Annotated in this window: 37 protein-coding genes (2 of these 37 only partly in view); 29 read left to right on the plus strand and 8 right to left on the minus strand. The window is 42.0% G+C overall.

The window, feature by feature from the left end:
• Positions 1–505 carry the final stretch of an ATP-dependent nuclease gene (locus tag ACPPVU_RS12500; RefSeq protein ID WP_426672045.1) on the plus strand. The gene continues 1,298 nt to the left of window position 1, outside the view, so 505 of the gene's 1,803 nt are visible here — the last part of the coding sequence; its start codon lies beyond the left edge, outside the window; the stop codon is at positions 503–505.
• 779 nt (positions 506–1,284) lie between these two features.
• Positions 1,285–5,028: a hypothetical protein gene (locus ACPPVU_RS12505; RefSeq protein WP_426672046.1), complete on the plus strand. Its 3,744-nt coding sequence runs from the start codon at positions 1,285–1,287 to the stop codon at positions 5,026–5,028.
• 20 nt (positions 5,029–5,048) lie between these two features.
• Here the strand turns inward: ACPPVU_RS12505 and ACPPVU_RS12510 are convergent, their stop codons facing one another.
• Together ACPPVU_RS12510 and ACPPVU_RS12515 are read right to left on the minus strand one after the other, a co-directional pair.
• Positions 5,049–5,957 carry a DUF4435 domain-containing protein gene (locus ACPPVU_RS12510; protein ID WP_426672047.1) on the minus strand — a complete coding sequence of 303 codons (909 nt, stop codon included), beginning with the start codon at positions 5,955–5,957 and terminating at the stop codon, positions 5,049–5,051.
• Complete coding sequence (locus tag ACPPVU_RS12515; protein WP_426672048.1) at positions 5,954–7,360, minus strand: AAA family ATPase; 1,407 nt, start codon at positions 7,358–7,360, stop codon at positions 5,954–5,956. Before ACPPVU_RS12515 ends, ACPPVU_RS12510 begins: the two co-directional genes overlap by 4 nt.
• 775 nt (positions 7,361–8,135) lie before the next feature.
• Here ACPPVU_RS12515 and ACPPVU_RS12520 point away from each other — a divergent pair.
• Positions 8,136–9,323 carry a hypothetical protein gene (locus tag ACPPVU_RS12520; RefSeq protein WP_426672049.1) on the plus strand — a complete coding sequence of 396 codons (1,188 nt, stop codon included), beginning with the start codon at positions 8,136–8,138 and terminating at the stop codon, positions 9,321–9,323.
• Positions 9,324–9,494: 171 nt separating this feature from the next.
• Here the strand turns inward: ACPPVU_RS12520 and ACPPVU_RS12525 are convergent, their stop codons facing one another.
• From ACPPVU_RS12525 to ACPPVU_RS12535, 3 genes are all read right to left on the minus strand, one after another.
• The gene (locus ACPPVU_RS12525) at positions 9,495–9,680 is read right to left on the minus strand and encodes a helix-turn-helix domain-containing protein (RefSeq protein ID WP_426672050.1); all 186 of its coding nucleotides are present in this window, start codon (positions 9,678–9,680) and stop codon (positions 9,495–9,497) included.
• Between the two features lie 547 nt (positions 9,681–10,227).
• On the minus strand, positions 10,228–14,208 hold the full coding sequence (locus ACPPVU_RS12530) for a hypothetical protein (protein ID WP_426672051.1): 3,981 nt from the start codon (positions 14,206–14,208) through the stop codon (positions 10,228–10,230).
• A gap of 10 nt (positions 14,209–14,218) precedes the next feature.
• A complete protein-coding gene (locus ACPPVU_RS12535; RefSeq protein ID WP_426672052.1) occupies positions 14,219–19,600 on the minus strand; it encodes a hypothetical protein in 5,382 nt (1,793 codons plus the stop codon).
• A 1,345-nt stretch (positions 19,601–20,945) separates the two neighbouring features.
• Here ACPPVU_RS12535 and ltrA point away from each other — a divergent pair.
• Positions 20,946–22,286, plus strand: coding sequence for a group II intron reverse transcriptase/maturase (gene ltrA / locus ACPPVU_RS12540; protein ID WP_426671913.1), 1,341 nt, complete (start codon positions 20,946–20,948; stop codon positions 22,284–22,286).
• Positions 22,287–23,202: 916 nt separating this feature from the next.
• A complete protein-coding gene (locus ACPPVU_RS12545; RefSeq protein ID WP_426672199.1) occupies positions 23,203–24,015 on the plus strand; it encodes an acyltransferase family protein in 813 nt (270 codons plus the stop codon).
• Positions 24,016–24,102: 87 nt separating this feature from the next.
• Here ACPPVU_RS12545 and ACPPVU_RS12550 read toward each other — a convergent pair whose 3' ends face one another.
• Both ACPPVU_RS12550 and ACPPVU_RS12555 read right to left on the minus strand, forming a co-directional pair.
• Positions 24,103–24,351, minus strand: a complete 249-nt coding sequence (locus ACPPVU_RS12550; RefSeq protein ID WP_426672053.1) for a hypothetical protein — start codon at positions 24,349–24,351, stop codon at positions 24,103–24,105.
• Between the two features lie 2 nt (positions 24,352–24,353).
• Positions 24,354–25,448: a S1/P1 nuclease gene (locus ACPPVU_RS12555; RefSeq protein ID WP_426672054.1), complete on the minus strand. Its 1,095-nt coding sequence runs from the start codon at positions 25,446–25,448 to the stop codon at positions 24,354–24,356.
• 192 nt (positions 25,449–25,640) lie between these two features.
• On the opposite strand from ACPPVU_RS12555, the gene ACPPVU_RS12560 reads away from it, so the two are divergent.
• Positions 25,641–25,832 (plus strand): hypothetical protein, encoded by a 192-nt coding sequence (locus ACPPVU_RS12560; protein WP_426672055.1) that lies wholly within the window; start codon positions 25,641–25,643, stop codon positions 25,830–25,832.
• 309 nt (positions 25,833–26,141) lie between these two features.
• Here ACPPVU_RS12560 and ACPPVU_RS12565 read toward each other — a convergent pair whose 3' ends face one another.
• Positions 26,142–26,870: a peptidoglycan-binding domain-containing protein gene (locus ACPPVU_RS12565; RefSeq protein WP_426672200.1), complete on the minus strand. Its 729-nt coding sequence runs from the start codon at positions 26,868–26,870 to the stop codon at positions 26,142–26,144.
• Between ACPPVU_RS12565 and ACPPVU_RS12570 the strand changes: the two genes are divergently transcribed.
• The 23 genes from ACPPVU_RS12570 to ACPPVU_RS12680 all read left to right on the plus strand — a co-directional run.
• Positions 26,778–26,972 (plus strand): hypothetical protein, encoded by a 195-nt coding sequence (locus tag ACPPVU_RS12570; protein WP_426672245.1) that lies wholly within the window; start codon positions 26,778–26,780, stop codon positions 26,970–26,972. The genes ACPPVU_RS12565 and ACPPVU_RS12570 overlap by 93 nt on opposite strands.
• Before the next feature lie 642 nt (positions 26,973–27,614).
• Positions 27,615–29,534, plus strand: a complete 1,920-nt coding sequence (locus ACPPVU_RS12575; RefSeq protein WP_426672056.1) for a hypothetical protein — start codon at positions 27,615–27,617, stop codon at positions 29,532–29,534.
• Between the two features lie 366 nt (positions 29,535–29,900).
• Positions 29,901–31,436, plus strand: a complete 1,536-nt coding sequence (locus tag ACPPVU_RS12580; RefSeq protein ID WP_426672057.1) for a hypothetical protein — start codon at positions 29,901–29,903, stop codon at positions 31,434–31,436.
• 364 nt (positions 31,437–31,800) lie between these two features.
• Positions 31,801–32,808 carry a hypothetical protein gene (locus ACPPVU_RS12585; RefSeq protein ID WP_426672058.1) on the plus strand — a complete coding sequence of 336 codons (1,008 nt, stop codon included), beginning with the start codon at positions 31,801–31,803 and terminating at the stop codon, positions 32,806–32,808.
• Between the two features lie 2 nt (positions 32,809–32,810).
• Complete coding sequence (locus tag ACPPVU_RS12590) at positions 32,811–33,149, plus strand: hypothetical protein (RefSeq protein ID WP_426672059.1); 339 nt, start codon at positions 32,811–32,813, stop codon at positions 33,147–33,149.
• A gap of 261 nt (positions 33,150–33,410) precedes the next feature.
• A complete protein-coding gene (locus ACPPVU_RS12595) occupies positions 33,411–34,208 on the plus strand; it encodes a hypothetical protein (protein WP_426672060.1) in 798 nt (265 codons plus the stop codon).
• A 2-nt stretch (positions 34,209–34,210) separates the two neighbouring features.
• On the plus strand, positions 34,211–35,578 hold the full coding sequence (locus ACPPVU_RS12600; protein WP_426672061.1) for an alkaline phosphatase family protein: 1,368 nt from the start codon (positions 34,211–34,213) through the stop codon (positions 35,576–35,578).
• Positions 35,579–35,587: 9 nt separating this feature from the next.
• Positions 35,588–35,770 carry a hypothetical protein gene (locus ACPPVU_RS12605; protein ID WP_426672062.1) on the plus strand — a complete coding sequence of 61 codons (183 nt, stop codon included), beginning with the start codon at positions 35,588–35,590 and terminating at the stop codon, positions 35,768–35,770.
• A gap of 12 nt (positions 35,771–35,782) precedes the next feature.
• Positions 35,783–36,637, plus strand: a complete 855-nt coding sequence (locus ACPPVU_RS12610; RefSeq protein WP_426672063.1) for a hypothetical protein — start codon at positions 35,783–35,785, stop codon at positions 36,635–36,637.
• A gap of 191 nt (positions 36,638–36,828) precedes the next feature.
• Positions 36,829–36,969 carry a hypothetical protein gene (locus ACPPVU_RS12615; protein ID WP_426672064.1) on the plus strand — a complete coding sequence of 47 codons (141 nt, stop codon included), beginning with the start codon at positions 36,829–36,831 and terminating at the stop codon, positions 36,967–36,969.
• Positions 36,970–37,068: 99 nt separating this feature from the next.
• Complete coding sequence (locus tag ACPPVU_RS12620) at positions 37,069–37,488, plus strand: T9SS type A sorting domain-containing protein (protein WP_426672065.1); 420 nt, start codon at positions 37,069–37,071, stop codon at positions 37,486–37,488.
• A gap of 4 nt (positions 37,489–37,492) precedes the next feature.
• Positions 37,493–37,645 (plus strand): hypothetical protein, encoded by a 153-nt coding sequence (locus tag ACPPVU_RS12625; protein ID WP_426672066.1) that lies wholly within the window; start codon positions 37,493–37,495, stop codon positions 37,643–37,645.
• Positions 37,646–37,788: 143 nt separating this feature from the next.
• A complete protein-coding gene (locus ACPPVU_RS12630) occupies positions 37,789–38,214 on the plus strand; it encodes a type IV pilin protein (protein WP_426672067.1) in 426 nt (141 codons plus the stop codon).
• Positions 38,215–38,258: 44 nt separating this feature from the next.
• A complete protein-coding gene (locus ACPPVU_RS12635; protein ID WP_426672068.1) occupies positions 38,259–38,738 on the plus strand; it encodes a hypothetical protein in 480 nt (159 codons plus the stop codon).
• Positions 38,735–40,168 (plus strand): GspE/PulE family protein, encoded by a 1,434-nt coding sequence (locus ACPPVU_RS12640; protein ID WP_426672069.1) that lies wholly within the window; start codon positions 38,735–38,737, stop codon positions 40,166–40,168. Before ACPPVU_RS12635 ends, ACPPVU_RS12640 begins: the two co-directional genes overlap by 4 nt.
• A gap of 138 nt (positions 40,169–40,306) precedes the next feature.
• Positions 40,307–42,106: a type II secretion system protein GspD gene (locus ACPPVU_RS12645; protein WP_426672070.1), complete on the plus strand. Its 1,800-nt coding sequence runs from the start codon at positions 40,307–40,309 to the stop codon at positions 42,104–42,106.
• Positions 42,106–43,323 (plus strand): hypothetical protein, encoded by a 1,218-nt coding sequence (locus ACPPVU_RS12650; protein WP_426672071.1) that lies wholly within the window; start codon positions 42,106–42,108, stop codon positions 43,321–43,323. The genes ACPPVU_RS12645 and ACPPVU_RS12650 overlap by 1 nt, the downstream gene beginning before the upstream one ends.
• Position 43,324: 1 nt before the next feature.
• Complete coding sequence (locus ACPPVU_RS12655; RefSeq protein WP_426672072.1) at positions 43,325–43,852, plus strand: hypothetical protein; 528 nt, start codon at positions 43,325–43,327, stop codon at positions 43,850–43,852.
• Between the two features lie 367 nt (positions 43,853–44,219).
• Positions 44,220–44,564: a hypothetical protein gene (locus tag ACPPVU_RS12660; protein WP_426672073.1), complete on the plus strand. Its 345-nt coding sequence runs from the start codon at positions 44,220–44,222 to the stop codon at positions 44,562–44,564.
• A 329-nt stretch (positions 44,565–44,893) separates the two neighbouring features.
• Positions 44,894–45,475 (plus strand): OmpH family outer membrane protein, encoded by a 582-nt coding sequence (locus tag ACPPVU_RS12665; protein ID WP_426672074.1) that lies wholly within the window; start codon positions 44,894–44,896, stop codon positions 45,473–45,475.
• A gap of 2 nt (positions 45,476–45,477) precedes the next feature.
• Positions 45,478–46,062 carry a hypothetical protein gene (locus ACPPVU_RS12670; protein ID WP_426672075.1) on the plus strand — a complete coding sequence of 195 codons (585 nt, stop codon included), beginning with the start codon at positions 45,478–45,480 and terminating at the stop codon, positions 46,060–46,062.
• Between the two features lie 34 nt (positions 46,063–46,096).
• Positions 46,097–52,237 (plus strand): DUF5977 domain-containing protein, encoded by a 6,141-nt coding sequence (locus ACPPVU_RS12675; RefSeq protein ID WP_426672076.1) that lies wholly within the window; start codon positions 46,097–46,099, stop codon positions 52,235–52,237.
• A gap of 118 nt (positions 52,238–52,355) precedes the next feature.
• Positions 52,356–57,671, plus strand: partial view of a putative Ig domain-containing protein gene (locus tag ACPPVU_RS12680; RefSeq protein WP_426672077.1) — the 5' portion only. The gene runs 2,523 nt beyond the window's last position; 5,316 of the gene's 7,839 nt are visible here — the first part of the coding sequence; its start codon is at positions 52,356–52,358; its stop codon lies beyond the right edge, outside the window.

Here is a 57,671-nt window from a genome sequence, read left to right on the forward strand (position 1 = left end):
TTTATTTGACGGAGACCAGAAAATAATTGAAAACATTCCTGATTGGAAAAATCTTGCAACATCAGAATTAACGGTTGTTTTTTTACAACAGAAGGTAAAAGAAATCACAGGGGAAGACATAAAATTTTCAGTTGACGGCGGTGTTGATGGAGGGGATCAGGAACAAAAAATTACGTTATTTAAAAAATATCTGGACTTCTATAAATCCAATGTTTTTTATTTACCTGGACAAATTCCTGAAGATATAATATGGGACGATAGTAAAGCCAAACAATTGGTTTTTTTAACCAAAGGAAATGCAATCCAAACAGATAAGATTATGAGTAGTATTGAGAATTTAAAATCAACAAAGGAAAGGTTTGCAAGGCTATCTGAAGAAACAATAGGCAGCTCAACCAGTGAGAATATTATCGCTATTCAGAAAATATTCATACAAGCTTGGATGGAAAAAAGAAATAATGACTATGAATTTTTAGTTGATACCATACACAGCATTAAAAACTAGCCGTGATTTAAATTAAATTGTGCTTGGAAAGATTGCCAAATTACATTCAATTTGTAATTGAAGATTGAATGCTTAAATTTTGTTTTCGTGAGTCAATCGTGAGTTTTACCAAACTTAAGGGCAAAAAATCTCCTTTAAACTATCATAGACCGCATGAGTTCGATTCTCGTCGGAAATCAATTCAAATTGAAATTTCATACTGGGGTTTAAAATAATTTCTTTGCCTCCAAATGAAAAATAGATTAGTTATTTTAATATCATTGGGGAATGTCATGTAATATTGGCTCTACTGCCTCTAAAAACTCCAATAAGTGTTCTAAGAATTTCCCTTTTGGGCTACTAGATTACCAAAATTACCCTTGTAAGGTGAGGAACTTACAGGTTTTTTTGTTTTTACTGTCACAGTTACTGTCAATAAAAATAGCATAATTTTATTAAAATTAAAAAAAGGTATACTATTAAAAACCTGAATTAGCTAGTTAGATAGTTTAAATCTATGTGTATTTCAAAACATACTTAGCGATTTTTACTTATATTAGTACGAATAATTAATTGAACAGTGGATGAAATCCAGCTATTCATTACACGTTCAAGTACATAGCAAAGTTTCTAGAAGCGGATTTGAATTAACCCGAGGTATGATATACCGGATATTAAGCTTTAATTTAAAGACTTTATACATATTATCTCATGTTTGTCTTATCGTAAGTTTACTTTATAGCTGCGGTAGCCCTGACTCTCAAACCCCAATATCTTTAACACCCATAAAACCAATCTCATTGCTTCCAGAATGGAAAGATATCTCAAGATCATTTGATTTTCGTAGCATAAACTTAACCGATAATGGAAAAGATGGCTGGGCGGTTGGTCAGGGAACGATCTGGCATTACCGCCTGGGTGCTGATAACAAGGGTCATTGGCAGGACGAGACCCCCGCTGAAATTAAAACAGATCGAAGATATCCTTCTTCAGTAGCAGTGCAGCAGGATGGCAACGCCTGGGCGGTTGGTCCGGGAATGATCTGGCATTATAGCCCGGGTGCTGATAACAAGGGTCATTGGCAGGACGAGACCCCGCCCGAAATTAAAAAAACAAATCTTTCTTCAGTAGTGGTGCAGCACGATGGCAACGCCTGGGCGGTTGGTATTGGAACGATCTTGCATTACAGCTTGGGTGCTGATAACAAGGGTCATTGGCGGGACGAGACCCCGGCCGAAATTAAAAAAGCTCAAACAGTTCTTTATTCAATAGCGGTGCAGCAGGATGGCAACGCCTGGGCGGTTGGTGATGGAACGATCTGGCATTACAGGTTCGGTTCTGATAACAAGGGTCATTGGCAGGACGAGACCCCGGACACAATTAAAAGAGCTCGAACAAATCTTTTATCAGTAACCGCGCAGCAAAATGGTAACGCCTGGGCGGTTACTGACGGAGCGATCTGGCATTATACCCCGGGTGCTAATAACCATGGCCAATGGAAGGACGAAACCCCGGTTGAAATTAAAAACAGTTTAACGGTGCTTAATTCAGTAGCGGTGCAGCAGAATGGCAACGCCTGGGCGGTAGGTCGTGAAACGATCTGGCATTACAGTTTGGGTGCGGATAACAAGGGTCATTGGCAGGACGAGACCCCGACCGAAATTAAAACAGCTCAAATAGATCTTTCTTCAGTAGCCGTGCAGCAGGATGGCAACGCCTGGGCGGTCAGTTTTGGAAGGATCTGGCATTACAGCTTGGGTGCTGATAACAAGGGTCATTGGCAGGAAGAGACCCAGGGCGAAATTAAAATAGCTCAAGCAGTTCTTTCTTCAGTAGCCGTGCAGAGAGATGACAACGCCTGGGCAGTAGGTGGCGGAACGATCTTGCATTACAGCTTGGGTGCTGATAACAAGGGTCATTGGCAGGACGAGACCCCGGCCGAAATTAAAAAAGCTCAAATAGATCTTTCTTCAGTAGCCGTGCAGCAGGATGGCAACGCTTGGGCGGTTGGCCGGGGAACGATCTTACATTACGGCTTGGGTGCTGATAACAAGGGTCATTGGCAAGACGAGACGCCGGACACAATTAAAAGAGCTCGTACACAGCTTTTATCAGTAGCCGTGCAGCAGGATGGCAACGCTTGGGCGGTTGGCCGGGGAACGATCTTACATTACAGCTTGGGTGCTGATAACAAGGGTCATTGGCAAGACGAGACCCCGGACACAATTAAAAGAGCTCGTACACAGCTTTTATCAGTAGCCGTGCAGCAGGATGGCAACGCCTGGGCGGTTGGTTCGAATATGATCTGGCATTACACTCCAGAGGCTGATAACAAGGGTCATTGGCAAGACGAGACCCCGGACACAATTAAAAGAGTTCAAACGACTCTTTCTTCAGTAGCCGTGCAGCAGGATGGCAACGCCTGGGTGGTTGGTTCGCATATGATCTTGCATTACACCCCGGGTGCTGATAACAAGGGTCGTTGGCAGGACGAGACCCCGGCCGAAATTAACCGAACATTTCTTCAATCAGTAGCCGTGCAGCAGGATGGCAACGCCTGGGCGGTTGGTGACGGAACGGTCTGGTACTACAACCCTAATAACCTTGGTAAATGGTATCGTGATCTGGAGCTGTTGTCCTTTCCTTCTAGTTCAGTTGCTATTAAACCAAATGGTGGCGCCTGGGTTGTTGGCATAGGAATCGTTGAAGGAAGTTCTATCCCTATTACCCTGTTTTCATTAAAAACAGTCGACTATGATAATTTGAAAACGCTACAAGGTTCCATAAAACTCAAAACCAATGCACCCCTTTATGATGTCACTTTAGATCTTCATCCAGAAAAGGACACATTAGTTCATTTACTAAGTCAAAGGCGTTATACGAAGCATCGGAATGAAGATGGTAGCATAACAATTAAATTCCGTGATGATGCCAAAAATGTTTTGCAAGACTGGCAAGGCAAATACCTGAAAATAAAAGTAAGTGTTAAAATTCACCCTAGTCTATCGATATGGAATAATTATGAATCCAATAATTTTAGGTTAGATAAAGAAGAGATTTGGATCATTATTTTACGGAATAGTATTATTGTAGGCTTATCCATTTTCGTATTAAATTTTCTTCTTCTTCTTTTGGCTATACCTCTACCTTGGTTTAGGAAAAACATTTTTGGAGAAAATTTCGATCTACTCCTTAGCATTTTCAGCGTAAAGGGTATAATTACTAAGCCGCTATTAATTTGGATTCAGCCAATAAAACAAGCTATTTTAAAGAATTACAAAATGGAAATTTTAAAAAGACCTGATTTACTGCAATGGTCAATTGGACGCAAAAAATATAATCCACCACAGGTCGAAGAAGTGGATAGTGGCCATTTGATCGAAAACCTTTGGAACAAGATAAAGAGCAAAAAGAATAATAATTTATGGTTGATTGAAGGGCGATCAGGTTTAGGCAAAACGGCATTGTTAGAACAACTAACCATAGAAGCTTTAACGGTAAATAAAACACCGATTTTACTAAAACTTGGCCTATTTCAAAATGGGGGTATGTCCTTACAAAGTGAATTTCAACGGTATGGACAGCTCGAAGTAGATGAAAAAACAGCACTTAGCATAGTAAAAAATGGCAACTTTATTATTCTTTTGGATGGGTTAAACGAATGCAGAGATCAGGAAAACGTAAGATCGTTCGTAAAACTCGTTTTAAGAGAAAATATTGTAATTATTACTTCTCAGTTTACTCCTGACTGGCCGGAAATCCAAAAAGAAAAAATTGATTTAAGGCCATTTGGTAAACAACAACTTCAGTTTTTGCTAAAAAATGATGCTTGGGTTGACAGCATACAAAGAGCAGAATATTTGTTTGATTTTTATTCAAATGACCAGGTTCGAAACGATTTTAATTTTCTTCCTTTCACAACTACTCTAATTGCCGAATATATCGTCAACAATAACGGCAATTTACCAATTACCCGCTTAACCATTTATAAGGAGCTAATTGAAAAACTGAAGGATGAACTTCAATTTATAAATCTCAAAAAGAAGGCATGGTCAATGTTTTGTGAAAATAGCCAAAACCTCGAACCTGATAATTCTGTCGATAATATCGACAGCCAGTTTTTGGAAACAGCGAAAAACGAAAAGGTACTTACAGTATATATAGTACAAGGGAAAAAATACTACCGTTTTATTCACGAACGAATCTTTCGCTTTATAGTAACTTACCATCTATACGGCCAAAATAAATTTCCTGACATGGAAGAACTTCACAATAAACTTAACAACGGCCAGGACAAATTATATTGGGTGGACGTAATTGAGTTTTGGGGAGAGTTCTTGTCGGAAGATGCAAATACTCTCTCAGCAGGAACAAATAAATACAAAGATTTCTTGGTTGAAATCGGTAGCTTCGAACCATTGATATTAAAGAAGCGGCTTATTTATCAGTGGAAGAGGCTTAAAAGCAAACATCCTGAACTTATTGATAGGGAGTTTGAAGATAAATTGCTATTGATACTTGCTCAGGAAGGGGAAGAGATATGAAATCTCTTTTTTATCTAAAATTAAACTGAGCCTATATTTAATTTTAGATATTCATTTAAACATGATGGTGTAATTGCATATTGGCAAATTTGTGACAACAGTAGTCCTCTACTAACCGAAAAGCTGGTTTTCTTTTTTAGCATTTTTTTCTCCTTGTTCGCATCTTCAATTAAGTATAATAGAAATTTATAAAAAAAATGCATTTCAAATTTTCCCCTAAATATCTTTGAGCAATCTGCCTTCAAAAATTCTTGCTCTTTTTTATTTATATCATCATCGGTTACTGTAAGTGCATCTGGAAATGTTTCTTTTATTTTTTGTAGATCGTAATTGCTTCTGAGTTCTCCTATTTTGAGCAATATAAAGTCCTTCGGAAGGCTTTCGTCCAAAGACACATTTGTTGAAACTCCCGTTTTATTCCTTACGCACTTTAAGACGGCATACCATGCGTTGAATAGAGCTGTAGCAGAATGGTAGTCCTTTTGGTTTTTTCTAAATGTTTCTATAATAATGTGAAACTCTCGATCTTCTTCAGTGAGGGAAAATTCATTTTTCAGAATTTCAATCAAAGTTTCTTCTTGACAATACAAATTTTCTATACTATAACAAGGTGTTTCATAGATGTGGGGATTTTCATTTTTTTCATCGAAGTCACGGTCTATAAAATACAGTTTTTTATACTTTTTATATACCTCCTTTTCATCTAACAATTGAAATGTTTTAATAACTGTTTGTTTATTACCGCAAATAATTGGGTGATAATTAGTTTGTGAAAATGCTTTTATTCTTGGCGAATAATATTTACTGTCTTGGCCTTCAAAGAAGCAAAATAAATCTGTTTCACGACGATTAGACAATAATACAAACTTGTGATAAGCTGTTGTAGCACTATTTTTTGCTACTAGAATAAGGTCAGTTGCGGAAATCATTTTTTTATTTTATTCATAAAAATATATTCGTTTAACCCAACGGCATTTATAGCTAAGTCGTTATCATAGATAAAAGGAGAATGAGTTACGGCAAACAAAAATTTACATTTACCGCTGTTTAATATGTCTGGTAATAATTTCATTTGCCAAAAAACCGATAACGATAATTCAGGTTCGTCAAAAAGGACAATAAAATTTGAATCCTGTTCTAAGTAAATTTTAGAAAACAATGAAACTATTTGCTTTTCTCCAGAAGACAATTGGTTAAGGTGAACTTCTTCTTCTGTTGAACCATTTCTTGTAATTTTTAGAGAGACCTCTCTCTCATTGTAAATGTATTTCTTACCATTTAAATAACCGTTACAAGTGTCTACAAAACTTTTAATTGAAATATCTAGCACTTCTTGTTTATTATATAATTCAATTAACTTATTTATGAAATAAATTAAACCCAAATTAGCGCTTGTTGATTTCCCTGTTTTTATTATTGCAATAATCTTATCCTTATCATCTTGGGAAATATTGGGGCCTACTCGATGCAAGATTGTTTGAATTTTTTCTACATCTAACTTTGCAGCATTATTAGTTTTTGTGTCAGGGAAATTTGTTAAAAGTTGATGTAACATTTCGCCTGTGATTTCTGAGAAACCAATTACCGAAGACCGTGTTATTTCTTGAGTTAAACTTTTTATTCTCTCTTCCACATCGGTCATTCCAAATTGAATTACATCATCGTCAAGAGTTCTTTTGCTAATATCATCCATATCTTCTTCGTCCAAAAAATGGCTGTATTTTTCAAGAATTTCTCTTTTTGGTAAAAAGCCAATATTTTTTAAATCTTCTTCAATTCTGCGATATGTTGGGAAATAGAGAATTTTACCATCAACTGTAGCATCGATTTCCGCTATCGTTTTAAGGAAACCGTTTGCCTCATATTCATTTAAGAATTTTATCACTGTTTCATATATGAAACTGGACGGTGCATTAAAATTTAATCCAAAATGACGCAATGCGGACAACAATCGAAGCCTTTTTTGTTGCTCTGGAATTTTGGAGTCAACAATTGTTTTTAAATCACTAATATTCTGCTTAGTTGCTTTATCCGTCAAAATTGTATACAAATGACTTCTTCCAGATTGGTTTCTGGGTCGTTGTACAAAAAAATTTAACTCATCTTTTTTAATAACTATCTTTTTTTTATTGTCCAAATGCAACTCAATAGTTGAAAAATTAATTTTATTCAGCCTGTCAAATTTCTTTGAAAGCAAAAAATACATTGCATTTAAAACTGTCGTTTTGCCCAACCCATTATCCCCAATAAGAATTTTCGTATTTGCCTCGAATGTGATATCTACATTTTGGCTTCCAAACAAATCGTTGATGATAAATCTTTTAATATTCATCTTTGGTTTTTTTAAAGATTGCGAATTTTTAAAACTACTATAAAAACTTCATCGTTTTAATCATCACCGTACAATAAGTTATTATTGCTCTGTTGAATTACGAATTAATAAAATATAATTTGCATTCTGACCCCGTTTTTTCACGGTATTTATCGAATGGTGATCCTATTTGTAAAAACTTAAAAACAGTTAGATTCATACTTTATTGGGATTATTTATGGCCTTATTGAAAAAATTGGAGATCAATTTTAAAATATCTGCCTTTCTGTAATTGGGCGCTCGCGGAAGGTTAGCCAAGCAAAAGGTATTGCTTTAATGTTGTCCTTACTAAAATAAACCGGGTTTCCTTCGTCATTGTATCTTTTAAAGTCTTATGGAATAGGTAGTACTCCTTTAAGCCATTTTAAGCCATTAGAGCGTATATCTTTAAACTTCCAAAACAATTGTAATACGTAACCACTTCAATTATCTTATGGCTTGTGATGGCCTTAAAAAAGGTAATGAAGCGTAGTGTAATGAACTTTACCTGGCTAATCGTACAAGCCTGTCTATAATTTTCCTGTGGCGTGTATCTGTCTTCTTTGGAAGTTATCTTTAATGCCTATTAAAATGGATAAGCTAAATACATTTACCTAGACCATCCATCAAAAAATGGTGGCTTTTTAAATGGAACACAACATACCTTTTACGGCTTTATCTAACTATTTAAAAATACCGTTAAAACACGGTTTGTACGTAATGTTAAAAATATTAATTTTCACTATTAATAAAACTTATGGAATGGGAACAAACTAGAAAAGAGACAACTGAAGTTAAAGGCAGTGTAGTTTCTGAGCGTATTATTTCTGAAGTTATTAAGCCAACTAAAAAGGTATTCGGATTAAGTACAGAAGCATATGATTTAATATTTAAAATAGTTGGCTTAATAACTATAATAATCTCGATTATCGAATACTTTGATAAGGTTAAGAATGAACAACAACAAAGAAAGAATCAATATATTTCTGATTCTACCGCTAACGCACACTATCAGCAAGATAAATTGAGACAGGACTCTAATGCCCGAAATGAACAATTACAATTTCAGAAGGATTTAGAATTTAAGAGGCAATCTTTAGAAGCTACTCTTTCAAGCAATCTTAGACAACTTTTTACGCAAAGAGATATTGAGATACAAAAGGAGAACAGGCTGTTTGATGTGACCGCACTGATAAGTGCGTCAACGGAAATGAATGTACTTTTACATAAATCGCCTGAGAGCGACTCTTATATCGAATCAAAAAATAAGTTCCTTTATGATTTAAAACCCAAAATCTTTATACTGGATAATGATACCATTAAAATTTATAATTCAATTTTAAAATTTGAAAAATGCCTGTATACTTATGAAACCGTAAGATCAGCCTCGAATGTGTTCGATAAAATATACGACGAACTTTCAAAAATCTATGATAGAGAATCAAAATTTCTATCTGATAGTGCAACTTTATTTAATAATCGCTTAATCGTTTCAAATAACAATTTAGAACAAAATTATTACAATTCTGGATCTCAAAAATTAATTCAATTATTTGAATTAGCGCGGAAGTATAGCGAAGAAATGGAACCAATAGACGAAGTTTCATTAATTCCTTCAGAACCTCAAGATTTACAAGAACTTGGGAAGGAAATTCGGATGAAATGGAGCGCAAGTAAGTCATTCTTACATGAACTTGAAGGTATTGAAAAGCTTCATCAACATCTAGAATTTAGTAAAGCGGATTCCATACGTTTGGTTCATTTTGTAGGAAATCAGTCATTTAGATTCGCATGCTATAATACCGCAGAAAGATGTAAAAGGCATGAAACAATTTTGTTGGACATTATGACCGAAATCAAAAATAAATATGATTATCAAATGAAGAAAATTACTCGTCGGTCAAAACCAACATCTAAAGTAAATATTCTTAATATCGACAATTGAAATAACTCAAATCAACCTAAAACGTTGCAGTTTTTAATCGATTGATAAATGTGCCGTGTCTGTAACACGGTACATAGAGTCCCGTCGGCGGGACTTTCTTATCCTTATCTTATTTTGTCTAAACTCTTATGCAACAAAAAAACCCACGTTTTCACATGGGGTCTTGGGTGTTTACAACCAGCTCTCGCCTGTTAGTCGTTTATCCCAGCCGTAATCACCTAGAGCTTGCTTCACTTCATCATAAGTAAAATATCTGTTCTTACCTACTTTGCGTCCGGTTATCGTTCCTCTCATAATCCAATTCTGAACCGTTGTTTTCGTTACCTTAAACGTTACCGCAATATCAGCGATAGTCATTAATGGTCTTGTTTCTATTTCTGCCTGTCTTTTCTTTTCTAAAATCTTGTCGATTATCGGTTCAAGAATTAATTCCAGATAGGCAATTTTAATTTCAATATTTGAGTCTCTTATTTTATTTGCGGCATGCTCATTTTTATTTAATGGTCACAGCCTTGAATCGCTCTTCTACTTTTTTCTTCAGGTCCCGCAATGCCTTAGTCCTGTTCTCTTTTAACGGCGCTATCGCCGCAGCCGCAATTGCCTTTTCGAACCGTCTGAAGATTGGTTCAAATCGTTCTTTATTTTGCTGATTATTCCGCAAGGTGCTTTTAACTCGATCCTTGCGGTACTAAAAGGTCAGACTGATAAATTTTGTATAAATACCCCGTATTGCCGATAAAGGTGCAATTATTTAACCCTGAATACTTTACATCGTTGAGATAGTGAATATCGTGAACTATTCTGCTTATCACATTATTCATGAGTCTTGATTTATTTTACAAATTCATAATTTCAATGCAATAAGGCCTTAATTTCGAGCCAACTTTTTTATGTAATCCGAAATTCATAATGGGCAGCTATCGGCAATTTTATACAGTCTTGAAGTTCGCAGAATACGAATATTTTCAGGGTCAATTACATTATTTGTTTGAATCTGCCCTTCTCTATTGTCAGGCATTATTTCAATGGCCAATACACTTAAAGGTGCATTAATGTCCATACCTTTCCGCAACAGTTTTGTCCGTATATCTTTTAGTACCCATGAAGTTAACCCTACAGGTTTGTCAACGTTGTTATTTCGCTGAGGTTTTTGTAAGGATACCTGGTCTATAAGAATATTCCTGTATTGTTTCCCATCTGCTTGCAATACCTGCGCATATAACAATGCATAAACGCTTGTTCTCGGAAAAAGAGGAGTGCAATTGTTGCCATTTAAAAATGATTCTGCATACACTGCGCTCACTTCAATGGTCTCAGGTTTTCTTAACGAGCTTACCCGAAGTCTTGGTGCAGGATGTTGAATACCTGTCACACGTAAACCGCGGCCAAAGCGGGCCTGGGCTGTTGACCACTTTTTATCCGTGTGGCCTACGCAAAACTGGTAGGTAAAAAATCCAAAAAGTTCCGGTGAATCGGGATTTAATCCGTCAGGTATCATCAATAAAAAATGGCGTATGCCTTGTTCTTCAGCGCCTGCCTTAGCTGTTGCTGGTGATAGTATTTGCATGGCATCAAGACCTGAATTATCTTTTATTTGGAGCGGACGTATCATCCGTATAATTTCAGAATCGAGATTAATAGCAGGCTCAGCTATTTCGTGCTCAACATCAATATCGTGAATGGCCAAGGCCGGGTCAGGCGCATAAGCAAGCAATCTTGCAAAATAGGTGTCGTCAGGATTTTTGACCGGTTCGGCAAATTCTATCCACAAGTATTTTCTTTGTTCTGATGTTGCAGCATATTGATTATTGAAAAGCTGTTCGTCACTGTCAGTGGCAGATAACGCTAATCCCACAGAAACTATTTCGGGCACCTGCGAAGGAGGGTCTGTGATGGGTAATGTATTCTCCAGGTTATAGGGCTGCGTGGCATAATTATACGCCGTCTCATTGAAATTAATGACCTTGTTAAAGCGCGGGGAGACACGGTAACGAACATCAATAGGTTCGGGAAACTCTGAGGGTCCCTGTGAAGCGCCCACAGGTTTAGCACCCGGCTTAATATTTAATGCATCTATAAAAACCAATCTTGTTTTTAAACGATCCGGCTCCTGCATATTTTGCCAGTTCAATCCTTTGGTCAATCCAATCACGCCAACCTTTTCTTCGTTATCTTCTTCAAAATCTATCCCGTCTGCTCTGTTGTATTTCCACTGGCGGAAAACCTCAAAGCTATCCGCCTTTAGCATATCCCAGCACCAATCCCTGTTAAGGTTAAGTTGAATAACAGATATCCATTTCCTTGACAGGTCATCTATAGTTGCAAAAGTAATGGAAGAGTGATCGGGAGATAAGGTATGCCCTATAAGATTGGAGCACCCAAACTGAACGCGTTCATCTTCCTTCCCCATAAGTGAGAGCCCGTTCTTTTTAAAACCGCTTACAGTTGCAAGTCGTTCAACAATGCTGACATCTGTCTGGTTTTGATCACCTCTTGCGGCGGCAGCACGACTTTCCTGCGCTGTTTTGGGTACTTCGGGACGAAAGAAAATACTTAATAAAGAATCCTCTGTTTTCTTCAGCAAAGGAGCAGTTTCAAGGCTTTCAATACTTTGTGTGATATCTTTTTTTACAGGTGTGCTGAAACGAAAATCTTCATGGCCGAAATAGTCTGTTTTACCTGTGCTGCAAAATGACCTTATAGTTATACGGATCTTCCTAGCTGTTGGTAAGATCAGCGGGCCGCTTGGTGTGCTGACATCTACGCCCAGTCCAAGCTCATCCGGTTTTACCCCATCATTAAAAAAAACAACAGGTACATCTCTGAAATCGAATGGAAGATGAAGCGTATGGTCAGCTTCATCCAATGATAATACATAATCGCCAAAGCTGCGGACGGTTTCATACAGCAGCAGGTAAGGCTCCTTAGGCGTAATAGCATGCAAAGCATTATAAGAAGCTTCCCTGTCCATATCAAGCGTTACCGCTTCAACAATAATGTGCACTTTGTCTGCATCGGGATCCGCGACAGATACCTCCCTTGAAGCCAGTTTGAACCGCTCAAAAGTCTCCGGATTATCCGGATCCTGTATTTTGTATTTTTGGGTTCCATCAGGATCCACAGTGATTTTTGCAAGATCACCTGACGCTGCATCTAAGGCTACCCTGTCCTCCTTTAATAACTGTACAGCCCTGGCAGTATCATCTGCGGCAAATAAAATGGCCGGGTAACCCAATCGCGGACGAATAATTTTTAAACCATTGTCTTCATCTGATATTGCAGGCGGCGATGGTGCCACATTGCGTGTAAACTTATGCTTGCAAATTCCGCTTTCGCCGGGATTTAAAGCCTTATCACCGGTAACAGGACCACCGCCGGAAATATCAGAAAGCCTCACGCGAAATGCATAATGCTTTCCATACTTCAGTTCCATTTCCGTTCCCGGCGTTTGTTTATATAATACCTTCGGGTTTTTTTCGGGTTTTTTTATTACTTCAGCGGCTTTATACTTAGCTATATTATTTATTTCTTCCGGTATGGGATCAGGTACAGCAAGCGAAGCGCCATTCCAGAAAGCAAAAAATGCAGGCAGCCATAACTGTGTTTCGTTATCATTGCTTCTTGCGGGTGAAACCTGCACGCCCAATTCGCCTTCATAATTTCCTAATTCTATTCCTGCTAAATTTAGAGGTTCTATTGAACTAATGGCAACCTGCGATCTCCATTTTCCTTTTGTTTTATTTTCGGTTAAGCTAATGTCATCTGAATCAAAAACCGCCTGGCTTATTTCAGCCACATCAATACGATAGCGGCTGACAGTTAGTTTGGAATGCGCTTTTTGCGGTGATCCTGGCAATATCGCTCCCAAATGCGTATCCGTAAAACTTCTGCTCATCCAGGTTAATATTTGTTCATCATCCCAGCCCAGTCTTATACCGGTATCCATCACTGGCGATAACCCCTCTTTGGTTTCCAGGATCGGGTTCGTATGAACAGCCTGGCTGCAATGAACAATTTTAGCGAAGCCATCATCATATTGAACTACATCTTTAAATACATCATCAAAAGGCACGGTGGGTTCTACATTTCCGAATTTATCTATGTGCAGCACAGGGAAAAGCACCGGTGCAAACACCTGCCTGGATTCAGTTGCCGCAGGTATTCGTGCGGCATAATATTGCACCAGATCGCTGTTTGTTAAATGAAGCGTTGTATCAGCAGCATCCGTTTCATCAAAATCAAAATAGATCCAGCCACCTTCTTTAAAAAGGTCTGCGTTATCAAAAGGAACTTCAATATCGGAATATAAAATACCCAGCTCTTTTGCCAGCAGGGGCTGAGAAAGTGCAAATGCAAGTACTTGCGCCCAGTTTACATTATCTTTTCTTACATAAGGATTTGTAAAACTACTGTTCTTTAGGGAACAGAAATAACTGTCATCTGTAACGGCGTTATCGTTGAGCGGCTTACTAAATCCAAATGCATTGCGGTAGGCTTCAGGTAAATATTTTTTTAAGATAACCGGTTTTTTGGTGGAAAGTTTATCCCTTGTATCTGTGATGTTAAATTCTGCGGCAATCGCATTAAAAACATTTTCCCTGCTGTTGTTTTGAAAAATAAGATTGTGTTTTGGCTGGTAATTCGCATCATCAGCATGATCTCCTGATACAGGCAACTTATCACTTTCTCCCTGAACCAACCATGCTTTTAGTTTAAATGTGGCGCTTACAAAAGCGGTAAGATCCTCGTTGTTAGCCAGATCAGCAAACGGATCATTCCTTGGCAGGATTACCACATTACAGACAAGTTTGCTAGCTCCCGCCTCATTTAAATGTATGCGTTGCGGAAAAGGAAGTATGAATAATTTTTTATCCTCGATAGCCATAATAATTAATTTAAAAAGGATTTGGTAAATCAATTTCGTGCTCAAAGTCCTCTGAGAAGTCCCAGCTTAATACAAAGGCAACCGTAACATCGAGTGTAAATACGCCGCGTACAGTGGCTGTCCATTCAGTATGTGGCGTCACACCGCCTTTATTAGACACTGTGCCGGAAGCCTCCACCTGCACGCTGACAGAAGCAAGACCACCGCCAACGGTTAAAACACCTCTGAGCATTTGCCCAACGGTCATAGTTGTGCCATTATCAATAGAAACACCAAGACTGATCACACGGGTCAGCGATACATAACCAACCATAGGCAACTGCACGGCTACGGTTGCGCCAAAACCCATAGTGAACTTAAAGGTTGGCTTAGCGTCCGGCAATTCTATGAAGACTTCTACTTTAGCAGTGCCGACACCGTAGGCCGTAACTGCCTCAATGGTTATTAAAAGCACCTGTATTGTAGCTTCAAAACCCAACGACACACCTGCACCAGCTTTAATTAAATTACCAGGATCTGCAGAAAGTGACAGGTTGAAAAAAACACCGAGATCAAGCCCCGCTTCAACTATCAATGGTGCAGGACCGGGCAGTTGCGCTAATTGTACCGGATTTGGAAATTTAATTACCGGGATCTTTTCTTCGATGGTGCATTTATAGCTCCAGCTATCAGGGGAATTGCCCATTACAAAACTAAATCCCGATGCAATGATATCCTTACTTCCGTTTTCGCTTGAAAGCATATATAAAATCGAAAGCACCTGGATTATTTTCTGCAGATCGGGATCTTTGCCCCATTCTATCCTTGCCTTATCAAATGTCGGCTTTGCACCTGGTTCAGCATTAAAGTTTCCATTTATTGTAATTAATGGTTGAAAAGGACCAAGGTTGACCACAATAGCAACACCAGTATTGCCCATCTGCCATCTTTTCGTATCATCAATTGCATCTAACGCTACTTTAAATAGTTGATTTGGGGTATCCACTCCTCCATAATCAATATATATCTGAAAGATCTTTTCATCTACCAAATACAACTTTCTGCTTTTCTTGTCAACCGGCTTAACGACACATTCCGGTGGTATAAAATTATCCAGTGCTTTTGCAACCTCAGTGGGGAATGATATACCCGCAGTATCTTTTGTAATGTCAAGCCTATCTACTGTTACTTTGTCAGTATTCAGCGATAATGATCCGCTGTTATCCGGGAAAATAGCGTTGCTTTTAAGAAGGCTATATGGATCGGCAAGAACAGGATTGGTCACCAAAATCTGCTTTAAGCCATTTGTGATCCCGTTAATAATGGAATTACCGTTTGAATCAAAGGAAGGGCGCGGAAATAATAATTTTTGCGTACCGGTGCTTTGAAGCAGTGCATATTCTAGATCCGCCGGCGCTGGCTTGACTTTAGCATATTTTTCAATTTCAAGCGGGTTGCCTAATACATGCAACGAGTTTTTAAAGTCAATATTTGCTGGATTTCCGGAGTCATCAAATTGTAGTTGTCCATTGCGGATAAGCGGCACAGTCTCATCATTTGTTAGCGGCAAGGTTGCGCCGTTTGTTATTTTCTTAACTACAGACCAGCTCCCTCCTTTTGGCAATTGTAACGTTCCCCGTGCTGCTGCAACTAACAAAGTAGAAGTAGTAGCTGTGACATCTACCCTTGTTACATGCATCATTTGATCGGCGCCGGCAATATTTACGATACAATCAACAGGCCCACCCAATGCACCTACATCAGGCCTTGTCATAAAGGTTTGCAAATCTTTTTTAGTATAATACTTGTATAACTTTTTTCCAGCGTTATTACCTAATATAATATACCCGAATTGTTTTTTAGATGGCACCAGTTTATAATTGCTTTCAGCAAGCTCTGCTGTATCTTTAAATCCGCTGACAACGTTTTCTATCAGTACATCTGCGTCAAAATAAACTCCGGCCATTTTAACGTCATCAAGGTTTTCGAGCTGTTGCGGAAGTGATGTCTGAGTATCCTTAATAGAAGTTACATTAAACACTCCTTTTATTACACCAGGGTGGCAATCATATCCAAAATGAAACCGGCCCGGCCCCGTTGCTACCCAACCAGTATCGGTCCGAATGATATTGCCATGATTTTTTCTTTCGATGATAATTGTTCTTACTACAGGAACAAAAAAGGGTGCAATAGCGCTTTTGATCTGTATTACTTCATGAGCCACCCTCCCAATGAGGATGTTAAATTTTACTTGGCTTACGGCGCCCGCATCGGCAGTTTTATCAAGCCAGTTACTAAATATACTCGCGCCCAAACCGGAAAAATCTATTCTTCTCAGCGGAACCTTTGCATTGGGTGAACGGGATGATTTAAATGTAAGAAATGCTTTCTTATTAACTTTATCCACCTGTATGGTTTCAATATCCTGCTCGTGCCACATTTGTGTATTGAACTGTCGGGTTATTGGTATCCCCAATATTGAATCCTCATCGTAAGTAATTAATGTTTGTGTTACTTTAGTCACCTTATTAGTAACTGTATTGTGTAATAAAGCAAAATCAGCATTTTCCGTAATAACAAACTCGTTCAATAATGCAGTTGCAGTTTGATTACCTGCTATTACCTGGCTTAATCGACTATCAACAGGGGGGAAATCAAACCTTTTTGGCATCTGCAGAACGGCTCCATGAAAAGAAGCGTCAGGAAAATTATCACGTGGCACGCTCAGGTAACCTTCTGATTTGGCTGTTATTTGTATGGCTCCGGATAACGGCTCTTTTTTTAAATTAAAATCAGGTTGATTAAAATTTAATACACTGTAGGAATAAGGGTCTGGTTTTGGTTTAATAATAAGTTTATGTAGCTCAGGAGGAGGGGGCGGTTTTACACCATCAACCATCGGATGAAATAATGCAACAGCATTCATACCAAAGGGCAATGCAAAATGAGCCGCAGCGGCATATTTACTTTTCTCATCCCGGAAACCTTCAACAATATAATTAACAACCGCGACCGGCGCCAACGTCACATCCGCCTTATTTGCACTCGAAATGCGCGTAGCCACGCCATGGGCAGGGAAAGGATTTTCCTCAGTAAAAACAGGAGGTTTAACATTCTGGTCTTCAAAATATACCGGCTCCCATTGCACATGCGGAAGCGTGAATGCTCTTACAAATCTGCCGGAACTCACCAATTCATTGTTAGCAATACGGTAGACCTGGTTCACGTGATAACCTGTATTTTCCAGAACGGCCTCAATACCATTTTCGGTATTATCAAGCCTACGCGAAAATGCGACTCCCATTTGAGAAGCCCTGCCTGACACATCTACCAGCGAAACATTGCCCGGCAATATATGCAGCGTTGAAAATGCGCCCGTGGTATTTGTTTTCGAATGATAAACAGATTGATAGTTTCCGTAAGGCGTGGCATCCGGTGTTATATCAGCCGTCATTCCTTTCGATGCTATCTCATTCTGCAGCATTTCATCATATATTTTTTCACCGGGATGAGGCAGCGGAAAGTGTAATAAAACATCTGCCAATTGCTCATCACTGATTGTTCCCTTTGGAATAAAAACATTTCCATTTTCATCTGAAAGCTGCATGATTAATTCAGCTTCATCTGTTTCGTTCCAGCTAACTGTTGCCAGTAAGCCACGGGCGGGTAGTACATTACCGTTGGGTAATGGCTGATCATTAAACAGGCTGGTGATATACGGGTCGGGAAGTGTATGTTCAATGCCGGGGACTGGAAACAAAATAATGCAATTCCCTTCAGCTGCAATACCTGAGGCATCTAACTTACCCACCACTAAAAATACTTTAACCGGGTTTACGCGAATAAGTGCATTCGAAAGCGCAAAACTGCTAAGCTGTTTAAATGCGTTGTTTTCAAAAGCTATCGCCGGATCCATCGCGCTTCCAACAATTACCGCAGTTATGCCGCTTCCATCCCGGAAGAGCATTAATTCGGCCGATGTTTTTAAAAACACCCTGTCTCCGTTAGAAAGCAAAGGGCGATCTATGTTTACATTGATGGCTGCATTGGTAATATGTTGTTCACTGTTTTTGCGGTGAGAAATAAAATTACCTTTCCCTCCGGCAGCATAATTCATTTCAATAACAGAACGCCGCTTCTGCTGCTCATTGCCCCTCCACAGTTTTAATTGTTGTTTGGCAAGCAGGCTAGGGTTGGCAGTATAAGTGATAAGAAGTGTTTCAGGCGAGCTGCGTATAAAAAATCCCTTTAGTTTAACCGCACTATTTTCCAAACCATTCCAGGAGAGCGAAAATCCCTCATTAATATCAAATCCTATGTACCCGCTTTCTGATGCTATACCCAATCTTTCAAAAGCTAATGGATGATTGGTACTCACAACAGGAAAGTACCAGGCAGCATTGGTAATCTTTCCATCTCCTTTTAAATCAAAAACCGGGGAAGAGTTTTCAGTAGCTAAGAAAGAATCATTTTCTGTTTGTAAAGGAAATGACAGCAATTTTTTGTCCGCCGCCCAACTGCATTTAATATCTGAAGCAGAAACAGAATTTACCGTGCTTCCAAACAGCTTAGATGAAAATGGTTCGGTATGCGTGAGTGTTATTTTTGGGGGTTGTGGTAACCCAGGACGATGTTTGAAAGTGAAGACAAATTTGTCCGGGTAAGTAACTGTATTGCCTGCAGCAACCGTAAAGCCTGAACCATCCGGAATTTCATTTTCAGGAATACAGGTAATGGTGAATCCTGAAAAAAACACAAAGGGGGCGGCAGCTATTTTATTACCAGACTTGGTAAAGCCGCTGTCAAACAAGACGTCACACTGCTTTAACTTAATACTGGTATATAATGTTGCATCAGCAACATTACTATCAAAATGAATGGCTGACAGCCATATTGTGCAGTCGGCTAAATTCATATTGGTAACAGCACCATCTGGTACAACAATTGGTGTTTTTGCTGATATTACTGCGGAAATTTCGGCAGTTGTTGGTAATTGAAGAAGTAACTGATGCGCTAAATAGTAAAAATCAAAAACTATAGATTTATTGTCTGCTATTTTAAAAGGGCCGAATGATACCTCTGGCTCAAGGTGTGTATCTGTAAAGCCGATTGCCGCAGGCAACAAATCACTAACAGTAATTTTAAGCCAATAAGAATCATCAGTTGTGCGGAGGGGAATGTTATTAAAAATTTTATCGGAAAATTCATTGATATCAGTGATGATGTTATCTGAAAAATCACGAGTGCTGGTTCCTGCTTTATAAGCCGGCGCTTCAATATATACAACTGCCTGACTTAACGTGAGAATGATCATTTTCTGAAATTCATCAATAGCTGCTTCACTAACCGCATCTGCTTTTAGTAACGGAGCCCAGAAAAAATACAGGTAGTCTTTAATTTCGTCGTTGGTCATTCCGGATAGTTTTCAAATGAAATTGATATAATACAGTTATCAAAATATTGATGACGCCACGTAACAATCGTCAGTATCCTAAATCATTATAAGCTGCGAAATTCAGGGGTAAAAAAAATCAGCAGTAAAATTTTATTATTTCAGAAGCATTCTCGTTGACCATAAATCATAAGAACAACAATCAATTTGTAAGTGGATATGGCCATCTTTTTTGGGAACCAATTCTGGCCTGTCATAAGTTTTTGTTTAATTGGCTTAAGCACCTGTAGTCACAAAATTTATGTTTGTATTGAAATAAAGGTATTGACTTACAGGGAAATATACAAACAAAAGGATGCGTAAAAACACCTGAAATGATACCGTGAAAACACGGTATTTACAAAACTATTTTTGAAATTTACAATACTATCAGTTCCGTTTTCGACTTACGCAATAAAAATTACCTTGAAAAAAAGAGTCGGCCCAAAGGAGAAGTTCTATGCCAAAGAGATAGACTTAAAAATGGCCAGATTCCAGCGAAGACTGGGTAAGATGTCCGATTATTGAACGGCTTAAACGGAATATTTCAGGCATAAATCGGCTTCAAAATACTCGCTATTTTACCCATTTTTCTGCCAGAAATCGGTCCATTTTGCTAATGGAGGGGAGCGTAAATATTGATAAGAAATTAATTATCAAGTAGTTGTATTTTATAGAATAGTTAGGGCCATATTCCCGATAAATGAAGATAACTAATTGATAATAACATAGTTATAATCTAAGTAGCCCATAGGGGAAGCTTTTCGAATCGCGCTGTGCAAAGGCCGTGAGGTGGGGATTTTGGCAATGAAACACCTCGAAACAACCCGTCGGGTAACCAATCCCGATCAGCAAGGTCTAGTCAACCACTGGAAGCGAGTCTTGCGTAGTCAGCAGTAATGCTGGCACGAAGCGTAGACAGCGACTGCTAAAGGTATGCTACTGAGCCTCGAAACGTTCCTCAATGTCGAAGTCTTGGTCCTTTCGAATATCAGGACAACATCAAACCGGCGCTATCAGACGAGCCATGTCGATTCGGCCGGGGTCGAAGGGTATGTCAGAGGCAGACTGGGGTTGTACGGCAACACAGGAGAGCCTACCGTCTCCTTACGAAATTAGGTCAAGGATGCCCTAACCCAAACAATCCGAGTTTGCAGGGTACATATCACCACCCTGCAAGTGCTAAGAAAAGGCGGTATCGAAAAAGGTATCCGGACCGAGCGGAAGCGAAGGGAAGGAAAAGGGCGGAGGCAGTCTTAGCATCCCCATAGTACTGATAGAACGGTGGGAAATCAGTTCCATGAAAGCCACCAAGTAAGGAAGGGGGATGCCTGTTTTACGGAACTGCATTTTAGAAACAATTAATGTACACAGAGACATGAAAGAATTGTTAACAGTAGAAATGCAGATAGCAGAAAGGTCACGGAAATATCCGAAGGAGGCCTTGACAAATCTGCATGATCTTATCGATGAGCCGCTGATGAAAACCTGCCTGGCAGGCCTTAATAAAAAGGGCGCAGCTGGCGTGGACGGTCAGACATGGTACGATTACCATGAACAGCACAAGGAACGAATACCTCAGCTACTGACGGCATTCAGGAGCGGGAACTACCGGGCACCACACATCCGGCGGGTATTTATACCCAAGGGTGATGGAAAGCTACGGCCGCTGGGAATAAGCACGATAGAAGATAAGCTGCTGCAAAGTGCAGTGACGAAAATCCTCTCGCCGGTATATGAGCAGCTATTCGTTCCTACCTCGTATGGATTCAGACCAGGTAAGTCACAGCATCAGGCATTGGAGGAATTATTCAGAGAAGTAAGCTTTAAAGGCAAGCGCTACATAATAGACGCCGACCTTCAAAACTATTTCGGAAGCATAAACCATCAATGTCTACGGGAATTTCTGGACCAGAGGATAAAAGATGGCGTGATCAGAAAGATGATAGACAAATGGCTCAAAGCGGGCATAATGGAAAACGGACAGGTCAGCTATCCGGAGGAAGGATCGCCACAAGGCGCATCGGTTTCCCCACTGATCAGTAATATTTTCCTGCACCATGTGCTCGATGATTGGTTCATAAAGCAAATACAACCGCTGCTGAAAGGGAAAAGCTTTATTATCCGCTATGCAGATGACTATCTGCTGGGGTTCACTCACAAGGAAGATGCGCTGCGGGTAATGGAAGTGTTGCCCAAACGGATGGGGAAGTACAGACTGACGCTGCATCCAGAAAAGACCAGGCTAATCGATCTGGTAGAAGAAGGAAAACGGGGCCAAGCCAAACAAACGTTTGACTTTTTAGGCTTTACCCACTATATGGGCAAAAGCCGGAAAGGGGAACGGATTCTGATGCGTAAGACGAGCAGCAAGAAGCTCAATACTTCGCTGAAACGGATGCATGAATGGATCAAGCTGAACAGGCATAAGCACTCCATACCGGTGCTCATCGCCAAACTGAATCAAAAACTGAGAGGCTATTATGGCTATTACGGCATCACATTCAACGCGAGAAGAATCAGCTCGTATTATCAACGGACAAGACGTATCCTCCACAAATGGTTAAACCATCGAGGGGGCAAGCGCGTTTGGACCTGGGAGAAGATTAAAAAGCTCACGGACGAATGGATACCCCTTGAGAAACCAAGGATTTATCACAGCCATTGATTAGCAAAGCCGTAGTACAGAGGAACCGTGTGCGGGAAAGCCGCTCGCACGGATCTGTGGGGGAGCGGGGAGGCAACGAACCGCGCTACCCGGACCCCTTTTTAGAGGACTTGCGACTCTTAGCGGCTTCGTAATTAAGTATTTGTTAGCTAATAAACGATTGATAAAGCCATAATAAAATTCTTATAGCAATACACAAAAGTATTATGTAAAGCAATATTGTACCAAACCTCGCAGCGTTGCTAATTTTAAATTTATAACCCATTTTCTCAAAATTATAATTTAATTTTAAAACAGCGACTCTTAGGCCCGTAGGGGAATCGAACCCCGATTTAAACCAGGCATAAATAAAATTACCGGCTCACCAAAATGACCCAATCGGAAAAATACCGTTATTAATGCCCCGCATTAGGGTAGCAGCGGCATCCTCCGTAACGCGGAGATACAGCGCATAGCCGGACCCCGCCAGCCGGCTGGAAATGCCCAAAAAATAAATTGTTAAACTTAACAAGAGCCCCGGACGCACAAACCAAAACCAAACCCCAGGTCACGGGGACCAACCAAATACAATGATACGACGCCATGTTGCCGGATGCCTAATAACAAAGATGAAAGGCAGGGAGACGTTATCACAATGAGTGATCACCTGCGAGCAGCTGGTTAAATCCAGGTTTCGATCCTGAGAAGAATTTAAAATAATATTTTTTTCAGATCAGTTAAAAATGGAAACACGCGAGGTCGAATCTGATTTTTATTTATAAAAACGCAAAAAGATGTAAATTGCGCACATGCCTGCAACCGATGCACCTTCCAAAATTTATATCGAACAAGTTGATTATATCCGGGCCATAGCCTCCGTTTCGGTCGCATTATTCCATTTAGGGGGAAGGTTTTACCAGGATTAAAGTTTGGCTGGCTGGGTGTTCAAATGTTTTTCCTTTTATCCGGATTTATAATTTGCTGGTCAATACCGAACAATTATGACTGGAGCATGGCCAGGACATTTATTTTAAAGCGAATAACAAGGATAGAGCCACCATTTATAATTTCAGTCATCCTGTTACTCGTAGTACAATATATTTTAGTACCCAATTATAAGCCTGATTGGATAAATGTTCTATTCCACTTCGCATATTTGAATAGTTTTTTCAATCAACCCTATCTAAATCCGGTTTATTGGACACTGGGAATAGAATTTCAGTTTTACCTGCTCATTGCGGTTATTTTTCCGTTGATAAATAAAAAATTCGGGTTCCTGATATTAATAGCCATATCCATCATCCCACTTTTTGTAAATATTCCGGCTCTGGGATTAATCAATGTATTTCCCGGGTTTGCTATCGGGATTTGTCTCTTTTTGATCAGGGTCAATTCACTTACACTAAAGTATTCTTTAACATTACTGATTCTAATTGTATTAACTTTCCTTGTAGAAGGTCCTTTGCAAACATCGGCCACATTGATAGCGTTTTTAATTTTGATTCTGCCAATAAAATCAAATTCCTTTATTCGCTTTTTCTCGAAAATCTCATTTTCGCTTTATTTAACGCATGATATCATTGGAAGCACTTATGTGGTGCATCTGGGTTCCCTGTTACCCAAGACTTTTTTATGGAAAGCTTTCGAATTCAGCTCTAGTTGTATTATCAGCGTGCTTTTTGCCTATCTTTTCTATTTAATGATCGAGAAGCCGTTTTTTTTGCTCTCCAAAAAGATAGTGTATCGCTAATAAATGACCTTAAACTAATGAACACCGAAATCAAACCTTCGCGCAAATAACTCCTTTGCTACAGGCGTTAAGCAGTTACGACAAGGATTAGTTACTCAAGCAGGCCAGTTTTTCAGCAACTGCGCGGAGCAGGTTCACATCGGGAGTGCGGGTAGAGATAACCGATTCCGGGCTGATTAACGCGCGGTAGGCGCCTTCTTCAACAGGTTCAAAGTTAACGGTCATTTCATCAATCAGCACAGCGATCCGGTGGGTGTTTTCCCACCGCTCGAAACGCGCCTTAAATTCACGCTCAGTTCCCTGGTAAACCAATGGTATAATAAACGCCTCATTCATAATTAAATTTTAATTTTCGAGGGGTCTGTTATAATAATCTCCGGTTTTCCCCTGTAATCAATTACCTCACCTTCCACCGTAATCGTTTTATTATCCAGCCCAATACCCAAATCTTTGGCCTGACCCTTCAGCGCTATCGTCAATAACTGGTTGGGATAAGCCGCCCCTAAATTTACCAGTACCATGCTGCCTATATCTTTACAGCCGTAAACTTTACCCTGAACACTCACAATTTTACCGACAGCATTTTTAACATCTTCTAATTTCACGACAGCAGCACCGGGTGCGCTTGCCGGCGAAGGAGCCAAGGCAACATTAGTTATTTTAACCTGCTCATTATTAAATAATTTATTTAATTCACCCGCTAAGCGGATACCCGCCTGGTCAATACGTTTACGGATTACAGGAATATATTTCTGATAGTAAGCCTCATCAATTTCCTGACCAGGTTTAACCTGCGCATAGAGTTCACTGCTGATCTGGTAACTTTCCCAGATCCACTCCATAGGACTATCGGATTGCCATTGTTTGATCTGCGCTGCCGTAGCCACGTCATAAGCTCTGGCGATGTCAGTCTCATTCAGGCCTTCATGGTCGATCAGTTTACTGTCCCAAAGGCTGTGCAGGTTCGTGCCTTTGTTATCGAAACGAACCTGTATCGTATTGCCGCCCTTGTCTTCTTTCCGGCTGATATGCATCGGCTGGTGCGCGTCGCCCACCAGGTGGATCAGATATTTCAGCGCCTCATTCTTTTGATCCGGTGTCAGGCTTTTATCTTTCAGGTTAGCTTCCGTTTTGAGAATAGCGCTGTAAACATTGTTATCGCTTTCACTCACAAATTTCACAAACTGTTCGTGCGTTAGTCCTAAAGGCAGGTTCAGAAAATGCCAGGGCGCGGTAGTATTGTTTCTGTTCTCATCTGCCCAGGTAGCTACATCTGCCATGCTTTCGCCTTTCAAATAAGCCGAAACGACATAGGCAGTATTACTGGTCAGATGTTTTTGGGCTATAGTCGCCACCGCGCGGTGACCTTTAAAACCCCAGGAAATTAATGCTATTGAAACGCCTATCAGGCCGAAATTGAACAATCTCTTCATACTGCGAATATAATTGGACTATGGTTTAAATTTTAAATACTGTTTATAAATATCAGCTCACCAGTTTAAAGGCCAGGTTTACCGCGACTATCAAAGCTGAGTACCCCCGTTCCTTTTGCGGTTACAAATTATGCTAAAAATATTAGCATAATAAAATATCTTTGATAATTTTGATGACCCGTTTTATTCAGAATGAAAATACCCGCAGATATCAGCTATACCCAGGAAATGCTCCGCGAGGCAATGGAGCTGCTGGAAGATACTTACCCTAACCCCGGCATGTTCGAGCGGCAGCGGCATAGCACACTCAGGAAGCGGTTTGAACAGCATGAGCTGATCAAAAAGGAACTACGGACAGCATTAAACGGGATCGATACGCAGTAAAGACACCTTGAATTAGAGGTAAGGGAGGGACATGTGGAGCGTAAAAAAACAGCCGGCAAAAAGAGAAGTACCCGGCTTTAGTTTAAATATTGATTAACTGATAACGGGATTTCATTTTCATAAATTTTTGAATTGAAGTGCTTGTTTTATATTTTTATCTGGCGGCACATTATCCGGCCAAATTGCAATCAATAATAAAATTGAAATGCTCAGCGCAAGATAAGGAGGGAAGTACCCCAGATCTTACCGCTATTGTTGATTCGTTTTGAGGCATTATGCTTTAATTCGTTTACAATCAGTGTTATAATATTAAACTAGTGTTTGGATAGAAAATACATCAAGTAACTGGTTTTGGAAACTGCGCGTTCTTTTGTAGACCCCGTCACCATTCGGTGAACCATCAGTATTCGTGTTGCCCTCAAGAGTCTCAAAAAAAGTGTCGCCCACAGCGGCAATTACCCCTGTATGATGCCACCCCGATATTGGACGGCGCAAAAGGAAAAGATCCCCCGGATGGACTAGGCCTGGATTATTGCGTATATCCCCGGAATCGATGAGTGCGCCGGAGTGTTTACCGTGATTACCTACTTCATCACAACTAAAACTTAGCGGCATAAGATTACGGAAATCCTTGCCCTGCTGGGAAGCGGCCTGGTCGAGTATTGTTTGGGCAAAACCCATACACCAGAACCAGGCAGTTCCTTCGTTACCGCCCATGTAGCTCCGAACCCAGGGACCGCTATTGGACTGACCATTAATCACCAGCTCAAAAGGCCGTTGTGCCAGGTGAGCCTGCGCTATGTCCACTATGATCTGCCGCAGGCCCGTACCTGGACTGGTTGCACTAAAGGCTTCATTAATGGGGCCGCACAAAAGGCCGAATAAAGCAGCGTCAACAATTCCGCTCGTGTCCAGTTGATTGGCAGCCTGAAAATTCGTGACCGCATGTGCAGTGCCCGGACCAAAGATTCCATCAATCCCCGTTGCTGTACCCGCCGCAGGGTGGTTATGCGCGAAAAGGTTGAGCCACGATTGTATTTTCCGGACGTCGTTCGGGGCGTTTGTGGTGGTTTGGGAACACTCCGCACTGATGCTGAGCTCGTTCTTGTAAAAGGTCTTGATCATATGGAGGAAGGTTAATTGCTTTGTACACAGATGCTTTCTATTAAAGGTATTGAAAAACGATTATCCTGGTCAAGCGTAAAAACACTCATAGTGCACCGTGAAAACACGGTTTTTTCACAGAACAGATTGTAAGCAGATTACAGAGAGTCCCGCTTTGTAATATTTTAAAATACTAAGGATTAAGACGGACCATAGTTATCTTTTCCAATTGTTTATATTTTCTTGTTCCAACTGGTAGTTTAAATTTTCGTATCAGCTAACTGAATTGAATCACAATTCCCTGAACACTCACTGGTCCTGCTAACATTCCAGACCCCCCGGAAACATTCTTTAAATACCGTGAAAACACCCTGTAAATAACGTAAAAATACTCGTCGCAGCCAGCATCCCTTTTGTTAGGTTTGTGGTAATAAATCGTTATAAATTAGTTCATTAAGTAAATTATACCTTAATCTGAAAGTATGAAAACGATAATTACAGTTGTGCTACTCTGCACTTGGCTTCCCGCAAAGTGTTTTGTAGGTCCAACGCTTAAATGTGCAAAATGGTGATTGAGTGTTTTATTGCCTCCCACAAAAAAAACGCTCAATCGCAACACTATGGAGTAAACTGAAAATCCAGATTAAAGAATAGGCAAATACTTTAAATAGAACCATTATGGAACAGTTATCTGCGGCATCGCTTGCCGATTTGCTTCCAAAGGAAGCAGGAAATAATTTCATTCAGAAGAATGCTAATGCGATTTCTAAAACAGTGCTTGACATTTTGAAAAGCAATCTTCAAAACTATACTTTTACCGAGATTCAAGAGGCTTATGAGAAAGCTGCAACAAACATTAGAATCTCAGTTGACTGGGAAACTTTTTTTTGTTTAATACTGAACAGACTTCCCGGTCAATGGAAAAAGCTTACAAATAATCCCGGCATTAGTGCAAGCACAATGTTTCTTTTGACAGACGGGACGGTGCTCTGCCAACAGGCGAATGATAATAGATGGAAGAAATTGCGAGCGGACACTTCCGGCAGTTATATCAATGGGACATGGAGTGATATATCGCCGTCAAATGATAAACGATTGTATTATGCATCAGCCGTTTTATCTGATGGCAGATTGATTGTTTGCGGAGGCGAGTACGGTGGTAGCAACAGCGGTGTATGGAGTAACAAAACTGAAATTTACGATCCTGTTGCAGATACCTGGACGGAAATCGCTCCGCCAACAGGATGGGGAAATGTAGGTGATTCTCCGAGTGTATTATTTCCAGATGGACGTTTGTTTATCGGAAAATATAATGAAACAAAAACCGCTATTTATGATCCGGGTACCAATGCGTGGACAGCAGGAGCGGACAAACCTTCTACTTCTTCTGAAGAAAGCTGGGTTTTACTCCCGGACAACACGGTAATAACTGTAAGATGCGATTCATCACAGCGGGCAGACAAATATATTATTGCTGCGAACACATGGGTAGATGGGGGAACGCTACCGCAAAATATTATAGAATTATCATCGAGTGAAATAGGCGCTGCAGTTTTACTGAATAATGGCAATACACTTTTTGTAGGAGCCAATGGACGCACGGCAATTTACACGCCGCCCGCCATTGCTTCCAATCCGGGGACTTGGGTGCATGGACCAGGTTTCCCTCCGGGACCAAATGGTGAGACAATCGGCTCAAAAGATGCTGCCGGTTGCCTGATGACCAATGGACGTGTACTGATTGCCGCAGGACCTGTAGATGGAAGCAGTTGGCTTACGCCTACTTATTTTTATGAATATAATGGCAGCGCTCTTCACAAAGTTGCCGATCCTTCCAATAATTCAGGATATCCTTATGAAGGCCGGATGCTGCTATTACCAAATGGGCAAATTCTTTTTACGTCACAGACCAATGAAGTGTATTTATATACCTATTATGGTTGCATAAATGCGTGTTGGAAGCCCTATATTACCTCATGTCCGTCCGAAGTGCGGCCTTTCCATACGTATACTTTGCAGGGTACACAATTTAATGGTTTGTCGCAGGCTGTGGGTTATGGTGATGATGCAGCATCGGCTACTAATTATCCGCTCGTACGTATAAAACATTTGTCGACTGGCAGAGTCACTTATTGTCGCACGTTTGACCACAGCAGTATGGGAGTAGCTACAGGCAGCGCAATTCAAACAACAAATTTCGGCATTCCTTTTGCTACACCTGAGGGCATTTCAGAATTAAAAGTGATAGCGAACGGCATAGCATCACCACCACGTATTATTGACGTCAGGCATTTTCGTTTTCCCTTTCCCATCGATGAAATATTGGTAAACATACTTATTGGAAACCTTGCGGATGGTCCTTTGTGGGTATTGTCTCCAAATGGTCCAAAACCTATCGATCCATGGGGGCCCAAATACAAGAAGGAAGTAAAAGAAGCACACGAACAAATAAGAAATGGATTGCTTACGCTTCAGCGAATTGGAAACAAACTTTTCAATGAACAGATAAAATTGTTGGAGGAACACCCTGCGCCAATACCCGATGAATCTAATGAAGATGAAGAAGAAAAAGAAAAGAAGAAAAGCAAAGAAAAATAGGGAAGATGAACTACCTAAAAGATAGGAAGAAAAAGTATTATTTGGATAGGGGTACTAAAGTCGAATCGCCTAGCTGAAGGTATGCGCCTATTATCTGCAATTTTTTAGTTTATTCATACTTTTTTATGAGATCAGGCAGACGCTCAGAAATTATTATCCTGAAAGTGTGCTCTGCATTTTTTTAGCGATCATTGCCGCTGCTGACTTAGGGTTCAATCGGTACAAAAAATCCATGGGCGAACCAGCCAATAATAACTTCTCTATTCTCCCGAATTAAAAAGGCAATGAAAATACAGTGAAAACACCTGTTGTTTTTACTAATGTGCTTAGATATTTTAGTTAACGGTTTATTCAATCCTTCAGCTCATGAAATCAAGACATTCAGGGACTTATGTATTAAAAGAATTATTGGTGATTTTGGCTGCAATCGTTTTATGTCTTTTATTTTGGCCGGATACTCATAAACCAGCTGTCCATGATAACATGCTGCATCTTAAGATTAACGATCTGAGTCATTCTGTGAGCTACAAAGGCTATCAGGATTCTACAGATATAACCTACACTGATAAAACCATAAAGAGCCTTAGTGATCTCTGTTCTCATGTTTATAAGAGTTCAGATACCGTTTTGCATTCAACTCATAAACCGTATCCTACAGATGTTTACGTTTTTGAAGGCAGTCACTTTTTTTCTGGGGATACACTCCTGGCGACCCCCAATAATTTATTTCTTGACACAGCATACTTTAATTCTGATCTAAACCTAACACAATGCCCAACAATTGCGCGACCCAAGGATTCCCTGGCATCATTGAGCATTGGAAATACGAGGATAGACGGTGATTTTGAATTTTATTTTCGTAAAGTGAAAACGGACATCAAATTTGATCAGTGTGATTTTCAGGGAAAGGTCAATTTTATAAGTTTTGATACTCTTCAAAATAATCTGTCATTTTACAAATGTAATTTTAACAAAGAATTCAATGGAAATGAGGGAAGCTCGAGGAGCAATCTCGAAGCAGCCCCTGCCGCCAGGTTAAAAACTTTTAGAAGTCTTTCTTTTAATAATTGCGCGTTCAAAGGAAATTTTAATCTTTTAGGTTCACTCTTTATTCCCAAAGCTCAATTACTTATCGTAAACAGCATTATGCCTGACACCATCAACCTTTCGGGTCTAAAAATAGATCTCGTTGATTTTACCGGCGTGAGAGACAGTCTTGGCAATATCACTTATCTCAATCTTGTCGGGTCCGACATCACCAGATTCAATCTCGAATACAGCCATTTCCATTTATATTTCCCTCCTTCTACACCACCTGATCAAATAACCGGGACTTATCAACGATTGCTTAAATTGTTTAAAGACGAAGGATTCGATAATAGTTACGAAAAGTTAGATATCGAGTTCAAATATCAAAATGCGATCATGAACAATTACAAACGGAACGCCTGTCTTTTTGTTTTTTGTGATAATCACAAATTAGGACATCTAGGTGATAATCTTTGGACCGTTGTTAATTTTTTTCGACTCCCAGTGATAGGCTATTGGATAAATAGAACTTGGTGGAACTTTGGTTACGACCGTATACGCGTGTTAATCTGGTCCCTTCTTATCATATTGCTGTTTAGCTGGTTTAATATATATATCTTTCAGAACTTATTGGCCGTCTTTTATGTCGAAAAGCTAGACCCCTCAACCATATCCAATGTCGACCAAACGAATAAATTAAAGCTATTACGCTATTGGTATTGTCTGATATATACTGGCTTTGTCTTCTTCAAGATTGATTTTGATTTCAAGAATATGAATTTTGCGAGCAGATACATGCTTATCTTGCTTTTTCAATATCTGATCGGTTTAATTTGTACCGCGTTTATCATCAACCTGATATTAGGTAAATAACGGGGGGTGTTAAAAAATCAATATCCTCTTTCAAGAAATCATATCAGCATTTGAAAGTGAGTAAATAAGTTTTCCTCTATGGTTAGTCTTGGTAGGCCAATAATTTAAAACTTGATTTTTATGAAATCTTGTCGTTCCATCCTCTCGACATTAACTACTTCCTGCTCTATTTTGTGTTCAGCAAAATGGCATGATTTTCTGTAAATTATAATTTAAAGAAAAAAAGTTTAAATAAGTGATGTAATTGACTGATAGTTAATAAAAAATACCGTTAAAACACCTTTTAAATTGGGTGATTTTACCGTGAAAAATTGATCGCATTCTTTCTAAGTTTAACCATTCGCTTTGAACAAACCTAACGGCCATGACACATCATAATCTCTTTAAAAAATCTGTCGCTTTAATAATCGGAACTGCCTTATTAAATGGTTGCGCTTCACTGACCAAGTCTCAATTAAACGAAGTAAATACCTTCGGGCAGCTCACCAGTAACTTTTCAGCTTATCCGAGCAAATTTATTTTAAGTTTTAATACCATAAATGAAAAGGAGGCCCTGCTGCGGGCCAACAGCAGAATTGATCCGGACACTCATTTTACGGAAATAGATAGTGCTTACCAGCATAAAAAAGAAAACGATACTTTAACCGGAAAATCTGACCTAACCTTTAAGATCATTGATAAATACGCTCAGGCCCTTGTACTGCTAACAGCCGATAAGCATACTAAACAACTGGATACTGCTGCGAAAAGTTTCGGGACGAACATCGATGGCCTGATCACAAATTATAACAAGATAGATTCCAAAGACCAGCTTCCTACCGGTATTGGAGGGGCCGTCGCTGAATTGATCACTCTTGGTGGTGAGCAATTTATCCGCAGCCGGCAGGCTAAAGAAACAAAGGATTTCGTCACTAAGGCGGATCCGATGATCATCAGGCTGACAAACAATGTTATTGCGCAGTTAGGAAATGGTGCTAAAGATAAAAACGGGCAACCTGTAACATTCTCGGATCTGGTTAACCAGCTCAGACAGGACATCAAAACAGATTATAAGGCCTTTTTAGGAAAAAGAACCACCGATATCGTAATCAAAAAGAACAAGGATAACGCGGATTACAGCGCATCGTTTATTAATTACCGCTATGCCACATTGGACGATGACAGGGAATGCCTTCAACTGCTGTCTGATTTAGACGCGCTTCAGCGATTACTGAATGATACAAAAACAGCAACTGCAAATCTGGCAAAGGCTCACCACAAACTGCTTACCGACATTGATACTAAAAAGTCCCTGGTTGAGTTCGCTACGGAACTCCAAACTTATGGCGATAACATTAAAGATCTGAAAACAGCAATTCAAAAAATCAAATAATCATGGATACTGCAAAGATAAACACACTTCAACAAGTTAATGCAGCCATAGCGGCCCTTGACCAGATCGCAAACGATAACACGGATCCGGCGACAGCAATAATAATTGAAAAAATTTCGCATGGGTTAGAGACCATTAAAAATGATATCATATCCGAAGCGGAAACCGCTCTCGTCAACGCTTTGGGCAGTGACACCAAGGCACTGAATGATTTGGTTGCCCAAATTGACGCAGCTGATACGCAGTTGGATAAGATTACCGGGATTGTAAAAACAATAAGTACAACCATTGGGACCTTGGTCAATATTACAAGTTCGGCAATGTCTGCGGGTCTGCTTTAGTCTTGAATCGTTCCGGTTAGGTTAGGCGTCCCCGCTTAACCGAGAAAACATTTTTAGTGTCCCGTTCATGCATATGGAAACAACTTAGTGATTATAAAATCAAGGGCACAAAAGCCCAAAATCTTTCGGTTAAGGCTTGTGAACTGATCCGGGGGCGGTGAGTCCCCCGGATCAGGGACCTGCATCTTTTCGTCCATTTTGGAGGATGAATACAATCTGAACGGGCCACCAATTCCCCTGGACAAAACGCCCCAAATTCTTATGCTTAATTCTTTTAACTTAATTGAGGGGGCTGGATCGGCTCAGTCGGTAGCAACTTTAAATAAAACTCATTATTATTCTGTTTTTCAAGATATTATAGGTGTTTTAACCGGTGAAATAGGGTGTTTTCACGGTGCTTTTGTAACAAAAAACAGTTTAAATTTATTTTTCAACCTTTTAGCCATGCACCCATTTACATTTAGCCGGTATAGGCTGCATTCCGGAACTTTTCGTTTTGTTATGCTCGCCTCGATCCCGCTGCTTTTTAGTTCCTGTAAATCCAAAATCTACGAATTTGACGTAAAGCCACGTACAATCTGGCCATCGGATAGTGTACGGGTCACCTATAAAGTCCGTGGTGAAGCAGTGCTGTTGGTTTATGACCGGAAGATCAACAAGGATACCACCTACCGTCAATTTACGCTTGGTTTTCCGGGGCAGGAGGGAGGCAGGCATCTGCAGGTTACTATACTGAACGAAGGCGACCTCGATGAAGTGGCGTTTGACGGCCATTTTGCCGCCGATAGCCTGGTTGCGTCCGGTATCAAGAACCTTGCCCGCTGGGGGAGCGGTTTTGGTGTCGGCACCGTAACCAACCCTGGACCCTATCCTTTAGATATTTATCATGAGGGCCGCAAGCTGCACCTCGGCATAGGGAAAGCAGACGCCAAGGTACTTAACGGGACCGCCGTTCGGGGTGCCTGGGCGCTCTGCGCCGCGATTTCTCCGGCCCAACGGGCCGATAGCACCCACCTTAACCCACGCCTGAATATCCTGATTACTTTAAAAAAACAATAAATATGTCATTAGCCAATATAAAAACGGTTATTCTCGTGATGTTCGAGAACCGCTCCTTCGACCATATGCTCGGTCACCTCAGTCTCCAGGGCATTCAGCCCGATGCCGACGGCCTGGTGAATCCACTTTCCCAATATGCCAATGTTTACCAGGGGGATCCCTATCCGCCTTTTCCCATGCCGGGGGATACGCAGCTCGACTTTGACGTGCCGCATGAATACCCTTATGTAGCGGCACAATTGCACCGCTCTCCCGTGAACGGGCAATTGCTGATGGACGGCTTTGTCGAAGCCTATGCCGATTATGATAAGGTTGTGCCCAATCCGCAGCCGGATCCAATGGGGTACTTTACCGCTGATCAGGTACCGGTTACCAGTTTCCTGGCACAAAAGTTTGCGCCTTGCGACCGCTGGTTCTGTCCTTTGCCAACCAGCACGCAACCCAACCGTACAGTGGCTTTCTGCGGCAAAAGCGCCATTTATAAAACCGGATTGCAGATCATACCCGACACTGACAATATCTTTGATTGGCTCGACAGGCAGCCTGTTCCCGTCAGCTGGCGGGTTTACCATGACGGTTTTTCTTTTTTCGCGCTTTATCCCGGCCTATGGGGCAAGGTACTGGGCGATAATTTTCGGGATTATGAAGAGCTTTTCAGGGATATGCAGGAGGGGACCGATGTTCCGCAGGTCATTATCGTTGAGCCCAGCTACGAAGACGCCCCCCATATTGGCCCGGATCACCCGAACGACAACCACGCCCCGCTGGCAATAGGCTGGGGCGAAGACTTTTTGCGCCGCACTTATCAGGCTGCGACGGTCAATCCTGAACTCTGGAAGCAGACCCTGATGGTCGTTTATTATGACGAGCACGGCGGCTTTTACGATCACGTCGCTCCGCCTGCATTTAATAACGCGAGGGACAATGCCAGTCCGCCCGATGCACCTCCTTTCAGCACCCTCGGCCCGAGGATACCCGGTATATTGGTATCTCCCTGGGTCGACCCGGGTAAGGTTATTCATGACCGGTATGACCATACCTCGGTATTGCAGTTGCTGGGGGAACTTTTCAATCCTGACAAAGCCTATTCAGATGCGGTAACTTACCGCAGTGAAAACGGCATCGCCAGCATTTCCTCGGCACTGACCGATACGCCGTCGTCCATACCGGCGCCACCGGCGCCTTCCGGCGCGATTAACGTCAAATCCGCATTGGGCGATAATATTCCAACGCCGCCCGTCAGCCCAATGGGGCAGGCCTTTGAACAAGCAGCGGTCGACATGATGTCGCAGCAACCGGAAGGTGTAAAAGACAAATACCCGGAACTCTACCAATGGAAGGCCGCTGTTGACCAGGCCAGGAGCACATGACCTTTTAAAATGAAACGCTTTACCCAAACGCGCCATCGCATATGCAAACCCTCAAAAAAGAAATTTCTAAAACAGGGAGCCGGGAGAGGGGCTAAGGGCCCTGAAACTTCGACGGGCGATAAATGGCTGTTTGGCGACAGCGGTAGGGCACCTTCGCTTAAATTGGATGAACAAATTCCATTATTCACCTAAATATCTAAGCAAATGAAAAAAATCAGTTTACTTCTTTTGATCCTTGCACTGGGCTGCCTGACGATCCGCGCAGAAGACACCACCGGCAACGCTAAAGCACAGGCAGACAAGGCTGCCGCCATCAGGAAAGCCCAAAGCAAAACAGCGGACTCCATCGCAGCAGCGGCAAAAGCCCAAAATAACAACAAAAACAAAGTCGTCGCGGCAACCTGCAAAGATGCGGACAACAGCGTGCTGCAATGGACCGGCTGGTTGCTGATTATCCTGATTGTTGGCCTATTTTTCGGATTGACCTGGAAGTCGGACTTGCTGCGGGCACCTATCCAGGACCCTGTAGCTTTTAAGCAGGCTGCTGTCGCGACCGGAAAATATACCGATGGTACCGACATCAACAAAATTCCCAAACCCTTCAGCCTCTCCAGGAGCCAGCTGGCCGTTTGGACGGTGGTAATAAGTTGCTCTTACCTTTATCTTGAGCTATGCAGGTATGCCAGTGCACCTGTTTTAACCATCGACAAGACGCTGCTGGGGCTAATGGGCATCAGTGCCGCCACTACGGCAGCGGGCAACATTATCGATAATAACGCCACTGCCGATCAGCAGGGCGCACCGAAACCCTCCGAAGGCTTTTTTAAGGATATCATGTCCGACCAGAACGGCATCAATATCCACCGCTTTCAAAACGTGGTCTGGACGCTTATTGCCGTCACCTTGTACATTTCCCAGATACCGGATATTACCTGCGGATCGCTGCCGACGCTGGATGCGACCCTGGTCGCTTTAACCGGCATCAGCAGCGCCACTTATCTCGGCCTGAAGATCAATGAGAATGTGCCGCCCGCTATTCCCCCCGCATCCAAGATTTGATCGGTTTTGTATTTGCTAACCACTGCCGGTCACGCCGGTTTCGAGCTCGGCTGGCAGTGTTTTCAATTCAATCTTTATTTTATCACCTAAGAAACGTAAAAAGCGAACGGTTCCCTAAATATTAGTGTTTTAGAGTCGGCATACCGGCACTGTATGACGTTTGGCTGAATAATAAAAGGGATTCTTTAAATATGAGAAGAACCAGTACAGTTGATGTCAAAATTGACAAGAGTGATAGTTCCAGCTTCGGCAGCAGGCGGTTTAGCCTGGTTATTGTACAAAATCCTGACTCTGTCTATCGGTTGTTGGATTTTAATGCTGGCAAGGTTTAAAATGCACGTCAGGAACAAGTATCCTGGAAGACGCAGAATGAGGGCAATTATACCAACTTTACAGTCGAGCGCAGTATTGATGGCGGGAAATCCTTTAATGTGCTTGGTGGTGTAAAGGCGGCAGGCCAGGGGGAATATACCTACCTCGATAAAAATCCTATTGTCGGCCAGAATTTTTACCGCCTGAAACAGGAAGGCATTAATAATGTGATGACCTGCTCGAAAGCCGTGCCAATACTTTATTCGGAACAAAGCGATCTTCCTGCGGACAAACTTAATATCTATCCGAACCCGGCAAGCAGTATGATTAACCTGGCGATCGCCTCTGAAACAAACGATGCTGTTGCTTACAAGATGACGCTCACTAATTCGACAGGCACGGTGGTTAAAGAGTTTACTTCTTCACAGAATGCTTTGCAAACCAATGTCAGCAACTTACTTCCAGGTACCTACCTGGTAAGGGTAATTGATAATAAGACCCAAAGCCTGGTAGCTGAAAATAAATTTGTAAAACTCTAAGCTAATGACAAACAAACTTCTGTGGAAAACTCCCGGAAGTTTATTTAAACAGCAATTTCCGTCCCCGGGTGGGAGGGAAATTGCTGTTTTTCTTGAAATGGTTAACGATAAAGAAGACAGTATTAATATGTTTAGAAACGATCCGTTTAACGATTGAGATATAGATAAATGTTCAATCTGTTTGGATTGTAGTGCTTTATGTTTTTCAGGCTCCCGTTATTTAAATTCTGAACAAGTAAAAGTACACTGTTCCTTGTTTTTTTATATTAATATGATTAGATTAGCTCCTGTAATAACAAAATGAAAACCTATTCCTTATTGTTTAAAAAACGTGTAAATGCTTACACGCTTACCGAGATATTAGTAGTGCTGGTTATTATCGGTATCCTTGTCCTATTGGCGCTTCCTAATCTTTTGCCCCTTATCACCAAAGCAAAAAGTACAGAGGCGAAACTGCAACTCGAACATCTTCAGACCCTCGAAAAAAACTACTTCTACGAGCATTCTAAATACTCGAAAGATTTGACTGAAATCGGTTTTGTTCAGGAAAAATTAAGCGCTGACAGTAAAGACGGCAGGGCAAATTATCGTATCGAGATCACTAATGCAACTAATATAACTTTTTCCGGCAGGGCAACTGCCGTCGTTGACTTTAACGGCAATGGCACTTACAACGTTTGGGAAATTGACCAGGATAAAACACTTAAGGAAGTAACACCCGATTGATGCAGGTGGTAAAATTATTGATCTTAACGTTGTTGTTCATCATCATGATTCAGGACTTTAAAAGTCGTTCCGTGTATTGGTTTGTGTTTCCTGTTCTCTTACTGGCTTTTTTGGCGCTGCAATGCAAACAGCAAATTGAGCTGGTCGCTGTTTGGCATCCGGCATTGATCAATATCGCGTTTCTCATTTTGCAATTTCTACTGTTATCCGCTTATTTTTCATTAAAAAACAAACGGTTGATAAACATATTAGATCAAATGTTGGGCTTAGGCGACATATTGTTCCTTATTTGTCTCACAGTCTATTTGCCGGTACTGAACTTTCTGATTTTCTACATCTTAAGCTTGGTAGTGGCCTTGATTTGTTGGGCAATCTGGCAGTTTTTCGCCGTCAGAAAAGATAAAGAAATACCACTTGCCGGAATGCAAGCGATGCTTTTAATGGTGCTTTTAATAGGTGATTGGTGGTTAAAGATTTTAAACCTGACCGATGACAATTTATTGCTCAACCTTATCGCTAAATGAACCTGCAAGAAGAAATAGTGATCGCGACCGATGATCTCCACTGGTTAACTAAAGACCAGGCCTGGCATTATCGGGTTTTGCCAAAAAATAGAACAGCCGACAGTCTGTGGCTTTATTGCTCCGCAAAGGCACACGACATTTCATTATCTGCTGAACTGGAGGTGTTATTAGGTATGAAAGTTGAGCTGTATCCTGTTCAGGAAAGTGAGATCGCCAAACTGCTCTCTAAATATTATCTTAAGGAAAATGCCGCTCACGGTTCGCCGCAATTACAGGATTCTTTGCATGCTGACAATTTTCTGGCTAACCTGATCGGTGAAGCCAAGAATTTAAAAAGCAGCGATATACATGTTGAAAGCTACGAGCGCAAATGCCGGGTAAGGATCAGGATAGACGGGATGATGGTTGAACGTTATTTATTGAAAAGGGAGGAATATCCGGGCCTGATCAACAAAATAAAAATATTAGCTAACCTGGATATTGCTGAAAAACGCCTGCCCCAGGACGGTCGTATTAATTTTAATCATAATGGCCAGCAGTTTGATATACGTGTGTCCATTTTGCCAACGCTGTACGGTGAAAAAGTTGTTTTACGGTTATTAAACAATGACGCTGCAGATATAGACCTTAATAATCTCGGTTTTTCAAAATTCGACCTGGATAATTTTCTTCAGGGAGCCTTACGCCCGAACGGTATTCTGCTTATCAGCGGGCCGACCGGTTCCGGCAAGACAACCACCCTTTATGCTACACTGAAATTGCTTAATAAAGAAACCCGGAACGTACTTACGATCGAAGACCCGGTTGAGTATACGCTGGAAGGCATTAATCAGGTACAACTAAAGGAATCGATAGGACTCACTTTCGGCGCTGCACTGCGGACCTTTCTACGTCAGGATCCCGATGTGATCATGGTAGGGGAGATCCGCGATGTCGAAACAGCCAATATGGCGATCAGGGCTGCATTGACCGGTCACCTGGTATTATCTACTATCCATACAAATTCTGCCTGGGGTACCGTATCCCGGCTGATTGATATGGGTATTCCACCTTTTCTTGTGGCCAGTACATTAAATACAACTGCTGCTCAGCGGCTCGTCCGCCTGCTTTGTCCAAATTGTAAACAAGAAGCAGATTTTGACGAAAATCTTTATCCGAAACAATTTAAGCCATATAACAAGGTGATCAAACATGCTATCCCGAAAGGTTGCGAAAAATGCTATTACACCGGCTATAAAGGAAGAAAGGCCGTGTACGAAGTGATCCCGGTCGATCGGGAACTTGCCACTGAAATTAAAAACGGGAATATGGACATACAATCGCTTTTGAAAGTCCGCGGAATACAAACATTGGCAGAAAATGCCTTTAGGCTGTTCGAAGAGGGGAGGACATCCATTGAAGAAATATACCCGCTTTTATTTAACTACTAAACCTTTATGTGCAATCGATTTACGCGGATTATTCTCATTTTAATACTTTTTTGGTGCCCGGTCAGGCTCCTGGCTCAGCAAAACCGAATACAAGTTTTGCAAAAACGGTTGGACAGTCTTTCAAAGACTGTTCCAGGGTTGAATCAAAAGGTTCAGTTACAAATTGTGGGCGGCGGCGTACAACAATATCTATCAGGCATTTCTTCGTCCAACGGAATAAGCATCAGTATTGATCCTAAACTAAATTTCACAGTAAATGATTCTTTCGCCGATGTTACAGCTTCTAATATTTTATTGTTCCTGGCGCAAAAGTATAAACTTGACATCAGCATTCTCGGATCGATCATCTACGTAACGACTTACCAGGAACCCGTTGTATTCGTAAAAGTTCCCGTCAAAGAAATTAATGCAAAATATAACGCTGCGGATAATTTGCTTTCTCTTTCCTTAGATAATGATACCCTGACGGCAGTCGCAAAAAAAATAACCCAGCTATCAGGTAAAAACATCATTGTACAGAATGGCCTTCAGGGTAAACGCGTATCCGGGTTTATTGCCAATGCCCCATTTGAAACAGCAATGGACAAATTGGCGTTCGCCAATGAGATCAAAGTCATCAGAACAAACGATAATTTTTATGTTTTTCAACCCCTCAGTGACAACGAAGAATTATACGTGAACGGTGACAAGAGTACTGCAGTCAGAAAAACATTTCGCCCTGCTACTACAGGTGGGTCAACAGGTTCGACACAGGTTTTCAGCAAAATGGTTGGAGGGCAAAAAATGATTTCTGCAGATGCTGTCAGTGCGCCAATCGTTAACTTGGTCAAGCAGGCATCCCAGGAGCTTAACAAAAATTACTCGATCTACTCTGAGCTGAAAGGCACGATAGATATCCATGTCAGCGATATTACCTACGACGATTTTCTGGGTTTAATTTTTCGGGGAACCAATTATACCTTTCAGTCAGAAAACGGGGTATACCTCATTGGCGACAAAACTATTGAAGGGTTAAGGACACACAAAGAGGTTCATTTACAAAACCGTTCACTGGACACCATTATGGCAATGATCCCCGCCGAATGGAAAAAAGGACTGGAGATCAAAGAATTCAGGGAGCAAAACACCATCTTACTCTCCGGCTCGATCGCCCAGATCAACGAGGCCGCAAATTTTATCAAGTCATTGGATGTACTGGTTCCGGTCGTGCTGATCGAGGTGACCATGATCGATTTCCATAAGTCCAGGACAGTTGCTACCGGTATTACAGCCGGCGTTTCCGATAGCGTGAAAACGGGTGGATCCGTATTGCCAGGGATAAATTTCACGTTTAGCGCGACCTCCGTCAATAGTTTTTTGAGCAGCATAAGTAAATTTACTTCTATCAACCTTGGGCATGTTGTACCCAATTTTTATGTGGGCCTGCAGGCTTTGGAAAATAATAATAATGTCGATATCAGGTCCATACCCAAACTGACCGCTCTTAACGGGCACCCGGCTAAATTGAGTATAGGCAGTAAATTGTACTATAAAAACACAACACAAAACTTATATCCTTCGGCAAGTACCTCGACATCGGTATTTACTAATACATACACCTCCGTAGATGCTGACCTTTCCATTGACATAAAACCTGTTGTTTCAGGGGACGATCAGGTTACACTGAATATTAAAGTAAACGTTTCCGACTTTACGGCGATCCCCACAGATGGATCGCCTCCGCCACAGTCAATCAGCCAGTTCGAATCAACTTTGAGAGTTCACGATGGAGATACCCTTTTACTTGGCGGCATCGAACGTACAGAAAATGACCTGACAACATCAGGTACCCCCATTTTGTCAAGGATACCCATTTTAAAATGGATATTCAGCAGCCGCACTAAAACGGCTTCCAAAGTAACCACGGTCCTGTTTATTAAATCAACCATTTTGCGCTAATGGACAGGTTAGAGCCCTATTACAGGATAAGCACCGTGGCCGGAATTAGTATGCATCTCGGTAATGACGGCAATGCAGGGATTGACCTTTGCACTGTTTCAGCGAACAGGAATGAGCTTGATTTCACAAAAAAGGCGACTGGTCTGACGAAAATAGAACAGATTCTGGAACATGTTGCCGTAAAAACGACTGTTTCCTTGAATCTTTCCGGAAAAGGTGTGCTTGAAAAGAGAGTTGATAAAATGGAGCTGATCGATCAGGATTCCTTTGGAAAAATATTGCCTAATGCAAAATTGGATGATTTTTATGTCCAGAACTTTATATCCGGAGAATACTCCTTCGTTTCAATAATCAGGAAAACGGACGCAGATCGCTGCATCACTCGCTTAAAGGAAATGGGATTGACGCCGTTATCACTCAGCCTCGGCCCTTTCCCCCTAACACATATCCTGTCTCAGTTAAATATTTACGACAAGGACATAATCGTCAACGGGCATCTTATCACCCGTGGCGAAAATGGAATTTGGCTGGATCATCAGTTCAATGAAACCGCCGTTGCATCTTTTCCCTATAAAATTTCGTCTGAAACAATAGATGAACGACTAATAGTGCCATATGCCGCTGCCTTTCAACTTGTGATGGTTGATCGCCTGGATCCCATTCGGGCAGAGGTTGTGGAATTAGACCACGAACTTGAAACTAAGATAACTACAAACCGGCTAAAGGTTCAGGGCATCATCCTTCTCCTATTGTTGTTTATACTGTTGCTGATCAACTTTGTAATTTTTTCCACACTTGCCCGCTCGAATGCGCAATTATCCCTGCAAGCAGGCAGGTTTGTCCAGGACACGAGCAATTCCGCAAATATTCGGGCCGGGATAAAAAATAAGGAAATGTTACTGGATAGTCTCGGATGGGAGAAGGATATTAAAAAAAGTGTTCTTATAGATCAGCTTATGGCTTTAATGCCTGAAGATATACTAATGAAAGAAGTAAGTATTGAGCCCATTGATGCAGGCAGAAATCATAGTCAAAGAAATCTGGAATTTGTCGGCCGGACGATCCGGTTGACAGGAACCACCGAAAAAATTATACCGGTAAATGAATGGATGGCAAGGATTAAAACCAGGTCCTGGGTGAAAATTGTGCAGATGGATAGTTATACTTATAACAATGAGCTTAAAACAGCTCAGTTCATTCTTACAGTGAATTACTAAAATGAAAAAGCTGCTGATAACAAAAAAAAGATGGGCATTGCCAATTGGTGCAATCATTTTATTTCTTTTTTGTTACCAGGTAGCCTTCAAAAAGAGCCTCGAAGCCTGGCGCCTGCATACCAGCCTGGCTAAAACGCTTGCTGCATCAGGCGATGTGAGCGCAACGCCGGACTTCGAGCAGAAAAAAAGCCGAAACCTGGACAGAATTATCGACCTCTATAAGGCAGATACTGCTGATTTTCGCAGTAATATTTTGGCCAGGATTGCTGCAATTGCAGGCAATGAAAATGTGAAACTTACCGACGTTCCGACACGTGGGCAAGGTTCCGCAGACGGCCATCTTCATATCCAGCGACTCGGTTTCGAAGGAGATTATTTCTCGCTGATGAAGACCCTGATGAGACTTGAGCAAGCAAAGGGGATCGGTATGATACGCTCCGCGACGCTGAAGGTGTCAACGCCCGCAGATGGCACAGAGAAAATGAAGAAAACAGTATTGAGTGTATATTTTGAAATTTTTAATAAGTAACTAATATTCAATAGAATACGAATAAAATAAACATGATACTATTAATAAATGTAACATAAATGTTGCAATAATTTAATTTTGTATATTAAATATGTTTTGTATATTCAAATCATAAATTTAAAACCAAACCTTAGTCACATGAAAAATCATAGCAAAGTTTCTGCTCCCGAATAATAGGGCTGATAAGCCCGGCCAGGGATCAATCATTTAATTGAAAACATAATTAATCAGCTTGCATCCAGGCGATTCAGTATTGCTGTGGCCGAAGTAAATGGTGTGTTTTAATCTGACTGCATTAATGAAAATTGAGGCAGGTGTAGCTCGCTTTTCTTAAAACGTACATTGAATCTCTTTACATATATCTAACATGAATAGCATTTTTGTTTCAATAAAAAACCTTCGGATCGATCTTTTGACACAACGTGCCTTTTCAGGAGGTGGGGTGGAAAGTATTGATGGGATGAAAATGGTTTTAACTACAGTCAGTTCGGGTTATAAACAACTGGAACTTATATTTTTTGATTTTTTTAAGATTAGTGATAATGCTGTCATCGTTGATGTGGGCCGTGGCAAAGGAAGGGTATTTAATTATCTTCTTTATAAATGCCTGAAAAATAAGATGATTGGTTATGAAATAAATGAGGCTGTTGCGAACAAAACGAAACGGAATCTTGCGCGATATAAAAATGTGGAGAGTGGAGATACACGCTGAAAACATATTTCACAATTTTCCCGCACTCGGCAATGTGTTTTATCTGTTTCATCCATTTAGAGAACAAATGGCCATCGAATTCAGTGAAGAGATATTAAAAATAAAAGATCGTAACCGGTGATATTATATTATAACCCTGAACTTATCCACGTTTTTGAAAACGAAAATTTTGACTGCATCGTCAAAGATGTCCCGATTCGGCAGGATCAAAACTATTATCAACTGGCAATTATTAAGATTAAGAATTCAAACTAGCTAACGTAAAAGAGGACATAGAAGAACTATGCCTTTATAAATACAATAATAATACTAAAATAAATCAACCACTCATGCAAAAAATGAATACTCCGGCACCCGAAAAACAGAAAATAAATTACATTAAATGGAGCTATCACGTGCTGCTGGGCATTGCAGTGTTGTTCTTGTTATCCGGTTTTCTTTTCAGGAATGATAAAATCGCCTATGTCGATTCAGCTAAGATATTCAATGAGTACAAGGGTTCTGAAGAGGCAAAAAAGGCGTATCAGTCTAAATCGAAAGTTTGGCAGGGTAATATTGATACTTTAACCAACGAGGTAAAAGGTGCTATCCAGAAGTATGAGAAGAGCGTTGCTACCATGTCAAAAAAAGAGCAGGATCTTTCAAAGCAGATCATTCAGGAGAAACAAAGGCAGTTAGCAGAATACCAGCGCGGAATTCAGGAAAATGCTAAACAGGAAAACGATAAACTTACCCAGAGTATTGTTACTCAAATAAACGCTTACTTAACAGTATACGGTAAAAAGCACAATTATAAGATGATTCTTATCGCTAATCAATCCGGTACTATAGCCTATGCACGCGACGGATTGGATATTACCCAGGATGTCATTGATGGTTTAAATGCGGAATATCCCGTTGACAAAAAATGAAAATGAAATCAAAGTCTGTAAGGGTCACTCTTGTCTTTTTTGGCATTGCGCTTATTTCGGTTTCATGTCATAAGAGCGTAAAGTCCAGGTCGGATCTGTTTAAATTTCTGAGCCAACCTGCTAACAACCTGGAAGTGACGCAACAGGTGGGTGAAATTGAGACTTCTGTGTATTATAAGCCATGGAAGCCGATTAACAAAGGGGTTGCTACCCATCGGACCAAAAATGATTCCGCCAGCCTAAATAAATTCAAAAGCAAGTATTTTTTTGTTCTTAGTTTATCAGCTAATCACAAGGAATTGTTACGACAGCTGCCATTTGAAGATTATAGTGAAATGGTGCAAGTGTTAGCGTTTAGGATGTCAGATTATATCAGCGCAGTTACGGACGACGGAAAATATGTGCTTCCTGACCAATGCTTGTTCGAACAAACCTATGGGATGGGAGAGGCCAATCATTTAATGATCATTTTTGACAAATCCAAATTCACTAATAGCAAACTGATAACGCTTCATATAAAAGAATTCGGCTTAAAAACCGGCAACCTGAATTATAAATTTGATAAGCAAAACTTGGATGACCTTTAAGCTTTAGCAATTTAAAAACCAAAACCTATCCTTTATGCCTTTTACAAAAAAGACCAGGATAAAGAGAGCAGCTGCCCTTTTTATGCTATTTACCTTGCTCAACCAGATTTTTGCGCCAAGCGTCGCCTACGCGCTGACGGCAGGACCGACGGCGCCTGAAGCGACCAGTTTTGAACCTGTGGATACGACGGATATGGTTAATCCGATCAACGGAAGCTTTACTGATAATATTCCTCTCCTGGAAGTTCCTGGTCCTGAAGGAAGTTACCCATTGTCTCTTTCCTATCATGCCGGCATACAGCCGAACGAGGAAGCCAGTTGGGTCGGTCTGGGTTGGTCTTTAAATACAGGTGCAATTTCACGAAATGTAAATGGTTACCCGGATGATTGGGCCGGCGGAACCGGGAGTAATTTCACTTATTGGCATGGTGGATCTACTAATTCATTCAATATCGGGGTATCCGTGGGTCTGGCAAATTCGCCGGCTACAGTAAATGCAGGCTTATCCTTTTCACAGGATACCTATCGAGGATTCGGGGTGGGTACCTACGCCGGACTTGGAATGAATACTGGAAGTTATAACTTTTGGGAACATTTTAACCGCAGTCCATTTGACCTCGGTATCAAAGTGGGCATTTCGCCATACGGCGACGCTTATGCAGCAGCTGACATCGGCGTAGCCAAGAACTTGGGAATAGATGGTTTGACAGCCAGCAGCGGGATTGGGGTCCAAACTAATTTTAAAAGCATCTCGGCTGGTTTTGATGGGGGCCTTTCGATGGGGGGGGTATCGTTGATAGGTGCGTCCATTAGCACAGACGACATGAAACCCTCGCTCTCAGCTGGCGGCGGCGCTACGACTTCTGTAAATGACCCTAATTCTGGAAAAATAAGTTCTTACTCGGCATCTTTTGGTTTCGGCATACCAATAGCACCATTAGTGTCAATTAGCCTTGGCTATACCTACAGAAGATATTGGTCAGCTACTACACAGGCTTTTAGCGCCAATGGTGTAATAAACAATCGTATTTCAAATACGTATCCGCAGGACGATTGGAATTCGACAGATGACGATAATTATTCAATCATTGATTACCGCAACCCGGGTAACTATGATCCGCTGACGCAGGTTGGCGGAACATTCCCAAACATGGACGATTATAGTGTAACGGCCCAGGGACTCGGAGGTTCTATTCGCCCCTACAAGTTTTCATCAGTCTTGCTTAATCAAAACAGGATCAATACGAATAATCACAGCAACGACGTATACAACGAGATGTTTGGATATTCCAGTAATTCCTCGACAACCGGAAAATGGCAGTTTCGTTTTATTAATGACCTGTCAAACAATTACCGCCAGCTACATCCTTGGGTATCTGACCAGATTTTTGGTTTTGACGCTAATCCGGTGACCGGCAGCCACCAGACGACTAACGTCCAGGAAGATTCATACGGCTATGATGGTTTAAGCAACCGACTGGAAGGAACCAACCATATCGAGTATTTCACAAATAAAGAAATTTTTAGTGGGAAGGCCGCCTTAAGAGGCTTTGTTACTGCACCTGATGAAGGTGGCTTCGTCCGCGGGAATTGCCCTGCGGACCAAATAGGCGGTTTTATGATTACCAATGCAAGTGGCGTAACCTATCACTATGCGCTTCCGGTTTATAACCTGAAGGAAAATACGCATCGGGAAAGTGTGGACACTGGTCCGAATTTTTCCTCCAATGACCTGAGTAAGTTGGCGCCTTATGCTTACGCATGGTATTTAACAGCCATAACCGGACCTGATTATGTCTCGCGTGGCTTGACGCCCGGCCTGATCGATAAAAGTGACTGGGGATATTGGGTGAAGTTTGATTATGGAAAATGGACGAGTAACTACATCTGGCGAACACCCTCCCGGGGAATGGCTCCGGATCTGGACGGCACGTTTCAGTCGTACTCAACCGGTGTTAAGGAAATTTATTATCTCGATGCAGTAGAAACAAGGTCCCATACCGCAATTTTTGAGAAGGAGCTTCGGGCGGACAGCAAAGGGATGGCCCTTTTTAATAATCCTAGCCAAACGTATTCACCCGTAGTGTATACACTGCTGGCAGGTGGGAGCACAAGTTTAGGGACATATCAAAACCCAATTACTGGTAACGCCTATCCCGTACCGACGTTGAGATTAAAAAATATTCTTTTATTTCAAAATGATCAATTGCCGGTTGATGTTAACTCATTACGCCAAAGTACTACGAATTACAATTTTTCTTTCCCATATAGTGGGAGTTTTTCAACACCGGATGGTATTCAGACGGTGACGACAGGCAATCAGGTGATTGACACTTTCGACGTAAGTGCAAATCCTCTGTTACTGCAAAATTGCTTAAGGCGGATTGCATTTAATCATGATTACTCGCTCTGTCCTGGCGAACCCAACAGTTACGACGCTTTGGGAACGAACACTTATACCGGCACACCAGCAGCTCCTTCAAAACTGTTAGGGAAGCTGACATTGCTTTCCGTCGACTTTCAAGGTAAAGGAGGTGCGTCAATGATCCCTCCAACCCAATTTCAATATGATCTGGACCCGACCGATGCAGCGAATCAGGGTGTTGTATTGATTTCTCAGGCACCGGACAATCAGCAGGGGACGATTGTCGGTCCGACGATTACAAATAACATGAGCGACGGATGCCCCTGTAGCTATGGCCCAATGAATGAAACAGCAGGTATGAATCAGACGGGTACTGTGACAGTGATATCTGGCAATTATCAGGTGGGGGACATTATCTCATTTCAATTCGGTGGTCAGACTTATTATTGCACATTATTGTCAACGCCTACTAACGGGTCTATTTACAACGTACTTTTTTTGAATAATTCTCCTGGGTCTGCCTCAGTTAATACGCGTGTGAACACGGTAAAAACGAAAAATCCGCCGTTCCACTTTGATGCCTATGATAATTGGCAATGTTACAAATCGGATTATAAAGCTGATCCCGGAAACAGAAATCTGGCGCGTATGACCACTTACGTTTCGAGCCTGTCCACTGACGTTTGGTCGTTGCGACAAATTAGTTCAAGTATTGGAACACAGATTTCCGTCGATTACGAAAGTAATTCCTACAGGAAGTCAGTATTAAATAAAATACCATCTGTTATCGTAAGTAACACGCCGGGTGCCGGTAATAAACTTAACGCTGATGGCACGATCGACGTAATTGCCTCGGTACCGCTAAATTTAAATTTATCAGACTTATTCGTTAGTGGAAACACCGTATCGGGGGCTATATTTTTCCAAATCTCGGGTAACGGGAACGACAATACCGGGGTAGAAACGGGTTCGAGTACTGCACCGGCCATTGATCTCGACAATTACCCTCTGACTAAAATCGTCAGCATTATAGGAAACGATATAAAACTTCAATTGGACCCGGCGCTGTATTCCTCACTGGAAACCGGCCAGGTGAATGAGTGGGGTAACCCTCTTACGGCAACGTCAGTATATATTAACACAGCAAACTTAATTCCAAATTTTACAACCAATTTAAATTATGGCGGTGGCAGCCGGGTTAAAGATGTCAAGGTAAATGATTTATCTGGAAATATTCGCCAAACAACTTATAATTATAATGTGATGGGGCATTTTAATGACGCAACTATTTCCTCTGGCGTTACCTCGTATTTGCCAACAATCATGGATGATATTAGTAGTATGCCGGGCATTAGCGCCGATTATAAATATATTTTGAATAAGCATGTTAATTATTTAACAGACATTTGCCGGCAAGCGCCTGCACCCGGAGTGTTGTATGAATCCGTTGAGGTCACCAACTCAACAACACTGCCCAATGGAACGTCCGTACCTTCGGCAGGCATGACTGTATACCAATATGAAGTGTTTAAGCCGGAAATGATCGGCCTTAAGGAGTATTATTACGAGGCCCCTACCAGTAATAGTTCGGGTACCTCTAATGGTAACAACACCTGGTGGCATATGTCTACTTCTGGGAGTAATCTTAAGATCGTCAAAAATTCGGCCCGTGATATTGCCATAAAAGACTATACCAGCAGGGTAGGCAATCTGAAAAGAGTAATAATGTACGATGATAAGGGTAACAAGCTAACCGAAAAGATCAATCATTATTTGTACGACGACCTGGATAATACGTCGTTCGATAATCAGGTAGCGGCTTATGAACCTCGTCTGGCCACCTTTACAGGTGGGCAAGATTACCATGGAGTGTTCTATCGGGATATGGGGGTACTTATGGAAAGATATGCAACGGCACGGGCATCCATCGATCCTGCTCACGTCAGTTCAAGTACTTCAAGCAGTCAATTTGACGAACTGCTCGTAATGAGCAACCAGGAAACGTACCCTTCTATAGCTACGGGTGCAACGCAGATCGATTATAAAAACGGTACACAAACAAATCAGACAAACCTCGAATTTGACTTCTTTACCGGTGCAATAACAAAGACATTGACTACAGATTCTTATGGCAATCGCTTTCTTAGTGTGGGAACTCCAGCTTATATGGCAGGCTATGCCAACGGAGGTATATCAACATTGAAGTATCCTGCACTTGGATTAATGACTCATGACGATGATCCAGCTAATTATGCCCCCGTACAGCATAAACAAATGCTCAAACAACAATCGTCAAATTATACCTATGCCGTAGATGCGTCCAATACACCAATCGGCGTCGTCACGGCCACTGTCCAAACATGGAGCAATACAGCACCCGTTCTTGATGCAAATGACGTTGCCGCACCGGCGACTACGCAATCGAACATTTGGAGAATGGATGCCAATTATTCCTGGATGCCATCCGGTACTTCAACTTCGAACGTCATGCCTTATAGCTCATTTGTGGAATATTTTGCAACCGGAGGAAGTAGCAACGCCGCCTGGAAGAAAACTGCACAGGTTACTCAATACAATGTTTATTCTGCAGCATTGGAGGCAACCGATATCAATAATAATTATGCTGCAACCAAAATGGGTTATAACAGCTCCAGGGTGCTGGTTACAGGTGGCCCTGCCCAATATAAGGAAATAGTCTATTCAGGCGCAGAAGATGCCTTGCTAAGCACGGGGTATTTCAGCAGTAATGTTTCACCTGGTGATCTTTCTCCGGGCCATAATTCCATTGTCGCCGATTCTACAAAATCGCATACCGGAACCCACAGCTTGTCCGTTCCCTCAGGAATGCATGGGTTTGCCTATACATTAACAGCTGCTACGAAGAAAAATTATACCGCATCAGTATGGGTAAAGCCGACTGCTGGAAATGCATCGCAGGCGGAACTTTATTATCAGGTAGATGGTGCGACAGCTGTAGTGCCAACCCAGACATTAGCTAAAACAGCTGCAGGATGGTATTTACTTGAAATGACCGTCCCTGCGTCTGTCTTTACCGGTACCGACACTCACGCTCTGATTATAGGATGTAAAAATGCGTCACCTGCAGCTTTATATTTTGACGACTTCCGTTTCCAGCCCACATCTGCATCCACAACTGCTTTTGTGTATGACAACCAGACAGGCGAACTCACCTATATTTTAGGAAATAATAATCTTTATGTTCGTTATCAATATGATGCGGCGGGCAGACTGGTAAGAACCTATAAAGAGGTATTAGGAAAAACGAATGTTCCGATAGCAAGCTCAATTGTATATAATTATGCCCGGATCGTTTATTATAACCCTGAGGTAAGCCAAGTTTTCTCCAGCAAGAATTGCGGTACGAATTTCCCTCAGCCTTATCTGTATATTGTTCATGCTAAACAATATTCTTCCACTGTATCGCCGGCTGACGCCCTCAACCAGGCAATGAATGATATTAATACAAATGGCCAGAACGTGGCTAACACCAGCGGCGTGTGCCTGCCGACAATTAGTTTTTCATTATTTAATTCTACAAATAGTGGCTATCAGGTCAGTTTTTCAAATCCTTCGGGAAGTTACACGTTTGATTTTTCGAACAATGGATCGAAAACCATTTATGTACCGGTGGGTGTCTACTCGGTTAATATATATCCAACAGGCTCGCCGGAAGTGGTTCATACCATAACACTGGGCAACAGGCCTTCGATTAGTGCACCGCGACACATCTTCGATAGTGTGGACGTATCTTCCGGAAGCACCGAACAGATGGATATAACGGTTTTTTAAATACAGACAGTCGTAGTGTGGAAACATATAAAATATAAATAGTTAGTATCAGATAGGTAATTATCCTTGTGTAATCAACTTGATCTTAAAGAAAATATTTACCCAAACCTTATCACAAATGAAGCTTGTCAAAAAAGGAGTGCTGCTCGTGGTGGTGATGCTGATCACCCTGGTAAAGAGTGTTTATGGCCAGGCCCCGACTATAACCTACGGTGCCGGATCTGCTGTATTAACGGCGGGGACGTCGTTTACGATCAGCCCGGTGAATACAGGGGGATCGGTTCCTGCGACGACCTATGGCCAGGTGACAACCTATGCAGGGAGTATCTATGGATCACCAGGCTATGTAAATGCTACGGGGACATCGGCGCTCTTCAGCCTTCCGGAGATGATCACTGGGGATGCCTCGGGCAATTTATATGTTGCTGAAAAAGGCAATAATGCGATCCGAAAGATCAATTCTACGGGTGTGGTGACGACTTTTGCAGGGAGCCCCACCGGGGCTTCGGGCAATACCAACGGCACCGGCACAGGAGCGTTATTTAATGACCCGGACGGCATCACTATCGATGCTTCGGGTAATCTGTATGTTGCCGACTTCAACAACAATGCGATAAGGAAAATCACGCCCGCGGGAGTGGTGAGTACCTTTTACAGCACGACAGGTTCGTTTGGTCCGGCAGGGTTATGTGTTGATGGTTCGGGCAATGTGATCGTAGCGGCCCAGGCGCTGAATCAGATCCTAAAAATCACACCCTCAGGTGTGGTAAGCACGGTGGCGGGCAACAATTATGGCTATGCCAATGGCACAGGAACGGCAGCACTTTTTGCCAATCCGGCAGATGTGAAAGCTGACGCCTCCGGCAATTTATATGTCGCAGATTATAACAATAATGCGATACGGAAGATTACTCCGGCAGGAGTAGTGACAACCTACGCGGGAAGTACGGTCTTTCAAAATACGGGGGGGAATGTAAATGGAGTAGGAACTGCTGCCAGATTTAATCGCCCGACGGGGCTTGCAGTAGGTCCGGGTGGGGTAATTTATGTGGCTGATTTTTCTAATTATGAGATCAGAAAGATCACTCCCGACGGAAATGTAACGCTTGTTGCGGGTACCCATGTTTCTACCATTATAGATGGTACTGGCTCAGGGGCTTCCTTCAATTCACCATCAAGTATATTTATAGATAATACAGGCACAGGATACGTAACGGAAAACTGGAGCAGCATTCGGAAGATTGTGCTAACGGGCTATGAGCTAAAAGGCACCCTGCCATCGGGACTAAGTTTTAATGCGACTACAGGAACAATCAGCGGGACCCCAACCGGCACGATTACAACCCAAACCGATACTGTTACAGCTTACAATGCCAGTGGCTATTCCACCGCCACCGTAACATTTACCGCAAGTGGACAAAGCGTATTACCAAATATCACCTATCCGGCAATGAACAATTTAACTGCCGGTACATCTTTTTCTATAAGCCCTACTAATACAGGGGGAGCGGTACCTCAAACAACCTATGGACAGGTAACTACGCTGGCAGGCAGTACTTTTCCGGTGTGGGCCTATGTGAATGGCACCGGCACGGCAGCCCGCTTTAACGATCCTTTTGGTACAGTTACGGATGCGTCGGGAAATGTATATGTAGCAGATTTTGGAAATAATGCCATCCGAAAGATTACCCCGGCGGGAGTAGTGACTACTTTTGCCGGAAGTCTGAGCGGTACTGCGGGCACCACAGACGGTACCGGTACGGCGGCGTTATTTAACGAGCCGGACGGACTCGCCATCGATGGGTCAGGCAATATTTACGTAGCAGACTATGGCAGTAACCGGATACGAAAAATTACCCCTGCCGCTGTGGTCACTACTTTTTATACCAATACAGCCACTTCCTTTGGCCCCGCAGGGTTATGCTTTGATCATTCAGGTAATCTGATCGTTGCGGCGCAGGATGGCAATAAGATCGAATCAATCTCACCGTCGGGAGTAATGACGATCATAGCGGGTAATAATTATGGCTACACTAACGGGACCGGCACGGCCGCAGCTTTCGAGTTGCCGGAAGATGTACAGGTGGACGGATCAGGGAATATATTTGTGGCTGATTACCTGAACAACGCGATCCGGAAGATCACTCCGGCAGGCGTAGTAACCACCTTTGCGGGAAGTAACGTGTCTGGCAATACCGGGGACTTTGCTGATGGCGTGGGCACAGCCGCCAGGTTCAATAATATAACCGGGGTCGCACTGGGTTCAGGAAACATTATTTATGTGGCTGACCTTTACAATAATGCGATAAGGAAGATTACGCCGGACGGAACCGTTTCGGAAGTGGCAGGAAACGTTTGGCAAGCGGAAGGCGCGGCTGATGGTGCCGGTACAACTGCCTCATTCAACCAGCCGGCAGATTTATATATCGATGGTACCGGTACCGGTTACATTGCTGACAGTGGAAACGGCAGTATCAGGAAGATTGTGCTGACAGGTTATAAGCTAAGTGGCACGCTTCCGGCAGGCCTAACCTTTGATCCGACAACAGGGATTATCAGCGGAATGCCGGGCGCAAATCTTATAACAGTAACTGATACAGTGACGGCTTATAACGCATATGGATTTTCAACTACGCTGGTCACCTTTACACCCACGCAGGTACTGCCGACAATTAGTTACAGCAGCCCGAGTTACACCTACACAGCAGGCACAGCTATAACGCCTTTGACTCCAACTGTAACGGGAAATCCGGTTCCTTACACTGGATATTCTACTATAGTTGCCTATACCCATCTCCTTCCGAATTCCTATAATGAAGGTGTTGCGTCTGACTTTAATTTTGCCATAGCTGCAGCGGTAGACAAACAGGGGGATTTGTATGTCGCCGACCAAACCAATCACTGTATTTATAAGATAAGTCCATCCGGCGTTACTACCCACCTTGCTGGAGGGTACGATTCTACTCAATATGGTTTTATTGACGGAACTGGAGATGCTGCCCGTTTTGCCGAGTTTGGAGGTTTAACAATAGATAAATCCGGTAATATCTTTGTGACCGATTATGGTAATGTTGCCATTCGCAAAATCACTCCTGCTGGCGTTGTGACCACCATTGCAGGGGGTAATGGTATCGGATTCGCAGACGGAACGGTTTCTGCTGCCCACTTTTCCTTTCCAGTCGGAATCGTAGTGGATGCAAACGGAAACTTATTTGTAACTGACGAATTTAATTACGCAATAAGAAAGATCACACCGGCAGGTGTGGTAACCACGCTCGCTGGTGGAACCAGCGGCACTGCTGATGGAACCGGAACCGCTGCGCAATTCACATATTCCGACGAAATCATGATAGACGCTTCCGGTAATTTATATGTTGATGATAACTACAATGTACGTAAAATAACACCAGGGGGCGTGGTCACCACCATTGCTGGAAACGGCACTCCCGGTTTCGTCAATGGCCCGGCCGCATCGGCTAGGTTTGACGGCCCGGCTGGAATGTCTGCAGATAAAAAGGGGAACATTTACGTTTCAGATTTCTATAACAAAAGCGTTCGCCGGATTTCTCCGGCAGGGAATGTAAGTACACTTGTCGGAGTAGATAGTTTAGGGAATCCCAAAAGTGTTGGCAATCATTATTCTTTTGCGACGCCTGATGCTATGGCAATTGACTCCACCGGCAACTTATTTGTCTGTGACGCCGGGAATGACATAGTCAAGGTGATCACAACGCCCTATACGGTAAGTCCAAACTTACCTGCAGGCATAAATTTCGACCCGGCTACCGGTATAATTAGTGGTACGCCAACGCAAATGATTGACCCTAATATTACTTATACCGTTACGGCATACAATATGGCGGGAATAGGGTCAACTACTATTAAATTCATTATTAGTTCTCCATCTAATCCCGCAAATGATTATGATAAGAATTGGGTATACACACGTTCTTACGATGAAAACGGAGTAGAGATTGGCGCTTCAAAAGCCTTTTTTGATAATAATGGAAAGGCGACTCAGGCACAAACAAAAAGCGAAACGACCGGAAATGTTTTAGCTGCGCAGACGATCTATGATTTAGAGGGACGAGCCGTAATATCGACACTGCCGGCACCTACCGGTAACTCCGCCTTTGCTTATAACAATAACTTCGTGACCAGCAGTGGCACCCCTTATAGCTATCTGAACTTTGACGGTGACCCGTCGAATACTTCGGCACCTCATGCAAAGTTAAACAATCCGGACCCCTTAGATAATACACAACCAGGAAGCCTTGGCTGGTATTACAGTAATAACAATACTTCTGAGCCTTATGTAGCTGCTACCGGGTATCCGTATAGCCGGAGTGATTTCTATCATGATGGTACCGGTGCAGCAAAACGGTTAGCAGGGATAGGGGAGCAGCTGAAAATGGGAACAGGGCATGAACCCACCAGCAATAGTTTTCCGGTACAAAATGAGCTGAACAATTACCTGGCGATACGAAACCAGTTTTTTCCCGTTGCAACGGTAGGAAGCAGTCCGGCAAGTATGGCAGGGCAGGCGCTGCAACAGGTTGCGACCGATCAGAATGGTACCTCCGTTTTAACGGTGACCGATCTTTCCGGCAAACTAACTTTGATGTCGGGCAGGGCAGATGCCAGTGGATGGCTCGCTGTGACCAATACGTTCAACCTGGTGAATGCTGCCCCGTCATATAGTTTTACAGTAGGTGTTTCGAGCAACAACATTAATAGCTTGGCAATTAATACGCCCAATAATATTACAGTAACTGCTTCTATCCCGGCCACCCAGCAAAACCCTGTCGGCTGCATTTCCTGCCAGGTATATACCGGTCCCGGTACTAATTATGTGTTTAACGCGGCCGCTTACGGCTCCTTCCTGATCACCTCTGATTCTCCGTTTACAATAACCGCCACAAACCCGCTAGGGACGGTTTATGACCAGGCTGAGGCCCAGTACGCCGAACCAGCGGGCAGTTCCGTACAATACTTTAAACTTGCAGTACCCTCGCCGGTTAACATCACAGGGAGTTTTACCTTGTATGACATGACGGCGGAAAATGATATTACTACGGCGTTCACCAGCGGGAATACTTTGCAACCGGGCTATTACCGGGTCGTAGCCAACACCCCTTCAGCCGGGGGGGCAATCAATAATGTAACACTCAGCTACACCAATAAATATTCGGACATCAACTATAATTATTATAACCAGTTAGGGCAGCTGATCGCTAGTATAGCCCCGAACGGGGTGCAGACGTTGATACAAAACGGTTACAGCAGTTACGCTGACGCCAGTAAATTACCCTTTGTCACCCTTAATAGCTATGACCTGCAGGGACGTTTAATATCAACCACTACACCGGACAGGGGCACCTCGAACTATGTTTACCGTACAGATGGCAAGATCCGGTTCTCACAGAATGCCTAC

It is taken from the genome of Mucilaginibacter sp. McL0603 (assembly GCF_049992945.1).
Classification (GTDB): Bacteria; Bacteroidota; Bacteroidia; order Sphingobacteriales; family Sphingobacteriaceae; genus Mucilaginibacter.

What these genes read in the sequence shown, in the direction of transcription:
- ACPPVU_RS12560 (WP_426672055.1), top strand. Translation starts at nt 25,641, where the DNA reads ATGAAAATACCCGCAGATATCAGCTATACCCAGGAAATGCTCCGCGAG.
- ACPPVU_RS12555 (WP_426672054.1), bottom strand. Translation starts at nt 25,448, where the DNA reads ATGAAGAGATTGTTCAATTTCGGCCTGATAGGCGTTTCAATAGCATTA.
- ACPPVU_RS12660 (WP_426672073.1), top strand. Translation starts at nt 44,220, where the DNA reads ATGAATAGCATTTTTGTTTCAATAAAAAACCTTCGGATCGATCTTTTG.
- ACPPVU_RS12665 (WP_426672074.1), top strand. Translation starts at nt 44,894, where the DNA reads ATGCAAAAAATGAATACTCCGGCACCCGAAAAACAGAAAATAAATTAC.
- ACPPVU_RS12535 (WP_426672052.1), bottom strand. Translation starts at nt 19,600, where the DNA reads ATGACCAACGACGAAATTAAAGACTACCTGTATTTTTTCTGGGCTCCG.
- ACPPVU_RS12605 (WP_426672062.1), top strand. Translation starts at nt 35,588, where the DNA reads ATGAAACGCTTTACCCAAACGCGCCATCGCATATGCAAACCCTCAAAA.
- ACPPVU_RS12640 (WP_426672069.1), top strand. Translation starts at nt 38,735, where the DNA reads ATGAACCTGCAAGAAGAAATAGTGATCGCGACCGATGATCTCCACTGG.
- ACPPVU_RS12575 (WP_426672056.1), top strand. Translation starts at nt 27,615, where the DNA reads ATGGAACAGTTATCTGCGGCATCGCTTGCCGATTTGCTTCCAAAGGAA.
- ACPPVU_RS12600 (WP_426672061.1), top strand. Translation starts at nt 34,211, where the DNA reads ATGTCATTAGCCAATATAAAAACGGTTATTCTCGTGATGTTCGAGAAC.
- ACPPVU_RS12670 (WP_426672075.1), top strand. Translation starts at nt 45,478, where the DNA reads ATGAAATCAAAGTCTGTAAGGGTCACTCTTGTCTTTTTTGGCATTGCG.
- ACPPVU_RS12550 (WP_426672053.1), bottom strand. Translation starts at nt 24,351, where the DNA reads ATGAATGAGGCGTTTATTATACCATTGGTTTACCAGGGAACTGAGCGT.
- ACPPVU_RS12590 (WP_426672059.1), top strand. Translation starts at nt 32,811, where the DNA reads ATGGATACTGCAAAGATAAACACACTTCAACAAGTTAATGCAGCCATA.
- ACPPVU_RS12525 (WP_426672050.1), bottom strand. Translation starts at nt 9,680, where the DNA reads ATGACTATCGCTGATATTGCGGTAACGTTTAAGGTAACGAAAACAACG.
- ACPPVU_RS12630 (WP_426672067.1), top strand. Translation starts at nt 37,789, where the DNA reads ATGAAAACCTATTCCTTATTGTTTAAAAAACGTGTAAATGCTTACACG.
- ACPPVU_RS12635 (WP_426672068.1), top strand. Translation starts at nt 38,259, where the DNA reads ATGATTCAGGACTTTAAAAGTCGTTCCGTGTATTGGTTTGTGTTTCCT.
- ACPPVU_RS12520 (WP_426672049.1), top strand. Translation starts at nt 8,136, where the DNA reads ATGGAATGGGAACAAACTAGAAAAGAGACAACTGAAGTTAAAGGCAGT.
- ACPPVU_RS12655 (WP_426672072.1), top strand. Translation starts at nt 43,325, where the DNA reads ATGAAAAAGCTGCTGATAACAAAAAAAAGATGGGCATTGCCAATTGGT.
- ACPPVU_RS12530 (WP_426672051.1), bottom strand. Translation starts at nt 14,208, where the DNA reads ATGGCTATCGAGGATAAAAAATTATTCATACTTCCTTTTCCGCAACGC.
- ACPPVU_RS12595 (WP_426672060.1), top strand. Translation starts at nt 33,411, where the DNA reads ATGCTTAATTCTTTTAACTTAATTGAGGGGGCTGGATCGGCTCAGTCG.
- ACPPVU_RS12510 (WP_426672047.1), bottom strand. Translation starts at nt 5,957, where the DNA reads ATGATTTCCGCAACTGACCTTATTCTAGTAGCAAAAAATAGTGCTACA.
- ACPPVU_RS12610 (WP_426672063.1), top strand. Translation starts at nt 35,783, where the DNA reads ATGAAAAAAATCAGTTTACTTCTTTTGATCCTTGCACTGGGCTGCCTG.
- ACPPVU_RS12675 (WP_426672076.1), top strand. Translation starts at nt 46,097, where the DNA reads ATGCCTTTTACAAAAAAGACCAGGATAAAGAGAGCAGCTGCCCTTTTT.
- ltrA (WP_426671913.1), top strand. Translation starts at nt 20,946, where the DNA reads ATGCCTGTTTTACGGAACTGCATTTTAGAAACAATTAATGTACACAGA.
- ACPPVU_RS12570 (WP_426672245.1), top strand. Translation starts at nt 26,778, where the DNA reads ATGTGCAGTGCCCGGACCAAAGATTCCATCAATCCCCGTTGCTGTACC.
- ACPPVU_RS12585 (WP_426672058.1), top strand. Translation starts at nt 31,801, where the DNA reads ATGACACATCATAATCTCTTTAAAAAATCTGTCGCTTTAATAATCGGA.
- ACPPVU_RS12650 (WP_426672071.1), top strand. Translation starts at nt 42,106, where the DNA reads ATGGACAGGTTAGAGCCCTATTACAGGATAAGCACCGTGGCCGGAATT.
- ACPPVU_RS12580 (WP_426672057.1), top strand. Translation starts at nt 29,901, where the DNA reads ATGAAATCAAGACATTCAGGGACTTATGTATTAAAAGAATTATTGGTG.
- ACPPVU_RS12515 (WP_426672048.1), bottom strand. Translation starts at nt 7,360, where the DNA reads ATGAATATTAAAAGATTTATCATCAACGATTTGTTTGGAAGCCAAAAT.
- ACPPVU_RS12615 (WP_426672064.1), top strand. Translation starts at nt 36,829, where the DNA reads ATGAGAAGAACCAGTACAGTTGATGTCAAAATTGACAAGAGTGATAGT.
- ACPPVU_RS12625 (WP_426672066.1), top strand. Translation starts at nt 37,493, where the DNA reads ATGACAAACAAACTTCTGTGGAAAACTCCCGGAAGTTTATTTAAACAG.